This window comes from Ruegeria sp. HKCCD7303, from assembly GCF_013111185.1.
Classification (GTDB): Bacteria; Pseudomonadota; Alphaproteobacteria; order Rhodobacterales; family Rhodobacteraceae; genus Ruegeria.
The window spans coordinates 57,672-112,260 of record NZ_WVRE01000009.1 but is presented as its reverse complement, the minus strand read 5'-3'; the positions used below and the strand labels follow the sequence as shown (position 1 = coordinate 112,260).

Genomic DNA, 54,589 nt, shown 5'->3' with positions numbered 1-54,589 from the left:
ATCCGGCCAGACGCCATTCGAACCCGGCCTCTTTGAAGATGTCCGCCAGACCTTCTTCCTCGGCCTGCGCACGAACCAGACCCGAACCGGGCACGACCATGGCGCGCATTCCGTCCTTGATCTTTTTGCCCTTCAGAATTTCGGCCGCGGCGCGCAGGTCTTCGATGCGGCCATTGGTGCAGGACCCGATGAACACTGTGTCGATTTCCACATCGCTGAGCTTCTGACCGGCTTCCAGACCCATGTATTCGATCGAACGGCGGGCCGCGTCGACCTTGCCTCCTTCGAAGTCTTCAGGGTGAGGTACAGATGCGGTGATCGGCAGAACATCTTCAGGGCTGGTGCCCCAAGTCACAACCGGAGCAATATCCTCGCCACGCAGGGTGATGACCTTGTCAAAATGCGCGTTTTCGTCTGTGTAAAGCGTTTTCCACCAGTTCAAAGCGGCTTCCCACTGCGCGCCCTTGGGGGCGTGCGGGCGGCCTTTGACGTATTCAAAGGTGGTTTCATCCGGCGCGATCAGGCCAGCGCGCGCGCCGCCTTCGATGGCCATGTTACAGACGGTCATACGACCTTCCATCGACAGATCACGGATCGCTTCGCCGCAATACTCTATCACATAACCCGTGCCACCGGCTGTGCCGGTTTCACCGATCACGGCCAAAGTGATGTCTTTGGCGGTCACACCCGGCTGCAGTTTGCCGGTGATTTCCACCTTCATGTTCTTGGATTTCTTCTGGATCAGCGTTTGCGTGGCCAGAACATGCTCGACCTCAGAGGTGCCGATGCCGTGGGCCAACGCACCGAACGCGCCGTGAGTCGCCGTGTGGCTGTCGCCGCAAACAACGGTCATGCCGGGCAGGGTCCAACCCTGTTCAGGGCCAACGATGTGCACAATGCCCTGACGCACATCGTTCACGGGGTAGTAGTGAATACCGAAATCCTTGGCGTTCTTGTCCAGTGCTTCGACCTGGATGCGCGATTCCGGGTTTTCAATTCCGTTCACGCGGTCCGGTGTAGTGGGCACGTTGTGATCCGGCACAGCGATAGTTTTTTCCGGCGCGCGCACCTTGCGACCGGCCATCCGCAGCCCTTCAAAGGCTTGCGGGCTGGTCACTTCGTGCACCAGATGGCGGTCGATATAAAGCAAACAGGTGCCATCATCGGCTTCGTGCGCGACATGGGCATCCCAGATCTTGTCATAGAGTGTTTTGGGGGACATCGGTCCTCTCCCGTATGTAATGAGAAATGGCTGGCGAGTTGGCTCAGGCCGCAGATAGGCGGGCCAGAACCGTGCGGGCGGCCCCAAAGAACCGTTCACGCAGGCGCGTGCGGTCTTGCAGTTTCGGAGCAGGGGCCAAGTTGAGTCTCATGCGGTCCAGATATATCGGGCTTGACTGTCAATCAAGGTTCAATCCGGTGTCAGGCTTGCATCACCCGGCGTTGCTGTCCAAGCTGTGATCATGAACCAAGACCTGATCCCCAGCACGTTGTCGGACCTATACAACAACATGGTCGGGGCTTTTTCTGTTCAGTTTGGAAAAATGGTCGAATTGGTCGTTACACCGGGCTGGCGGCAATACCAGTTGATTATCATCCTGTTCCTGTGGGCGCTGGCCTTCCTGCTAAAAGCTCTGACGCAGTCCAGATGGGAAGCTTGGGCACGAGCGCGAAGCGGATGGCCAAAGTGGCGCCTGCGCGTGCTCGTCCAGCTGATGCGGCGGCTGACACTGGTTTATTTCGTGATTTTATCCTGGTCGCTTTATTTGATTATGCAGCACGTCACCTGGCCGTCTCGCAGCTATTTTATTGGTGTGCTTGCAACATTGGCAGCGGCTTGGCTGGCTATTGCGCTGATCGCCAGACTTGTACGAAACCGCACACTGCGGCGCATCTTCAAATGGGCCATGTGGGTCTATGCAACGCTCGTTGCATTGAACCTGACGGATGACGTGGCAGGTTTTCTGGATGGCGTGGCGATTTCCATCGGCGATCTGCACATTTCGGCGCTGGGCATTCTCAAGGCGATTCTGCTGATTGGCGTTCTGCTGACGTTGGCGCGCATCGGCACCCGGGCGGCTGAGCAGGGGTTGCAGAGCAATGATGACATCACGCCGTCAATGCAGGTGCTTTTAGCCAAGGGCATTCAGGTTCTGCTTTATGGCGCAGTCTTTTTGACCGCCATCCGCACGCTAGGGTTTGATCTGACAGGTATCGCGCTGCTGTCGGGGGCGATCGGTGTGGGCATCGGGTTTGGCCTGCAAAAAGTGGTGTCAAACCTGATTTCCGGGATCATCATTCTGATGGACCGCTCGATCAAGCCCGGCGACGTTATTTCGCTGGGCGACACGTTCGGTTGGATCAACGCATTGGGTGCGCGATACGTCTCGGTGGTCACTCGGGATGGGCGGGAATACCTGATCCCGAACGAGGATCTGATCACCAATCAAGTGGTGAACTGGTCGCATTCCGACAAGTTCGTGCGTTTGGATCTGGATTTTGGCACCAGCTATGACGATGACCCTCACAAGGTTCGTTCCACGGCGATCCGGGCGGTGAAAGCGGTGACACGGGTTCTGAGCGGAGGGTCCCATGAGCCGGTTTGCCACATCACCGGCTTTGGCGACAGCAGCGTTGACTATGTGTTGCGCTTTTGGATCAGCGATCCGACCAAAGGGCTGACCAATATTCGCGGCAATGTCTATCTGGCGCTTTGGGACGCTTTCAAGGAAGAAGGCATCTCGATCCCGTTCCCGCAGCGCGAGGTTCGGTTGCTGCCAGACGGCGTAACCGTGCAACAGATCGTTGAAGAGTGAACACGCGTACGCGACCTTTGGTTTGCATTCATTGAAATGTTGCAATCCCCTTGTTACCTTATTAGTACCCCGGCGCCGGGGTTTCACGGCGCGCAGCAAAGGAGGACTATGTCCTGTCTCTACATACTCAGGCGGGTTTGCCCGCCGATGATGGGGCCAGTGTAATGGCCCACTCTCAGTCAATCAGCGACAAGCTGCTTGAGCGTATCCTTTCCTCACTTTCCGATGACAAGGCCGAAGACGTCGTGCAGATCAACCTGCAAGGTAAGTCTTCTGTTGCAGATCACATGGTGATTGCCTCGGGTCGGTCGACCCGTCAGGTCTCGGCCATGGCGGAAAAACTGACGGATCGCATCAAGCAGGAATTCGGTTTCACCTCGAAGGTTGAAGGCAAGGATGCCGGCGACTGGGTGTTGATCGATACGGGCGACGTGATCGTCCATATCTTCCGCCCCGAAGTGCGTGAATTCTATCAGCTGGAAAAGATGTGGCTGCCTCAGGGCGGCAGCGCCTCGGCGAACTGAGGCGCCATCCTGGCCCGCATTGAGGGGCCGGAGGCGAGAGAGATATGCGTATCAGCATAGTTGCGGTCGGGCGATTGCGCGCTGGACCGGAAAAGTCCCTGCTTGATGATTACGTGAACCGATTTGACCGGACCGGCCGCGGCTTGGGCCTTGGTCCCGCCCGCGTGATCGAAGTCGAAGACAAGAAAAATGCAGGCATGGGGGCCGAGGCTGCTCTTCTGCGCAAAGCGCTGCCCAAAGGCGCGGTGATCTGTACATTGGATGAGCGCGGACGGGTCATGTCCTCACCCGATTTTGCCAAGAAGCTGGGCGGCTGGCGCGATGCCGGGCGGCAGGATTTGGCGCTGGTTATTGGCGGAGCGGACGGAATAGACCCTAATCTGCGGGCCGAGGCCGATTTTTCCATCTCATTCGGGTCAATGGTCTGGCCCCATATGCTGGTCCGTGTGATGCTGGCCGAGCAACTTTACCGGGCCGCAACCATCCTGTCGGGCGGCCCTTATCACCGGGTCTGACATGGCGCAGCTTCTGATCGTTTACCATTCGCGCACTGGTGGCGCCCGGCAAATGGCCGAAGCGGCGGCTGCGGCGGGTCACGACGAGGCAGACATTGTTCTGAAAACCGCTGATCAGGCCGGTCCTGAGGATTTGTTGGGCGCGGATGGCTATATCTTCTGTGCCCCGGAAAATCTGGCCGCAATTTCAGGTCTGATGAAAGAGTTTTTCGACCGCAGCTACTATCCGGTTCTGGGTAAGATCGAAGGTCGCCCTTATGCGCAAATGGTTTGTGCAGGATCAGATGGTGCCAACGCCGCGCGCCAAACCGCGCGCATTGCAACCGGCTGGCGGTTGAAAGAAGTGCAGCCGCCTCTGATCCTCTGCACTCATTCACAAACGTCCGAAGCGATTCTGGCCGAAAAGACCATCCCCGAAGGACAACTTGAGAAATGCCGCGAGATCGGTGCAGTGATGGCGGCAGGCTTGGCCCTTGGGGTGTTCTGAACTTCAGTACAGGTCGATCACCGTTGTGTCTTCACCCCAGCCACCGACATTGTCTCGTGCCTGAATCTGGACCTGGGTTGTGCCTTCGGGTATCGCTACACCGCTCAGCGAGCGGGTGAACGGCTGCTCATCCACATGCGGATGATGCAGGACACGCATCCCTAGTTCATTGCCATTCATGTCCAAAACGCGCCAGCCATCGGCGTAGTCATCCCATCCGGTGTCCGGGTGCCGGATCGTGACATCGAAGCGCCATGTGTCGCCGCCGCGGGTGGCCGCGACCTTCTCGATCGTTGGGGGGTCGGCAAAGGCAGGGCTGGCCAGGAAGGCGCTGAGAATCACATATCGCATGGCGCGAATGTACGGGTTATCGCGGCGCATCGGGATCACGTCTCTGTGTAAGGGGATTGGGATATCAGGATTGTTCGGGACTGCGAAGCAAACTCGCGTCGATACAAAACACCGAACGTGATTATGGTGCTCAGCATCAAAGCGATTGGCCCGAGGAACCATGCCAGCGAGGCCAATGCAAAATAGGTGGCGCGCAGGCCACGGTTAAAGCTGCGGGCGGCTGTGACGCAAATTTCGGCCGACTGAGCGGCGCGCGGGTACGCCTGCGGGTCTTCGGGATCGTTCGGGACCGAGGCCATCAACACAGCACAATAGCCAAACAAGCGATGCGCCCAGACATATTTCAGGAATGCGTTGGCCAGCAGAAGTACGACGACAAGTATCTTGATTTCCCACACCAAAGCGGGTGCGCTTCCAATGGCAAGGTCGCTGGCCACCCCGGCAAGTCGCTCGGTATTGCCCAGCAGGGCCAGCCCGCCGCCGATGGCAATCATCGTGGTGGATGCAAAGAACGTGCTGCCCTGCCGCATGGCGGCCACAACCTGCGCGTCAAACATGCGCGGTTGGCGCGTCACCATCTCGCGCATCCAGTCGCGGCGGTAATTGTCCATCATTTGCGAGACAGATCGCCTCTGTGGCGACGGATGTTCGATCTTCCACCCTATCCACAGCCATGCGCCCAGCAGCAAGCCGAGGGCGGCGTAATCCAAAGGGGCAAACAAAGCGGCACGTTCGATCCAGGTCATGGGCGTGACAGTAAAACTGAACGGAAGAACTTGCCAGATCATGAAATTGGTAATATTATTTTACCAAATTGGAGGATCAGCGATGGAAATGCCCCGGCCAAATCCCGATGTTCTGGCGCGAAAGCAAGCCGTTCTGGCGCGATTGCTGCAGGTATTGCCTGAGGATGCTGTGATTCACGATCCGGCTGAGACGCGGGCCTATGAGTGTGACGCGCTGACCGCTTATCGCTGCCCGCCGATGCTGGCAGTACTTCCGTCAACGACGCAGGACGTGTCTGATGTCCTGCGAATCTGCTATGAAGAAGGGGTTCCTGTGGTGCCACGTGGCTCCGGCACGTCACTGGCGGGTGGGGCCTTGCCGACTGCGGATTGCGTCATTCTGGGCGTGGCGCGGATGAATGAGGTGCTGGAGGTCGATTATGACAACCGCTTCATAAAGGTGCAGACCGGACGGACCAATCTGAGCGTGACAGGCGCGGTCGAGGAAGAGGATTTCTTTTATGCGCCCGATCCGTCTTCGCAATTGGCCTGTGCCATTGCGGGCAATATCGCGATGAATTCGGGTGGCGCGCATTGCCTGAAATACGGTGTGACCACGAACAACCTGCTGGGCGTGACCATGGTGATGATGGACGGCAGTGTTGTGGAAATCGGCGGCGCGCATCTGGATGCCTCTGGCCTGGACCTGCTGGGTGTTATTTGTGGCTCAGAGGGGCAGCTGGGCGTGGTGACCGAGGCCACGCTGCGCATTCTGCGTAAACCCGAAGGGGCGCGACCGGTTCTGATGGGGTTCGACGACAATGAGGTCGCGGGCCAATGTGTCTCTGACATTATCAAATCGGGCATCTTGCCGGTTGCGATCGAGTTCATGGACACCCTGTGCATTCAAGCCTGCGAGAATTTTGCGCATGCCGGGTATCCCGATTGCACCGCCTTGCTGATTGTCGAGGTCGAAGGCTCGGAGGCTGAGATCGACTATCAGTTGGCGAAGATCATAGAAATCGCCAAGCGCCACAATCCTGTTGAATTGCGTGAGAGCCAGTCTGCCGAAGAAAGCGCGAAGATTTGGCTGGGTCGCAAATCGGCTTTTGGCGCGATGGGTCAAATGAACGATTACATGTGTCTGGACGGCACCATCCCGGTATCCTCCTTACCCGAAGTCCTGCGCCGCATCGGTGAGTTGAGCGAGGAATACGGCCTGCCCGTTGGCAATGTCTTCCACGCGGGTGACGGCAACATGCACCCCTTGATCCTGTTTGACGCCAACAAACCGGGCGATCTGGAGAAATGCGAAGCATTTGGTGCTGATATTCTGAAGCTGTGTGTCGACGTAGGCGGGTGCCTGACCGGAGAACATGGTGTCGGCATCGAAAAGCGGGATCTGATGGCACACCAGTACGCGCCAGCGGATCTTGAGGCGCAGATGGCGATTAAAGATGTGTTCGATCCGCAGTGGTTGTTGAATCCCGCGAAGGTGTTCCCCTTGGACGCATCCGAGGCGAGGCGCCTTGCGGCGGAATAGGGGCTCTGCCCCAATTGCGCAGGCGCGGTTTCCCCGGAGTTTTTGTGAAAAGATGAAGCACATGAGACCTGAAACGGAAGACGAATTGGCGGATCTGGTGGCCGGGCTGACCGAGCCAGTGCGCATAGCCGGGGGCGGAACGCGTGGTGTGACCGGGCCGGAGCCTGAACTGAACGTTTCCGGGCTGAGCGGTATCACCCTTTACGAACCCGGAGCCCTAACACTTGTGGCTAAGTCAGGCACGCCGTTGGCCGAGATTGAAGCCGCGCTGGACGCGGAGGGGCAACAACTGGCGTTCGAGCCGATGGACCATCGTGGATTGCTTGGAACTTCGGGCGAACCGACCATCGGTGGTGTTGTGGCGGCAAACGTATCTGGGCCGAGGCGGATACAGGCCGGGGCGTGCCGGGATTTTCTGTTGGGCGTTCGCTTTGTCGATGGGCGCGGTCAAGTGGTCAAGAATGGCGGACGGGTGATGAAGAACGTCACCGGTTATGATCTGGTGAAGTTGATGGCTGGGTCCTGGGGCACTTTGGGCGTGTTGACCGAGGTTTCGCTGAAAGTGCTACCCAAGCCAGAGGCCGTTGCGACGCTTGTTTGGGAGGATCGCGGATGGGTCGCGACGTCCAAGTTGTTTTGTGACGCGTTGGGATCGCCATACGAAGTCAACGGTGCGGCTCGGTTGCCCGAGGGCGGCGGCAAGCCGTCCCGGACGGTGCTGCGGATTGAAGGGTTTGACCAATCGGTCGAATATCGCGTTTCCAAGTTGCAAGAGCTCTTTGCGGAAACGAATCCGGATCAGGTTGTCACTGATGCGGCCGAAAACACCGCCATTTGGCGCGAAGTGCGTGATATTGAGCCTTTTGCCGACAGACCGGGCAATGTCTGGAAAACCTCTGTCAAACCGACTGACATGATCCGTGTGGTCGGTGACGCCAACCCGAACACGGTCGTGGATTGGGGTGGGGGTCTGATCTGGACTTTAGCACCGGAAGGCACTGATCTGCGATCTGAACTAAGTGATGTTGAGGGACATTCGACCCTGGTGCGCGCGACCCCGGAAGACATACAGAATCTGGGTCGGTTTCAGCCGGAAAATGCTGCTGTTTCGGCTCTAACACAGGGGGTACGGGCAAGATTCGACCCGCGATCTGTGTTCAATCCGGGACTCATGGGGTAGAGCGATGCAGACAACATTTACGGAAAAACAGCTGGAAGATCCGGCAATTCAGCGCTCGAACGAGATTCTGCGTAGCTGTGTCCATTGTGGGTTTTGCACTGCGACATGCCCAACCTATCAGGTGTTGGGGGATGAACTCGACAGCCCGCGCGGGCGTATTTACCTGATCAAGGACATGCTGGAAAACGAACGTGTACCGGATGAAAAGACGGTCAAGCATATTGATCGCTGCCTGTCCTGTCTGGCTTGCATGACCACTTGTCCTTCGGGCGTGCATTACATGCACCTGGTCGATCATGCGCGCGAATATATCGAGGCGAATTACAAACGTCCTTTGACGGACCGTATCCTGCGTTCGATTCTTGCCCAAATCCTACCCTACCCGATGCGATTTCGCTGGGCCTTGATCGGAGCAAAGTTGGGCCGTCCGTTTCGGTTTCTGATGCCCGACGCCCGGTTGCGGGCGATGCTGGACATGGCCCCAAAGCACATCCCGCCGGTCAGTCGCAACGACGACCCTCAGAGCTTTGCGCCCAAGGGAGAACGAAGAAAGCGTGTCGCGCTGATGACCGGCTGCGCACAGAAGGCTCTAAATACCGACATTAACGATGCTACGATCCGGTTACTGACGCGTTTGGGGTGCGAGGTTGTGGTGGCCGAAGGCGCCGGATGTTGTGGAGCCTTGACGCACCACATGGGTAAAAGTCGTGAAAGCCACGCGGCTGCCGCAGCCAATATCAAGGCCTGGGCGCGCGAAATGGATGGTGACGGCTTGGACGCCATCGTCATCAATACGTCTGGTTGTGGCACGACGGTGAAAGACTATGGGCACATGTTCCGCAATGACTCTCTGGCCAAGGACGCGGCGCGTGTCGCGGGTATTGCCATGGATATCAGCGAGTTGGTCATGCAACTGGACCTTCCTGAAGGGCGCGACCAAGACCTTACGGTCGCTTATCACGCGGCCTGTTCGTTGCAGCACGGACAAAAGATTAAGACCTATCCTAAGGACTTGCTGAAACGGGCAGGGTTCCAAGTTGTTGAGCCTGCAGATAGCCATCTGTGCTGTGGCAGCGCAGGCACCTACAACCTGATGCAGCCCGAGATTTCGGGCCAATTGAAAAAGCGCAAGGTCAAAACGCTGGAGGCGAAGAAGCCGGACCTGATCTCAGCCGGAAACATCGGATGCATGATGCAGATCGGGTCGGGTACCCAAGTGCCGGTCGTGCACACGGTTGAATTGTTGGACTGGGCGACCGGCGGACCAAGGCCGCCGTCGTTGCAACACCCCAGGGACGCTGTACCGATCCTGAAGTAATTCGCTTTGGTGCCGACGCGCATCACTTGCCCGGAATTTCTTATAACCCCTGATTGCCCTATTTTCGCCCAACGTAACCCGTAGGACAAAAAGGTCAGAGTGAGTCCCGGAGAACCGCGTGCGCAACTGGATCAAGGCTATTGTGCTCTGTGTCATGCCGATGGCGGCCACAGCGCAGGATACCGGGCTGGAAAGTCTGGACACCTCGGATTCCGGGCGCGATTGGATGGCCGTGGGGCGGCTGGACATAGCAGGCAGAGGGTTTTGCACCGGAACGCTGGTGTCGCCAACACTGGTGCTGACAGCAGCGCATTGCCTGTTTGACAAGGTGTCCGGGCAACGGATCAATCCGTCGGAAATTGAGTTTCTGGCCGGGTGGCGTTTAGGCCGTGCCCTGGCCTATCGGACTGCGCGGCAAGCTGTGGTCCATCCCGACTATCAATTTGGTGCAGAATCCACGACCGATAGGGTCAGCGCAGACGTGGCTTTGATCGAGCTGTGGCAACCGATCAGAAATACCGCCGTCATTCCTTTTGAGTCTGGGAATCAACCCCGCAGAGGGGCCGAAGTTGGCGTGGTCTCTTATGCGCATGACCGGTCTGAGGCACCATCGCTGCAGCAGGTCTGCTCGGTCATGAACCGGCAGCGGGGTGTCATGATCATGTCCTGTGACGTTGATTTTGGCTCATCCGGTGCGCCGGTCTTTTCCTTTGCAGGCGCGCGCCCTCAGATCGTGTCGGTTGTGGCGGCCAAGGCCAGTCTGGACGGCCAGAACGTAGCAATAGGCACTGCGGTTGAACACTCGCTGCAACTGCTGCGCGACGAGCTTTCTGCAGGGCGAGGGTTTGGGCTGTCAGCGCCTGGGCCGGGGGCAGGGAAGAACATCGGCGCAAGGTTTATCAGACCATGATCAGAGTTTTCTTCAGCCTCATTGTCGGACTGAGTGTTTTGGCAACCACGTCCCACGCTCAATCAAACAAGCGTAAGCTGACGGATCGCGACGATCTTTACGGATGGGAGGCGGTTGGGCGTCTGGACATGGGGGACGGATCCTTTTGCACCGGTACGCTGATCGCGCAAGACATGGTGCTGACAGCTGCCCATTGTGCCGTGGACCAAAGTACCGGAACAGCGTTTGCCGGCGAGGATATCACTTTTCGTGCCGGGCTGAGCAACGGGAAAGCCCTGGCAGAACGTCAGGTCACACAGGTTGCGATCCACCCCAACTACGGCTCTAGACCGCCGCTTTCGCGCGAAAGCGTTCGGATTGACGTTGCGCTGTTGCGACTTGATAAGCCCATCCCCTATTCCGTCGCAGACCCCTTTGCGCTATACAGTGGGCGTGTTCTGGGGGATGAGGTCAGTATCGCTTCGTATGGGCGCGGCCGGTCCGAGGCGATCACACGAGAACGCTCCTGCCGGATCATTGATCGTCGTCAGGGCCTGATCCTGTTCAATTGTGACATCACGTTTGGCTCGTCCGGGTCCGCCATTCTGACGAAGAAGGGATCGCGATGGCAGATTCTGTCGGTGGTTTCGGCGGTTGGTACAAATGGCAGCCGAAAGGTTGGCTTTGGTATGGAGCTTGGTGAAATTGTCGCCGAGCTAAAGGCAATCATGCGACGCGATGCGCCGCAACCCAAAGCGTCGATCCGCAGGCTGCAGGTAGGGTCAGGCAAGTCCGCGTCTGGTGCAAAATTCATCAGCTCTGGCGGGGGTTGAACTCGGTCAAATCGCTACCCATGTGATGAATATCGGATCGCCACAACGGGGTCCGGTATGAACCACTGCCTGTCCAGTCGGAGGGCAAAATTTCGTAAATCGCTCAAGGATGAGGATACGACACATGCGTACATTTGACTTTGCACCGCTGCACCGCGCCACCATTGGCTTTGATCAGATCGCCGATATGATGGATCGCGTTCTGACCAATGATGTGGCTCAGCCGAGCTACCCACCATACAATATCGAAAAAACTAACGCCGACACCTACCGCATTTCGGTCGCTGTTGCCGGTTTTTCGGAAAATGACCTGTCCGTCGAAGTGAAAGAGAATTCGCTGATTGTCGCTGGCAAGAAAGCTGCCGAGGACAAGGATCGCAGCTATCTGCACCGCGGCATCGCCACCCGCGCGTTCGAGCGTCGTTTTGCACTGGCTGACCACGTCCGCGTCACGGGCGCAAGCCACGAAAACGGCATGCTGAACATCGACCTGAAGCGCGAAGTGCCCGAGGCGCTGAAACCACGCCGTATCGAGATCACTTCGGCCAAGGCCATCGAGAAGGACGTCGTTGACGCCAAGGCTGTCAACTAACGCGCCTTAACGTTCCGCGGCAGTCGCCTCCTCCCTGACTGCCGCAACACCCGCCCCGCGTTCCTCCAGACGCGGGGCGATGTTTTTTTGTCATCGGGACGTTCGGTAGGCGGACAACTCTGCCATTTGGCATATCGGAACGAGTGTCGGCTATTGGTCGTCGGTAAACTTGATACAGAACGCTTACAGTACCTTTTGTGCTTAGACGCAACTTTGGTACTGGGTGGGTCATTGACGTTAGCGTCAATCATGGAGTTTTCTTTATTTTGAAAGCATCTTTCCGGTTTTATAAAGTCGTCGCGCAGTGACTTCGATCAAATCCGTAAGCCTTCCGCGCTTCTCCATTTGCAAAACGCCCGCGTCCAACGATCGAAGCACTGAATCAATGTCAGTCGTTTCAATTTCGTAAACTGTTAAGTACTTTCCCTTGCCCTCACACACTTCGGCACGTTCATAGCGTGAATTCAAATCAGCTTCACAGATGTATCGGGTGGCACGCAGGATTCCTTTGATGGCGAGGACATCCGGCAGGTCGATGTCGTCATACCACTGATTGTACTCATCCTCCCGAGAAGGATCGACGCAATTGGATTCTACGACGAAAATATGCGTGACCATGGTGAAACAGTCTCCGTATTGAGGGGTCCTAATTGAGTGTTAGTGCATGATTGGCCTTGGTTCCATTAGCCCCTGAAGTTTCTATCATTCCAATTTCTCAAACCGATCGTTCGTGCCTGGCGCAGCATCGGTCAATATAGGCTCAAAGCTGACGCTAGAACCAAAATGACCCCGCACAATTTCGTGCGGGGCCCATTGACGTCTTGCAAATAAGTTAATTCCCAGCCGTGACTGACCCGATCGACCAGAACATCGTCTCGCCCGAGGCATCGTCAACGCCGTCATTGTCGGTCATCACAAACGCCTCGCCCGAGGGCAGGATGGCCAGACCTTCGATCTTGTCCAGAACATAACCACCGGTCGAGGTCAGGTCGGGCAGCAGGTCACGGACCTCTTGCTTGCTGACCACGGGCAATGCGCCGCCAAGTGGGGCCGGGGTCATTTCGGACAGCGGGATGCGGTAGACCTTTTTGGTTACGGCGCGGTGGTCATGTTGGTTGTCGCGCTCGATGACATAGACATGATCACCAAAGGCCACGATTTCCGACAGACCGACCCAGCCCTTTTCCGGGTCTGCCTTGGGGTAATGCACGGCACCCCACTCCTTAGTCTCAAGGTTGTAGGCCACCAGTTTCACGTGGTTTTCCGGATCATCCTTCCATTCGCGCTGAACTGCCATCCACAGGGTATTGCCCACCTTGGTGATGCCTTCGAAACCAAAGCGTTTCTCAACTGCCATCAGTTCCGGCGGCAGGCCGATCTCGCCCTTGCGGTCCTTGATCAGACCATCTGCCGAGACGTGATAGATCGCATGGGGGATGACGCGGTCGGTGCGGCCTTCGGAGACGACGTAGAAACCACCTTGGCCGTCCAGCGTGATGCCCTCCAGATCCAGCTTCTGCGCCGGATTACCGTCCTGACGGTGGATGCGGATCACGTCCACGATCCGTGCCGGGCTCTGGCTGGGGTCGATCTTGAAGATCGACGGCTGGAAGCCATAAAAGCTGTCATTGACCGCATAGATCATGCCGTCCTCATCCGCGACCAAGCCGGACAGAGCCCCCCATCCGATCAGTTCATCCGCACCTTCCGAGGTTAGATGCGGATAGTTGGCCGGGGCGTCCTGATATTCGAAGATCGAAACATGCGCGCGTGGGCCGCCATCTTCGATCAGGTCTTTCTCGTTGGCCGAGATCAGAAGGTTGCGTTCGGGGATTGCAACATAGCCTTCCGGTCCAACGCCTGAAGGCAGCAGTTGTTTCAGCACTGGGTTGGCTGGTTCGGTGGCGTCATAGACACCCACGACCGAGGCGCGCTCGGCCCCGACAAAGATCATTGGTGTGCCGCCAAAGGTGGCCGCGGTTACACTTTCCGGCTCAACGCCTTTGCTGTCTGAACGCTTGTCAGGGTAGTGGCCGATCTTAATGATGGCCTTCTCGAAATCGGTGCCGTTCTCGTAAACAACCGTGCCGTCTTTGTGGAAGATCGTCCAACCGCGCGACCCGCCTTCATAGTCACCTTCATTGGCGGTCGCGAAATGATTGTCGTCAATCCATTTCACCGCGTCCGGTTCGCGCAAACGACCCGGCTGGCTTTCGGTGAAGATCAGCGCGCCGCGCTCATCAGTGGCGTCGATGCTTTCCAGATCAACCGCGCCTGCCGAGAAATGGCTGACCACGTTGCCGTCCCTGTCGACCACTGCGATGTGGTTGTTTTCCTGCAATGTGACGACAATTTCACCCAGAGCGTTGATGTCAACGAACTCGGGCTCGGGGTCGGTGGGCGCGACCTCTGCCAAACCGGTTAGCGAGGCCATCGTCATACCCGCGCACTCCAGCGCGCCGTCTTTCAGTGGCACCAGTGCTAGCGATCCGGCGGGCAATTGTGGGATTATGCCATCGTTCAGGTCTTCGTCGCGTTCGTTTTCGATCGCAACGGCAACAAAGCTGCCATCCGGTGCGATGGCGACGCTGTCAGGCTGACCGCCCAGATCACAGGCACCGGTTTCGGCCTTGCTTGTGATATCGACTGAGATCAGTTTGCCGGACGGGGCGGTATAGCTTTCCGACGTGTTCACGCCGACAAAAGCCGTCGTGCCAACAATGCCCACGGAGGTCGGTTCGCCGCCCACTTCCATCGCGCCCAGCGGGGCCGGGTTCGCGGGGTTAGTGATGTCGATCATGCCGATCACGGCCAATGGGCTGTCGGTATAAACCAGCGTCATACCATCCGCGGTGGCCGCGATGATCTCGGGCGAGGTTTCTCGGGTGGTGTCGGCCCCTTCGGCTATGTTCTTGACGACTGGAAAAGACGCAATTCGGTTGAAGTTCATCTCTGCCACGGCCTGACCGGCGGTCAGGGCAAGGGCAGATGTCAGGCAGGCAAAACGCAAAGACATCGTTGAGTATCCCCTCTCAGTTGGATGAGAGGGGGATGAACGCAGGTCATTGCAGGGATGTGACGGTTTATTTGCAGTTTTATGACAAACCGAATGGCCCCGGCGCTTTGCACCGGGGCCAGGTCAGATTAAACCGACATGCAGACGTATTTCATTTCCAAATAGTCTTCCATACCGTGGTGGCTGCCCTCACGGCCCAGACCGGATTGCTTGACGCCACCGAACGGGCCCAGCTCGGTTGAGATGATGCCCGTGTTCACGCCTACGATGCCATATTCCAGCGCCTCGGCCACTTTGTAGACGCGGCTCAGGTCCTTGGCGTAGAAGTAAGAGGCCAGACCAAAGATCGTGTCATTGGCCATGGCGATGACATCGTCCTCATCTTCAAACTTGAACAAAGGCGCCAACGGGCCAAAGGTTTCGTCCTGCGCGACCAACATATCCTGGGTCACACCGGTCACAATGGTCGGCTGGAAGAACGTGCCACCCAGATCATGCGGCAGGCCACCGGTCAAAACCGCGCCGCCCTTGTCGGTGACGTCCTTGATATGCTCTTCAACTTTGGCGACAGCTTCAGCATTGATCAGCGGGCCGGTTGTGGTTCCGTCGGTCAGACCGTCACCTACCTTGAGCGCCTCGGTGGCGGCTTTCAGCTTGGCTGCGAAGGCGTCGTAAACGCCAGCCTGCACGTAGATACGATTGGCGCAGACGCAGGTCTGACCGTTGTTGCGGAACTTGCACATCATCGCGCCTTCGACCGCTGCATCCAGATCGGCGTCGTCGAACACGATAAACGGAGCATTGCCGCCCAATTCCATCGAGCATTTCATCACCTGATCGGCAGCCTGTTTCAGCAAGATGCGACCGACCTCGGTTGAACCGGTGAAGGTCAGCTTGCGCACGCCGGGGTTTTCGCAGAATTCCTTGCCGATTTCGCTGGCGCGCGACGACGGAACCACGTTGAACACACCAGCCGGAATGCCAGCCTTTTCGGCCAAAACGGCCAGAACCAGAGCGGACAAGGGTGTTTCCTTGGCCGGGCGCGCAACAAACGCACACCCAGCGGCCAGGGCAGGACCGGCTTTGCGGGTGATCATTGCGTTGGGGAAGTTCCATGGTGTGATCGACGCCGCAACACCAATCGGTTGTTTCAGCACCATGATCCGCTTGTCACGCTGATGCCCCGGGATCATCTCACCGTAGACACGCTTGGCTTCTTCGCCGAAGAATTCGATGAAGGACGCGCCATAGCCGATCTCACCAATCGCCTCGGCAAGTGGTTTGCCTTGCTCGGCCGTCAGGATTTTGCCCAGATCCTCAGCGTTTTCCATCATCAGATCGAACCAGCGGCGCAGGATCACCGCACGTTCCTTGCCGGTCAGTTTGGCCCATTCCTTTTGCGCGGCTTCAGCTTGTGCAACCGCTCCGGCAACCTGGGCACGGCTGACATCGGCCACTTCAGCGACTACGTCACCGCGTGCGGGGTTGGTCACGTCAAACGTCCCGTTATCCCCGTCCACCCATTGGCCGCCTATATAGGCTTTCGTCGCCAGCAGTTCAGGGTTCTTCAAAATCGACTTCAGGTCTGTAGTTGCGTCCAGCATGGGCCAGCCTCCGGCAGGAATAATGTTTGCGCGCACCCAATCAGCGGGTTCGAAACTGTCTATGGCCACTTCGCCCCCTAAATCAATCCAGATTTGGCTGAATAGTGTGTGATTTTCGTATACCGATCCACGTTAGGCTGCAGCCAGCCGCCTATCTTTTTTGCCCCGAGTTTGCAAAAGTCTGGTGGAAAAATTAGCGCAGGGGGATGTAAATCGGTGTAACATTCCCTATCTTATTGGTTAAACAGACAAAAAGGGACACCAGAAATGTCGAACCAGCAATTCGAAGCCCTTATAGAAGAAACTCAGGCAAAAGTGCGTGAGTCCCAGTCGCAAATCGAAGGGCTGACCTCACGGATTGAGGCTGCGCGGGCCAAGATCGGCACCGCCGAGGCGGATATCGACATTGAAAACGCAACGCTCGAGGATGTTCACACCCATACCGAGGTGATGAATGCCAATATCGCCGAGCTGATCATGGGGCTGGACGACGTTACAAACGCGTTTTCCAAAGATTTCGACGAAATGCGCTCGAAAACCGGGTGGGAGTCGTTTGTTGGCATCTTCTCGAAAGGTAAGTCCGAGTCGATGCGGCAGGAACGGATGCGCACGGCCAATATCGACGACAAGCTGCAAGACCTGATCGCTAAATCAGATGTGATCGTGCAATTGTTGCAGGGGCAGCTGTCCGTACTGGAAGAGCAGCGCGTCAAAGTTGAGGACAACTTGACCGGCACACTGGATGACCGTGAGGCGACCGTGGCCGAGCTTGAGGCGTTGCGCGCCGAGATCCAAGGCATGGATCCGACCATTATCACGCTGGAAAACAAGATCAGCGTTGAACAGGACGCCACTGCACGGACCCAGTTAGAGACTGAATTGGCCGAGCTGAACAAGCAATACAACGCCAAGGTTCAGGAAGAGCAGGTCAAGCTGGCCAAGTCTCAGACGCTGGAGCGCTATATCGAAAAGGGCAAGACCTGGGTCGACTCACTGCAGAACCAGGCGGCGACTCAGATGGTGCTGATCAACAAGCTGCAGACAGACACGCAGCAGCGCGTGGTGCTGTATGACGCGCTGACCAAATCGCTGAAAACCGCGCAGCAGCAGGACGTGGCGCACCGCATCAACGAAATCGGCGTGCAGACCGACCAAGAGGCGCAAACTGCAATGGCCGCCATCGGCACCGCGACCAACCAGAAAATGGCGGATATGCTTGAAGCGCACGAGGACCACATGGTTTTTGCCCGCGACGTGCTGGAGAAAAAGGCCAAGGCGGACGAACGCTTTGCCCGCCGGTTTGCGTCTATTGTCGAGAAGCATGATAAAAATTTGTATGGGGGTTAAACCCTGATGTGGAGCTGGAAAGTATTTTGCAGGTTTGGCCTCTTGGGCATTTTTTTCACGATTGCAGGGGGATTAGTCTCCTTTCTCTCTGGTGTCGGTGTTTCGTTGTCGAAAATTGGTGCCGTCGCTGATCAGGTTGCCAGCCAAGAGGCAGTAAACGGAATTGTGTTCGCAGCACTTTTTCTGGCAATTATTTTCATCTTGGTTGGGTGTCTTGGAAATCTAGCCCGCGCGCTGTTTTCAATGACTGCTCACACCATTCGGAGCCGCGAGCCACAATTCTTCAATGTGCGCCAATCGGAGGCCAATATGCTCTTTAGCTTCTTTGAACTTGATGCATTTGGAAGAGTGCTTTCTGTCAAGGATGAAGGGCAGTGATTTCAGAAGTTGAAATGCTGCCGAGAACCGCAAATGACTGACCCCACCCAAGACCATGTCGGCCTGACCGACACCTTCGCCTCGCGCCGCTATTTCCGCAAATTTGAGGTGATCACTGTCCACCTCCTGCGCGTGGCCGCGACGATGGAGGCGGAGGGCGCGATCAGCAAGCAAGAGGTGCGGATCGTGTCGCGGTATCTCTCGGGGTTGCTCTATACCTTCCGCGCACTGTCCATGAAATACCTGCTGGTCGGGCGCGATACTGGGCGGTTCTTTGGCAGCCTGGCCATGGACAAGCGCGACAGCGGGTTTCCGGTGGCGGCCGAATTGTTGACCATGGCCAATGACGCGCAGCAGGCGCAGGTGCATCTGGCGAATATGCCCTCGGAAGACGACCTGAAAACCGACATGGTTCGGACAATTATTGGCGACCGGGAGATCCCCACCAAGCTGCAATTCGCCCTGTCACAAAGGCTCTTTTATGAAGAATTACTGAAAGGTCAGCTGTTCTGGGCCCGCAACGATCCCGAATGCCATTGGATCGGGAATGAGGGGGATCGGCGCAAGTTCATGATCCACTGGGCGGTCTATGACAGCCAGATCAACCTGCCGGTCATCTACTTGATGCAGCTTGAGGACAGCGGCAAGACGGCCCTGCCCAAGGACCAGCGCCGCTGGCCCGAGGTGCAGGCGCATCTGATGGCGCAGTCTTTGGGCGGTTTGAAACTGGTGACCATCGCCAAGGGCTTCGACCAGGATTTTGACGACCTGCATCCCAAACACCTGCGCCGCATTCATGTGGGGCCAATGTATTCCTCGGCCTATACCGAGCAATCGGGTCCTTTGCGGCAGGTGCTGGAGGACGCACAGGCACCCGAAGGTCAAGATTGGGCACTGGCCTGGACCACCGAGGAGCTGGAAAGCGAAGAGGTCATCGAAGAACGCGCCGGATGGTTTTCAACCGTCGAGCGCGAGATTTTCGCGCTGGATCCGTTTGGCGGGCAGGGCGCTGAGACCGGGGCCACGCGGACGCAGCGGTCGATCATCCTGCCCCAACGCCCCTTTCAGGTGCTGGCCGAGCGCAACCCGCCGGGGTTTGCCGATGTGCGCAAATTCGTCGTTAGCAAGGCAGGACAGGTGTTGCGCTATTGAGTTTTTCGCCTTCGGCGACCGTATTTTGGACGAGAAGAAGATGCAGGGTTGAGCAAATGAGTTTGACGTCAGATCAGATGGAATTGCGCGAAGACGATATTCGCAAACATTACCCGGCGGCGACCGCCTTGCTGAATGGGTTCGAACACGCGCCGCGGATTGCGAAACCGGTTGAAGTGGCGGTCGAGCGATCTCCGGGTGTCACGACCGGGAGGCGGTTTCGATCCACCACACCCGGTTTGGTGACGCGGCGCACTGTACGCGCAGACGGGGTGCATCTGGTTGAACGGATTGAGGCATCCGATGACGGCGATACGCTGGTCTCGCCGCCGCAGGCCACCACGCAACAGGCCATTCGCCGCGCCATCGCAATCGCTTTGGCTGTGGCCGAGGCTTATGCGGACCAGACACCGCTGGCCGATTTGAAGCGTGCGAACCTAGCCGGGGATCTGCCTGCCGCGCGGAAGGCCGAGTTCTCGGGTTTGCTGACCGCGGAGGCGCTTATCTCATCGCATGTGCTTGGAAATGCGCTGGCGTATCTGATGTCCTCACATCTAAGTGAAACCACCGTCGATATCGGCGAGGTCGAAGAGATCCTGACCGACAACGGCCAACTCGCCCTGCATGGCGCGCTGTGGGAGCTGGACCAAATGTTGGCCAAACACGCCCCTGACGACGCCCACCTGATCGCCGCCACAAGTGCCTATGCCGAGCAGTTGATGGAAAAGGCCGCCCTGCGTGCGCAGTCGGCGGACCATCTGGCCCCGTTCCAGAACGCCGCCTGGCATATCGACGCCGATGACCTGACGATCCGAGGGTTCGAGCCGGCCTCAAAGGCCAAATCCTCCACTCTGACCATGACGTTCAAGAAACCGAACGAGGTGGTGGGCAACCATATCGCCAAGTATCAGGCGATGAAGCTGGCCAAGATGCTGATGGCCTATGACTTCGACCGCCGCCTGAACCCGTTTGCGGAACTCGGCGGGTTCATCTTTACCTTCATGGGTGACGGCAAACCGGGCACCGGCAAGACCACCCTGATCCAGATGATGGCCGGGCTGATCAATGACTATTGCCAGAACGCGGGCTATCCGTTCCGCTATCAGAACCTGAGCACCGACAATATCGACAGCTATCAGGGCAAGTCCGGCCAGAACGCCAAAGCCTTTATCAATACGATCATTGATCCCTCGGTCATCGGTTTCGGGACCATCGACGATATAGACCAACTGGCGGGAAAACGCGGCGACCGGCAGTCCAGCGCGGGCCAACTGGAAATCACCGCTGTTCTGATGGAGAGCTTTGCTGGCGCCAACACCGTCGTGCGCGGCAATTGCACCTTTGGCATGTTCTCGAACTACCCCGAGAATGTGGACGACGCCCTGCGACAGCGGGCCGGCGCGCGGTTTCTGGTGGACGGGCCGCAAACGCGCGAGGATTACATCGACATCCTGCACCTGCTGATGGGCCGCAACCACGACATCCCGCTGGGCGAACACGAGGCTTACGCCGCGCAGGAGATCAAGAAGGCCGTCGCCGCCAGTTTCGAAAGCCATGCCCGCCCGCATGAGGACGCCCTGTTGCAGGTCTATGACCGGGTTTCGGGCGAGATCGGCCAGATGGACACGATTGCCAAGCTGGGCACCTACCTCAAGGCGATCCAGGCCGCGGATGAGCGGTTCACCGGCCGTGTGATCAAGAACATCACCGACGCGGTCAAGGTCCGCGCGATGGATTTCGAATTGCCCGACGAGTGGATGGAGAACCCCGACCTGTTCCTGTTCCACGACTACGACACCAAGAAAGCGATGATCGAAGACCTGCGCCAGCCGATCACGGTTGAGATGGTGATCCAAGAGATCAACCGCTACGCCGACAGCGAGTTCCGCTATGCCGACAAGAGCGACGAGGTCGCCATCGAGAACGCTGTCCGTGAGATGGGCCGGATGGAAGAGGCCAAGCGGCGGTATTTAAAAGGAAAGAACTTTGACTAGAAGATTTGTTATTGAAGCAGAAGGCTACCCGGAAATGCCTGGCATGATGCTGGTAACCGTCGAGGCTATGAAACAGGTAGGGGGCTCCGCAAGTATTTACGAACTTGACGAGAAGGTCGCGGAACTTGAAGGCGTTTCTGAGGAAGAACAATCCTTCATGATGACCGGAACTAACCAAGGCCAACCACGATTGAACTACTATCTGGCTTGGGCTCGAACCTTTTTGAAGAAGGGTGGTGCGCTCGAGAATTCCGCTCGTGGTATTTGGGCGTTAACTGAGTTCGGAAGCACCATAGATACAATTGACGATACTCAGCGAATAATCGACCAGGTTAACGAAGAAGAAAAAGCTAGAGCTCGCGAGCGCCGGAAGAAGAAACAACAAAACGGGGATGAGCCCGAGTTGTTTTCACCTTCTGATCAGAGTGGCAATATCGAAGAGACGCCTGATACAGAGACGTGGAAATCAAGGTTACTTACCACTCTAAAACAAATGGACCCATACGCCTTTGAACGTTTAGCACAGCGCTTGCTTCGGGAAGCAGGGTTTACCAAAGTCGAAGTCCGTGGAAAATCCGGTGACGGTGGAATCGACGGTGTCGGCGTTCTTCGGGTGAACCTCGTTTCGTTCCAGGTGTTCTTTCAGTGCAAACGCTACAAAGGAAGTGTTGGGTCATCGGAAATTCGCGACTTTAAAGGGGCGATGATGGGGCGAGCAGACAAAGGATTGTTCATAACGACTGGAAATTTCACCGCGCAAGCTTCGGACGAAGCTACAAGGGATGGGGCTACCGCGATTGACCTAATTGATGGGGATCGCCTGTGTGATTTGCTCAAAGAAAACGACCTTGGGGTTGCGACAGAAATGATTGAGTCGGTCACAATAGATGAGAAGTTCTTTGCCAGCGTTTAGTGTTAAATCAAAGGAAGGAAGGTCCGCTTAGTGATCCGCCTCATCGAAAAAGGCCTGATGTTCGGTAATCTTGTCCACATCTCCAGCCCGGCTCTGGTCGAGCGGTATAACCGCGCGTTGCAGCATCTGGCGGGCAAGACCACGGCGCTGACGGATTTCCATGTCGATATCTCGGGTTATTCGCCGGAGGTGGGGATTGAGCTGGAGGACACGCTCTACCTCAATCCCAACGGGGTCAACCGGCAGTTCATCCTGCTGACGACCGAACAGAAACGCGCGCCGCTGTTGAATGTCAAATTCTCGACCTCGCGTGATATCCTGCGTGAATTCATCGAGATGAACGAGGCGCAGTTGTTCGCCCTGACCGCCACCGATGCAGTGGCCGGAGAGCTGGTGAACTCAGTCTTCAAACTGTCCACACCGCGCGACCTGCTGAACCTGCGCAAAATCGAGATTGAGGCCGACACCGCAGGCGGCACCTTGCGCAAGGCCCAGCAACTGGCGGGGATGGTCGAACGGTTCAAGACCGAAGAGGATGCGTGGTTCGACGACGTATTGATCGCCAAGATGATCGAGACGGCCAAAGAAACCGGCGACGTCACCCGCAATCCGGTCCGTCTGCGCCACACGGATTTTGAGCAGCGCAATTTCTGGACCGCGCATTTTGGCGGGCTGTATCTGTTTCCGGATGTGGATCACCCGGCGGCCATCTGTATGGGCGAAAAGCCGGATGATCTGCCGATAAAGTACACCTTCGACCCGTCACAGCGGAACCAGATTGCCAAGTTTCTGGACTACAACGATCTGGTCGAACCGATTGTCAAAGCGCGCGGCGTGGATGCCGCCGCGATCCTGCAACAAAAGATGGATTTCCTGACCGTCGATGCGGCTGCGGATGCAGATGTCGACCTGACCGGGCTGGATCGCAGCGACATGCGTCGGCTGGCGCGCAACCACTCGGATCGCCTGCCCGAGGCTTATCACGGGCTCGCTCAATTGCTGCGCTGGGCGAGCGATGGGGGGCCATGGCCGCGTATCACCTCGGACCATCCGGCCTATTTCTATACTTTGCGCGCGGCGGATACACCGAACCGCGATCTGGTGAACATGCTGCTGTCTGAGTTGGCCCCGCTGGACCCGCGCCAGATGTTCATCTGCCATAAAGAGCTGTTCTACCGCACATATTCAGGTTGGCCCGAGAGCAAGAAAGCCTATGTTGCCGACTTCCTTGCGCGTGAGTATCAGGTGGACAAGCAAGGGGCCCGCGCCGCGTTGTTTGGGCATGAGCCGGATATGAGCGGCAATGACCGGGTCAGCGATGACATAATCGCTCGGGTCGGTCCCTGGGGTTCGGTGAGGAAAGGCTGATATGATCGGATTGTTGCGCCTGTTGCTGATCTTGCTGGTGGTCCAGACGATTGCCTATGTGGCGCTGTCTTTCTATTCGCGCGGCATTCGGCGGCGTAAGCTTGAGGACTGGTGGGATAAAAAAGGCAAAACGGGCAACAAAGAAGCCTTTGTCGAACGCGGATTGCATGTGTATGACAATTCGTTCCGGCGTAAACTGATCCTGGGTGTCTATATTGTGCCGTGGGTGGCGATTGGCGCGCTGATCTACATTGTGAATTACATGTGAGGATTTAGGCATGGCCTATGTGAAATGGGCGTTCATTATTATCTTCTGGGGTACGATTGCGGCGGTCTTGCAATACTCATTGCCGCAGCATGACATTGTGCGCATCGTCAATACCTATGAAGAACGGCAGGATCTGAACGACTGGACCCGGATTTTCTGGTCTGAACCCCAGGACCAGTCCGCAAGCCTTGCCAATCGGGACGTGCAGTTCATTCAGGCCGTTCGCGAAAGCGGTAAACCCATCGTCTATCGAAACGAGGATACTGGATGGGGTTGGCCCCCCTATTTCAAGTTCGATACCGCAAACCTGTATACCGAAGCCAATGATGCGAAATCGACCAAAGAGAATCCGAAATGGGTGGTTGTTACTCACTACGGCTGGCGCAACGAGTTTCTGTCGATCTTTCCAAACGCCATCTTCATCAACCATGTAGATGGGCCGGATGCGCGGATTATCCCCTGGTTCAACATCATATTCCTGACGATTTTCGCCGCGGTGGTCTGGGCGATATGGGTGCGCTGGCGCAGGTTCCGGGAGGCCCGGATCGACCCGATGATCGAAAACGTGGAAGACGGGCTGTATGCGGCGGGTGACGCAATTGAAGAACGGCGCACCAGGTTTCGACGCTGGCTGGACAGCTGGAAGTCAAAGTAAAGCGCAAGGGGCGTGCAATCAGCACGCCCTTCCGCCGTCACCTGACTATGAACTCTGCGTGCAGCGCGCCCGCTGCTTTTATGGTTTTCAAAATGTCGATCATGTCCTGAGGCGACACGCCCAGCGCGTTCAATCCAGCAACCACTTCGGACAGAGTTGTCGCCTCGGGGATTTCGGCAAGACCGGTGCCTTCTTCCTCTTCGATGCCAGCGATGGTGCGGGGCACGACCACTGTTTCACCTCTGGCAAACGGGTTGGGTTGCACTGCAATCGGGGCCTCTTGCACTGTTAACGTCAGATTACCCTGAGAGACAGCAACGCGCGAAATGCGGACCTCTTGACCCATAACGATGGTACCCGACCGCTGATCGACGACCACGCGCGCTTTTGTTTCCGGTTCAACCAGTATGTTTTCGATTCGCCCGATGGCATGGGCCGTTGATACCGCTTGCGTCGCGGCAATGTTAAGTTCAACCGTTCCCGAATCCCGCATGATGGCCACGGCCCTGTTGAACTCGGTATTGATCGCGGATTCGATCCGTGCGGCTGTGGTGAAATCGGGTTCTCTCAGAGCAAGACGCATTTGGGTCAGGGTCGACAGGTCAAAGTCAATTTCACGCTCAACCCGCGCGCCAGATGGTATGACGCCCGACGTTGGCACCCCACGCACCACCGAAGCGGCCTCACCTTCGGCAGAAACGCCGCCCGCCAAAATTGTGCCTTGAGCGACAGCATAAATTTGACCGTCGGCTGCGTTCAAAGGTGTCATGATCAGCGTTCCGCCCAACAGGCTGCTGGAATCGCCGATGGCCGAAACAGTCACATCGATCTGACCGCCCACCCTGGAGAAGGGTGGGAGGCTGGCTGTGACCAAAACCGCTGCCACGTTTTTTGGTCGAAAATCTTCGCCGTTCACGTTGACGCCCAGACGTTCGAGGATGTTGGACATGATTTCTTCGGTGAAGGGGGCATTGCGCAATCCATCACCGGTTCCATTCAAACCTACGACTAGGCCGTAGCCAACCAGATCGTTGCCGCGCACGCCGTCAAAATCGACCAGGTCCTTAAGACGGATTGCCCCCGCCCAAGCCAGGCTGGGAAGGAAGACCAAGATAAGTATCAGCGCCCTCATCTCAGAAAATTCACCAGCGATAGGTTCGCGTTGCGAACAGTTACGGAATACAAGCTTTCCAATTGGAACTGCACAGTTTGCAGTTTTGCCGCCGTTTCATAAGGGTCCGCCGCGATCAGTTCGTTTCGGCTGTATTCAAGGCTGGTGCGAGCAGCCGAATTGCGTGTCGCTGCCTCTTCTATACGGGCCTCCGCCGTGCCGACTTCGGCCCGGAGTTGCACGGTATCATCCTGCGCGTTGGCCAGATCAACACCCAACTGCGTGAACAGCATCGTGCGTTGATCTGGGGAAAGCGCCAATGCGCTGTCTGTGGCCAATGCGGCCACTGCAACGTCCCTGAGGGCGGCTTTGAAAGCCGGGTCCGTTGCAGTGATCGGCAGAGTGACGCTTTCATTTTCTGATACCTGCATCGGGGAAAGCGTGTTGTTCGATCCTTGGTAAATTACGGCGTCAAACCCGGCCGGGTCATTGAACCATGTGTCTGCTGCCAGACGGATATCTGACACAGTCGCAAGCCCGGTCAACTGCGGCCTCAGCGCCGCCAAAAGATCGTCTGATGATTGCAAAGGCGATACGTCGGTGGCCGTGCCGGAAAACAGGCTACGTCCACCGACGCGCGTGTTCAGCGCCGAGATCATCGTGTCCAGTTCGTTTTTCGCCTGCACCGATGCTTGTTCATGGTTCGCAGGCTGATTTGCGGTTCCATAAGCCAACAAGGATGCGGTCATTTCTCCGACAGAATCGCTGAAGGTTGTCAGGCTTAACTGCATGGCATCGGCGAACAGAGCCGCCTCAGATGTTGCTATGCCAAAGGCGTCGAGCCTGGCGAGGCTGCGATCCAAGTCGAGAAGCTGCGAATAATCGCCCCCCAACCGGCCTGAGATATCCTGTACCTGTCCAGTGGACATCTCAAACGAAAGCGTTTCGATCTGTGTTTTTATGTCTGTGGCACGCGTGCGCAAGGTCATACCGCGCGCCAGATCGCCGATAGATGTCAAAGTCATCGTTACAACCTCAGCAGAGTTTCAAGCAATTCATCCACGACCGAGATAACCCGTGCATTTGCGGCATATGTCTGTTCAACCTGCATGAGACGTTGCAGTTCCTGATCTGTATCTACACCTTGCTCGGCCTCGATCTGGGCCATTTGTTGTTGGGCGCTATTGGCGAAGGCCTCGCGTTGATCTGCTGCATGCGCATGTGCACCCGCTTTAGAGAGCAAAGCCTCGGTCAACTCGGCGGGACGCATGTTTCCTGTACCGAACACTCCGCCAGGTATCGGACGCGCGTCACTCAGGATGTTTCCGAAGGCACTTAGTTGAGCGGCTTGTCCGGGATCACCTGCTGTCACAGCGCCCAGACCCGAACGCAGCTTCCAGCTGTCTCCGCCAACGTCAGGATCCACCGTAGAATTGATTGCAATCCGAGAGGCGAGCCCGACAAAAGCGGTAGGATCAAACCGGTTGCCATTGTCGGTAAACAGGCCCGGATCGCTAACCAGGGCGGTGAGGTCCAGCCCCGACGTTTCGAACCGTTCGATCAGGTCGCGGGCAACAGTGTCCAGTTGCATCTGTGCCTCAATAGCCAGTTCATCGCGGATAGTGAACTGGGCCATCAGCGCTCCGCCACGAATCTGTGCGGTGTCACCGCTTGTGCGCACAGGGTTTCCGTTCATCTCCAACCCTGACAGAAGGCCGTTTGCCACCGTCATATGCGGCATGGTCTCACCCGTTGTGGAAAAGGTGAACTCTGACGCTTTGCCCTCCAGCAGTATTAAGCCGCCATCGGAATATAGCGACACCTGATCATTTACGCGCGGCACGACGTTGACCGGAATCATCGTGTTGACTTGATCGATCAGGACATGTCGTTGATCCAACAGGGCACCAATGTCTCCACCCGAGTTTTTAATGGCAGGAATCTTGGCGTTCAGGTCTTCGATATCCTGCAAAGTCCGGTTTAGGTTTTCAACTTGAGCGCCGATCTTGCGATCTGCGTCCGAGCGCGCCTGCCGCACGCCTTCAGATGCTTTATTCAGCGCGTTGGCCAGATCACCTGCCGAGCGCGCGACCTGATCTAGTCGTTCGACCGAATCAGGCAGGCTGGCTGCAGTTATGAAGCTGTTTTCCAAGTCCGACAGGCGCGTGGACAACGAGGACCCGTTCGCTGGAGATCCGACTAGTTGTTCGAAACGCGTATGAAAATCCGAAACTGCGGATTGTAACGCAAGTTCGGCGTCCGTTGACCGTCTGTTGGCGGTTAAAACAGGGTCCTGGTGCCGAACCACTCCAACCGTGCGGACGCCGTTGCCGGAAATCTGGCTGGTTGTCAGTTCAAGGGATCGGCGCGCGTAGCCCGGCGTCAGGGCATTTGCGATGTTCCCGGACACCACAGAGGCCCCTCGGCTGGCCGCTGTCAGCCCACCCAATGCATTGTTGAGTGCCGTCGACATGTTCATGAGGCCACTCCTTTCCTGTGATCAGACACTGGTTCAGCGTTTCAGATTCGTCGTTTCCTGCAGCATCTCATCCACCGTCTGGATCACCGTGGCGCTTGATGAATAAGCGCGCTGTGTCTGGATCAGAGAGGTGAGTTCGGTGGCGACGTCCGTAGTTGATTCTTCGCGGGCGAAGGAAACAAGATCTCCGGTCGGGCCGTCGCCTGCGTTCCACAGAAAGAATGTGCCGCTTTCACGTGACGGGGCGTAGGTCTGACTGTCCAACGCCGTCAGGCCATTGGGATTGGGCACGTCCGCGAGAGGAATCTGAAACATCCGGCGGCTGACGCCAGTATCGTAGAACGCATAGACATAGCCATTTTCATCCACTTGAACGCTAGTCATTGTACCAACGGCGGAACCATCTCGTGTGATCGAAACCGGTGCAAAGGTGTCAGAGAGCTGGGTTATTCCATCGTCATCGCCGATCATGCCGATATTTATCTCCATTGGACCGCCGGCAACGTTGACCATGACGCTGCCGGTCGTTGGGTCGTATGCGCCACCTGATACTGCCGCGACACTGGCCAGAGTGCCGCCTGCGGTTCGGTTGTCGGTGAAAGTTAGTGTGTATTCCCCGATGATTGCGCCGCCAGAGGCGGAATCGCGCAGAACCATAGTCCATTCATTGCTGCTGCCGGTCGCCGGAACGGTTGGGATCAGCTGGATATCAACGCTTTCGGATTTGCCAAGGTTGTCAAAATACTCGACCGACAAAGGTTGAACGTCGCCCGGAGCGCCCGCATCGGTCGCGGTGGCGGGCAAGTTCATGCGCAGGTTCATTTCTGTTGTTGGGGCGCCTGAGAGCTGATTGACGCTCAGTTGAATGGGTTCAAGTGCAGCGGGTGTGTCGCGGGGTACAGACGGAATGATCCCATCCGGACCAGCGCGCCATCCTAGAAGAACAAGGCCGGATTCGGTTACCAGATACCCTTCTTCGTTGGTGCGGAACGATCCGGTTGTGGTCAAAAGCATTTCGTTCGAGTTATTGCCGATTTGCGAACTAGGGCGCACTGGCAACATCCCGCGCCCGCGAACCGCGAGGTCGGTGGAGTTGCTGGTTGTTACCAAGGGTCCGCGCTGATCAATCATGCGCTGGCTTGTCGTGCGCACGCCACCTGCCGAATAGCTGCCACCTTGACCCGATGTGACCATAGAATGAAAATCCGTCTCGACCCGCTTGTACCCATAGGTCGAGGAATTCGCGATGTTGTCGGAAATCGTTGCCAGCCTGTTGGCGTTGGCTTTCAGCGCTGCCACGCCGGCATTGAGCGAAGAGGAAATGGTCATGGGCGCGCCCTTCTGTTGCGTCAGTCGTTGATGCAACAGGTAACGCGCTGCCCCTTAACAGCGCGCTAACATGTAAAATGCGTTCTATCCTTTAGGGGTGACGCAGGAAGATCACTTCGACCCTGTTGTTCCGCGGGGCCATTGGGTTTTTAGCAAATAACTCACGGTCTGCATGGCCGGTGACGCGATCCATCCGCCGTGCCGTCACGCCCTTGTCCTGCAGCAACTGGCGCAGTTTTTGCGCTCGTGCAGTAGACAGATCCCAGGCGGTGTTGCGGGCCTGTACAACAGGCGAGGCGCTGACATGGCCTTCAACGGCGATCGAATTTGTCACTAAATCCGAGGATCGGGCGATGATCAGGGCCAGCGCGCGCAGGAAGCGGGTTGGCGTGTCGGATCCCGATTCGAACAATGCCTGATCCTCGGTGTCAAAGAGTTCGACGACAAGTCCTTCGTCAGTGACGCGTGTGACAATGTGCTTGAGCAGCTTGTCCGACACATCGCTTTCGCCGGTGCGGCCAAGCAGTTGGGCTTCAAGCGTCGAGAAGTCTTCCTTGTTCCCTTTGCCGCCACCCTGTGCATCCACGCCGACGGACCCACGGGCCAGGCGCGACTCGGTTGCGTACTTGGTTATAGCCCCTTGGCCGTCCCGCAGCAGCGTGTCTTCTGACAGCATACTGTCGCCACCAAAAGCGCCGTCACCGCCCCCGGATTCCGGGCTCAGCGGGATTGTCGGCGCGAAGTAATCCGCCAACCCCTTGCGTTGTTGTTCCGTTGTTGCGTTCAGCAGCCACATCAACATGAAGAAGGCCATCATGGCCGTAACAAAGTCGGCATACGCGACTTTCCACGCGCCGCCATGATGGCCATCGCCACCTGACACACGCTTCTTCTTGATGATGATTGGCGCCGCGTTTGTTTGCGCACCCATCTCCACCACCTTTTTATCACCCAACTCTGTGACTAGCAGCGGAGGACTTAAGGTGGCCTTAACACTTAAAACTGTTCAGAATTCGCTTAACGCGGTACCCCGACCGATGCGCGGCGCAGAATCAGAGACAGTCGACTAAAGCTGTTTTCGATCCCTTCGGAATCCGGTTTACCGAAAAACGAATCCAATTCGTCGTGAACGCGCACGGCCTGATCCAAAAGCGGGTCTGACCCTTCGGCATATAGCCCGGCCTTTATCATCACTTCTGACTGTTCGTAGCTTCCGACAAGTCTGCGTGTTTCCGAAATCATATGGTTTTCCGCCTCGGACGCCGCCCCCGGCAAACTGCGGGACACGGACCTGCTGAGATCGATGGCGGGGAAACGCCCACGTTCGGCGATGTCACGGCTAAGCACGATATGCCCGTCCAGCACGCCGCGCAGAATGTCTGCGACAGGTTCATCCATGTCCGATCCGGCCACCAGCACGCTGAACACGGCGGTGATATACCCCTGATCCTGCGCGCCCGGTCCTGCGCGTTCACACAGATTGGCGATCAGGGGTGTGACCGAAGGCGGATACCCGCGCAGAGACGGCGTTTCCCCCATGGCGACGGCAATTTCCCGGTGTGCTTCAGCAAAACGGGTCACTGAATCGGCCAGAAACAGGACGTTCAGGCCCTGATCGCGCAGGAATTCTGCTGTCGACATCGCTGACCAAGCGCAGCGCCTGCGGGACAAGGCCGATTGGTCCGAAGTCGCTGCCACCACGATGGTCCGCTGCATGGCCTCCGGACCGATGGCATGGGCAACAAATTCATTTACTTCGCGCCCCCGCTCACCAATCAGTGCAACTACGACTGCATCCGCCCGCATGGAGCGTGCCAGAGTTGACAGGAGCGTCGATTTCCCAACGCCCGACCCGGCAAACAACCCGACCCTCTGACCGCGCACGATCGGTAGCATTGTGTTTAGAACGGACAACCCCGTGGCCATCCGCTCTCCCAACGGTTTGCGTGTTACAGCTGGCGGCGGGGCCTGCATGATATCGCGGTCCTGCGCCCCGTTCAGCAGAGGTTTCCCGTCAAGCGGTTTGCCAAATGGATCGATAACACGCCCCAACCAGTGCAGGCCCGGTGCGAAACCCGGAGAGGGGTCAAGATACACGCGGTCCCCCAGACTGACACCATCTGGTGCGGCGCCTGGCATCATATGAACATGATCCGCATCCACATGCAGCACTTCACCTGAGACATCAGGCCCCGAGCGCCGCTGCAATGTAAGCAGGTCGCCAATTCGCGCGTGACTGTTCAGGCCGCTGATCTCGATCAGACCCTGCGCGACGCCACTGACCAGCCCCACATGACGGACCGCAGTCATCCTGTCGAATTCATGTTTCAGAAGCATCGGGTCGAGATCTGACATCGTGGGTTCTCCAACTGAGTTCTGAAAACGGTTTCTAAAGGAATCGGGGTTAAGCCTTGATTGAAATTGATCGAGGGAGAAGCCCCGATGTTCTATGACCTGAACGTCTTTAAGACCGCGTACGCAATGGCAACCCATGCCGGGCAACGGCAGGCGGTCATTGCGCGCAACATGGCCAATGCGGATACACCCGGCTACCAGCCGCGCGATATAGAATCTTTCAAGACAGCTTTCGAAATCTCACAACGTGAAACGACTATGAGCGCCACGCGTCAGGGTCATCTGCACAGAGGTTCTGATGCGAAAAGCTGGGCCGAGTTCGATGCCGTCCCTTCTGGCGATCCTAACGGCAACGGCGTTTCCCTTGAAGAAGAGATGCTGAAATCGGTCGATGTTAAGCGCCAGCATGACCGGGCTTTGGCTATTTACAAGTCATCCATGAATATCCTGCGTACCAGCCTGGGTCGTGGCTAAGAGGAAAGAAGATGAGCGATTTTTCCCACTCTCTGACCGCATCCGCCAGCGCCCTGCGTGCGCAGGCCGCCCGCTTGCGGCATGTGTCCGAGAATATTTCGAACGCCGATACGCCGGGCTACCGGCGCAAAACGGTGCCATTTGAAACTGTACAAAAAGACGGTCGCGACATGGTGCAGGCCGGCCGTGTCACGCTTGATCGGCGTGACCTAAGCAGAATCTACGACCCTGGCCATCCGATGGCTGATGAAAGCGGCCACTATCAGGGATCGAATGTCGATCTGATGATCGAAATCGCCGACGCGCGCGAAGCGCAGCGCAGCTACGAAGCCAATCTCAAGATGTTTGATCAGACGCGGCAGATGTCGTCGTCGTTGATGGAATTGCTCAGAAAATAAAGGACAGCCAGAATGGACATCCGATCCCTGACCGCCGCACAGAACTATACCGGCGCACGCCCCGCGACACAGGCCGATCCCGAACACACCGGGACGACGCAGGGGCTTCAGGCCAGTTTTCAGGACTTTGCGGCCACGTTGAAACACAGCGAGCAGATGTCTCAGGCCGCGATGGTCGGACAAGCCGATCCGCACGCATTGGTGCAGGCGCTGGCGCAAACCGAACTGGCTGTCGAGACAGCCGTGATCGTGCGCAACAAGGTGGTCGAGGCTTATCAGGAAATCCTGCGGATGCCGGTCTGACACGATGCTGAGCGAAGGTCTTTTCTATGACATTGTGCGCCAGGCCCTTTGGGTTGCGGTGATCACATCGGTCCCGATTCTGGCTGTCGCCTTGGTCTCGGGCTTGATTGTCGGCTTGTTTCAGGCGCTGACGTCGATTCAGGAAATGACACTGACTTTCGTTCCCAAGCTGATCGCCATCGTTGTCGTATTCTGGATTTCGATGGGGTTCATGACCCAGACTCTGGTGACGTTCTTCACCGGAACGCTCGTCCCTTTGATTGCAGGAGGTCGCTGATGGACACCGCTTATGTTACCTTGTCCCGCCAATCCGGTTTGATGAACGAAATGCGATTGGTGGCAAATAATATCGCCAATGCGAACACGACTGGCTATCGCCAGCAAGGTCTTGTGTTTTCCGAGTTCATTCAGGGCATGCCAAAAAGCCCGTCGCTTTCCATGAGCCGGGCCGAAGCCCGCAACACGTCGTTGCAACAGGGGGTGTTGACGGAAACCGGTGGGCAGTTTGACTTCGCGATCGAAGGCGCTGGTTTTTTTATGGTTGAAACGCCGGACGGGAATCGGTTGACGCGGGCTGGCAGTTTCTCGACCAACGCAGAGGGGGATCTGGTGGCCCTGGATGGCGCGCGCGTGTTGGACGCAAATGGCGCGCCGGTTTTCATCCCGCCCGATGTCGTCACGATAGACGTTGGCAGCGACGGAACCCTGAGTGTCGATGGGCAATTATTGGGGCAGCTGGGGGTGTTCAACATCGCCGACCCTAAAGATCTAGTCCGCGAAGGAAACACACGCTTCCGTACGGATGAGGCCATAGATCCGGTTGACGAACCGATTGTTTTGCAACGCTTTCTCGAAGGCTCAAACGTCAAAGCCATTGAGCAGGTGACGCGCTTGGTTGAAATCCAGCGCGCTTACGAACTGGGGCAAAGTTTTCTGGAAAGCGAAGACGAGCGGGTGCGCGGGGCGCTTAACGCCCTGATGCGCTGGTCTGAATAAGGAGAGTGTTAAATGCGAGCCCTAAAAATTGCCGCCACCGGCATGTCCGCGCAACAGATGCGTGTCGAGACGATTTCGAACAACCTGGCGAATATGAATACCACTGGCTACAACGCCCGACGGGCCGAGTTTGCGGATTTGCACTATCAACAGATGGCCCGGGCCGGGGCAGTGAACGCGTCGGATGGAACGGTCCTGCCCACTGGTATCCAGCTGGGTCTGGGTGTGCGGCCTGCCGCCGTGACGGTGCAATTGGAGCAGGGTGCGCTGTCGGCGACCGGCAGTGATCTGGACGTGGCGATTGAAGGGCGCGGCTACTTGGAGGTGACGCTTCCCAGCGGTCAGACCGCCTATACTCGCGATGGTAGTCTGAAACGTTCGGCTGAAGGGCTAATCGTGACCTCTGATGGATTTGCGGTTTCGCCCGAAATCACCGTCCCTGACGATGCGCGCTCTATTTCGATCAACGCGGGCGGCGAGGTTTACGCCTATTTTGACGACGCTCCCGAAGGTCAGCTGTTGGGAGAATTTGCGCTTGCCAGTTTCTCGAATGCCAAGGGGCTTGAGGCAATCGGAAGCAATTTGTTCAAGGAAACCGAAGCCTCAGGTGCGCCCGTTTTGGGCACGCCTGGTGAAGACGGGCTGGGAACAATAAGGCAGGGCTATCTGGAGGACAGCTCGGTCGACGCGGTGCGCGAGGTGACAGAACTGATCGAGGCGCAGCGTGGTTATGAAATGAATGCCAAAGTCATTTCGGCAGTCGATCAGATGATGAGCGCAACAACACAGGTGCGCTAATGCAACGTCTTATAGCGGCCCTGACGATCTTGATACCCTGTGTTGCGCAGTCTGACATCGTGGTTTCAACCCGAACGATCCGGGCAAAAGAGATCATTGTCGCAGCAGATCTTGAGATGAAGCCGACGGAGGTCGCTGGTGCAGCAAAGGATCCCGAGGCCTTGATCGGGCAGGAAGCCAGGGTGGCTCTTTACCCCGGCAGACCCATTCGTGACACGGATGTTGGTCCGCCCGCCGTTGTTGACCGCAACGATCGGGTGATTTTGGTGTTTAATAGCCAACCCTTGTCTATCACCACCGAGGGTCGAGCCCTCGGGCGCGGCGCAATCGGCGAGCGCATTCGGGTGATGAATCTTTCGTCTCGAACAACGGTAACAGGCCGAATCCGCCCAGATGGCCAAATTGAGGTGCAGTGATGTCAAGACTTCCAAAAACTCTTCTTTTGACCGTGTTTGCTTTGTCTGCGTGCGGGCGTCTGGACCATTTGGGAAAACCGCCAAGTTTCACCCCTAACGAGGACTCGCCTGAACAGGTAGCCATGCTGTGGCCGGGCCTGCCGTTACACACGCAACCCCAGCGAAATGTGGATCGTTCATCGCTCTGGAGTGGCGGTCAGCAATCTCTGTTGGGCGATCAGCGGGCGATCAAAAAGGGAGATATTCTAACCGTCGTCATCGAACTGGATGAAGAGGCCGAGATATCCAATGACACGCGACGCTCCAGATCCGGGTCGGAAGAGCTTGGGGTGGGAAGCTTCTTTGGCTTGCCGCAGCGTGTGCAAAAAAACCTGCCGGAAGGCGCGTCATTGGACGAAGCCGTCGCGATCGAATCGGATTCTTCAAGCTCTGGTCGCGGATCGGTTCGGCGGAACGAAAAGCTGACCTTGCGCGTGGCCGCAACGGTGCTGGATGTGCTGCCAAACGGGGTTTTGGCCATCTCGGGATCACAGGAGCTGCGCGTCAATTTTGAACTACGCGAGCTTTTGGTGGCTGGCTATGTCCGCCCTCAGGACATCTCACGCCAGAATGAAATCACCTATGACAAGATCGCGTCGGCGCGTGTGTCCTATGGTGGCCGTGGGCAGATTACGGATGTCCAACAACCTCGGTACGGCCAGCAAATTCTTGATTCTCTTCTTCCGTTCTGAGGTGCAGGTGTGATCGCAAAACTGATTCCAGTTCTTTTCCTGGTTGTTGGACTGGGGGCGGGTGTTGGCGCCGGGCTATACTTGGCTCCGGCGCAAAAGCCCGAGGATGCCACACCCGACAAGGATGCAGCGCTTAAGGGAAATGACAAAGGCAAAGAGCAGGGCAAGCCCAAGACGTCGAAAAAGAAAGATGGCGGCGGATCAGAGTTTCTGAAGATGATCAAGCAGTTTGTTGTTCCGGTCGTGAAAGATGATTCGATAGACGCCATGGTGACTTTGACTCTGAGCCTCGAGGCTGATCCCTCGATCACAGACAGGTTCTATGCAATTGAACCAAAACTGCGGGATCGTTTCCTTCAGGTTTTGTTTGATCATGCAAATTCAGGTGGGTTCGACGGCGTTTTCACAGAGTCCGGTAATTTGGACATCCTGCGAAAATCCTTGTTGGAAGTCGCGCGCAAAGATCTGGGCGATAACGTCACAGAAGTGCTGATCATGAGCGTAAACCGGCAAGACGTCTAAAAAAAATGCTTGGTTTTTATTCGACCAGCTTTCGGGCGGCTTTGAGGCTGTGTTTCTGATGAAATTTCTCCCCCAGAGCTTCGACGGCTTGTTTACGCCCAAACGCAAAGCGAAGCGCCTCCACCGCCGCAAGTTTTTGTGCTCGAATCTGGGCAACTTGCATATTGAGCTGGCGCCGTGTGGCGGACTCCCACCCGTTCCACAGAATGTCGGTTCCGGAAACTTGGTATCCTTCGGTTTTGTCGCTTTCCGTTCGCACTTGACTCAGCTGCAAATCCAGTTTTGCAAGCTGTTGCCGAACCCTCGCCTCAGCGTCCAGGATCGGCCGCAATTCCTGAAACTTTTTTTGAAATGTGGCCTCTGTCACTTTTTCCAAAGCCGGGATTTGGGTGTGTTTCATCGGATCTGCTCCTTGGCGCGTTTTCGCATTGCTTCGGCAAACCGGATCGCAGCCGCCACGGGCCGATAATACTCTTCGGCGATTTCCTGCCCTATCTCGACAGTTGCGTGAAGCGCGCGGGCTGTGGGTGGATCCGAGTGGATCGGAACCCCGGCTTCGCTTGCGGCGGTTCGAATGGCTGCTGCTACTTCGTCGACTCCTTTGGCGACGCAAACGGGTGCGCTGCCGATAGTTCGGGACCATTTCAACGCAACTGCAAAATGGGTGGGGTTAACGATCACGACATCTGCGCCGGGCACATCTGAAATCATCTGGTTGGTGGCAATTTCTTGCGCGCGCTGACGGCGGTGCTGTTTGACATGAGGGTCACCTTCGGCGTCTTTGGTTTCGTCTTGGATTTCCTTGCGCGACATACGGTTTTTGCGCATATGCTCGGCGTATTGCCACATAAAATCGACGACCCCGATGACCAGGGCAATGGCGATCACGATAAACAAAAAACGAAACAATAGGTTCATCATCAACAGGATGGATGACTTGGCCGGTGCCGCGCTGGCCGACAGTATTTCGGTCAGGTTTGCTTTGAGAAACAGCGCAAGACACGTGCTGTAGATCACCAGCTTGATCGCACTTTTGGCGAATTCAAAAAGCCCGCCGCGGCCAAACTTGTTCTTGGCATTCGACACAAGCGAGATGCGTGAGAGCTTTGGTTTCAGTTTGCTTGGGGCAAATATCAAGGCGCGCTGGGCGATCAGGTTCAACAACACGGCCGCTGCCGGCAGGCAAAACAGCAAGGCCACAGGCATCAAAGCCCCTTTTAAAATCCCCGCAGTCGGAGCGTTTGAAGGCCCATCTGTCAAAAGCCGCGCAATCTGGTCGGATTGTTCGATCAAAACCATGAACACGGTGCCCATTTGTTCGACAGTGTATTTCCCAGCCGTCATGAGCGCGATCAGTAACCCGGTGTACGCGGCCACGACGGACAAATCATTGGATTTGGGAACTTCACCCTTTTCGCGCGCTTTTTGCAGCTTTTGCGGTGTCGGTTCGTAAGATTTGTCACTGTCGTCGCCGCCCCCACTCATGGCTGCGGTCCGACCGGGTTCACAAAAAACGCCATCAGCGCGTCAGACCACACCGAAAGGATTAGCGGTGTACCGGCAAACAGCAGGAACAGCCCGGCAAAAGTGATTGCGGGTGCACCTACGAAAGCGACCATCAGCTGTGGCATGGCCCGGTTGATGACGCCCAGCGCCAGATTGTAGATCAATGAGGCGATGACAAAAGGCGTGGCCAGAGCAAAGGCCAACCCAAAACTATGTGTAATCTGCTGAACACCCCAGCGCGAGATATCGGCAGCCCCAGGAAGCAAGCCGGCTGGAAACAACGTGTAACTGTGGATCAAGAACTGCGCAGCCCGCACATGCAGCCCCATAATGACGGCGAGTGTCAAACCAGCCAGCGTCAAGAGATATCCCATGGCGGGAACCGGATCGACAGATGCACCGCCAAGAAGCTGGGACAGGGAGGTGGACTGAGCCGCGATGGATCCCGCCGTTTGTAAGGCTAGGACGAACAGACGCAATCCAATCCCAAGGGCGAACCCAATCAGGACCTCGGTTCCGACCAGGCGCACCACTGTCAAAAGACTGGTTTCGAAGGAGATAGCTGAAATAGCAGGCAGAATGATCAAGGTAAACGCGATGGAAATGCCAAGTTTGACCCGTGTGGGAATACTGCGCTCACCAAAGGCAGGCAGCAGCGAAACAAGCGCTGAAACGCGCAAGAACACGACAAAGGCTTGCCACAGAGTGTCGGATAGCTGCGACATCAATTCTGGCGGCAGAGCAATCACGTCGGGACGGTTCCGACCAAGGCGGGTTTGGCTTCCAGACCGATTTCTTCGAAGGACAGAACGGGGTTGGTGATGCCACGTGCGTGCATGATTGTGCGCAACAATCGCCGCCGCCGGGTCGAAGTCACAACAGCAGGGAACAGGCCGCTATCGGCGGATTTGGCGACGCTGCTGACCACGCCGTCAGCCAGTTTGTTGAACAAGTTTGGCGGCAGTGCGACATCCAGCCCGGCATTGGGCGCGTCGATCTGGTAGGTGGCAAACGTGTCCTCCCATTCAGGGTCCAACTGGATCAGTGGGATCGAGCCATCCTCGCGCTTCATGTCGGCAACCAATTGGAAGCCAAGGCGTTGACGCACCAGCTCACAGATGCCTTCAGGTTGGGTTGTGGTCAGTCGCGCTTCGGCCACGCTTTCCAGGATTAGGGCCATGTTTCGGATCGACACGCGTTCATCGAGCAACAGGCGCAGAACCGCGTGCAGGGTGTCGATGGGCACCTTGTCCGGGATCAGTTCGTCCAACAGTTTTCGGTTGGCTTCGGCGCGCACCGGGTCACTGAGCCGGGTCATTTCGGACAGCAGGCGACGCAGGGACTTCAACGTCAGCAGGCGCGAGAAATTCTGTTTGATGATCTCAAGAAGATGGGTGGCCAAAATCTCGGGAGGCGAGACGATGGTAGCGCCGCTCAGCGCCGCGTCTTCCTGATCTTTCGGAAGAATCCAGCGGGCAGGTGCGCCATAGACGGGCTCGGTCACATCGTTGCCTTCTGGAAGCAGATCAAACCCGTCCTGTACAAGGGCCAAAACAAGATCCGGATTGAGAACGCCGCGCGCCTGTTCGACACCGTGAACCTTGATCACATAGGTCCCGGTTGGCAGATCGGCGCGGTCCGTCAGACGTATTTCAGGCAGGATCAACCCAAAGGTTGACGCCACATAGGTGCGCATATTGGCGATCCGGGCATCTAGGCCAGTACCTAGGTTCAGCACCATGCTGACCAGATCGGGGGCGAACTCAAGGTGCACATCGTCCAAATCAAGGATATCTCCGATGGCCTGAGTAATTGGTGTATCCGTTTCGGTCGCGGGCAGCTGCGCCGCGGTTTCTTCCTCTTGCCGTTTGCGATGGACGGAATAGGCCGCGTATCCCAAGACACCTGCCCCAAGAATGAAGGGCAGAAACGGTAGTCCGGGCACCAACGCAAACAGGACCATCAGAACCGCCACTGTGGACAGGGCCGCCGGGTGGCGGCCCAACTGCGAGAAGATGGCGTTGTCCGTAGCCCCTTGCGTGCCGCCGCGTGCCAGCAACAAAGCGGAAGCGATAGAGATGATCACGGCCGGAATTTGCGACACCAACCCGTCGCCAACGGTCAGGATCGCATAAGTCTCGAACGCCGATGCCACGGGCATTCCGTGCACGATTACGCCCATGATCAGACCCATCACAAGGTTCAGCAAAGTGATCAGCAGACCGGCAATGGCGTCACCCTTGACGAATTTCGACGCACCGTCGAGCGAGCCGAAAAACGTTGTTTCCTGCTGTTCGCGTTCGCGTCTTTCCTTGGCCTGCTGGTGGTCAATGGCCCCGGCGGACATGTCACTGTCGATGGCAAGCTGTTTGCCCGGCATCCCGTCCAGGGCAAAACGCGCGCCGACCTCGGCCATCCGGGCCGCACCTTTGGTGATGACCATGAAGTTTACAATCAACAGGACGCCAAACACCACAAGGCCCAGAAAAATACTGCCGCCCATGACGAAATTGGCAAACCCTTCGATCACATCACCCGCCGCGTTTGGGCCGGTATGTCCTTGCCCGATGATCAGTTTTGTCGAGGACACATTCAGCGACAACCGCAGCATAAGGGATGCCAGAAGGATCGTTGGGAAGGACGAAAAATCCAGAGGTCTTTCGATGAACAGGGTCAGTGTGAAAATCAGGATGGCCAAGGCAAACGATGCGGCAAGCCCCACATCCAGCACCCAGGCTGGCATCGGAAGGATCATCATTACGATGACCGTCATCAGAGCCAGTGCCAGAAGAACTGTGGGTGAAAACAGGGATCGGGCGTCGATTTTGGGCACACGAAACTCCTAGTTGAACGCGATAAATGCGGTGGCGGCGCCCGCGGTCGGGACCAAAGAGCCCAATGCCCCACCGTGCTTCACGCTTGACCGCAGGGGGATCAAAGGTGTTCCTGTCCCGGTGAACGGATCGCGTGACATGGCTGCAAGCCGAGGCGAGGTCTCGCCGCTAAGCTGGGCCAACACGGCCTGAAACCGCCTTGTGTACGCTTTGGCCAGCGATTCCGTACGGGAATGATAGGCCCCGGCGGCAGCGGGCCACGTGCCAAGCTCGGTATACAGGTCTTTCAGGAAGCGGGCGGCGTAGCTGGCGTTCTCATCGGGGTCGAACATCGCGTCGATCGAGCGGAAGGCCTTGCCGTGCCAGCGATAGTTGATCTGGAAACAGCCGACATCAAAGCTGCGCGCACCTGCTTTGAAGATCTTGAAAACATGGGCTTTGGCTTCATCTTCGGTCGCGAACCAGTATCCCTGACCTTCGGCGTTGATGGTCCATGGCCAGGGTGCAAAATGCCCCGCAAGTGTACGGCCGGTTTCAACGCGTGAGATGGCGCGCAATACATCCACAGGTACCCCTTCAGACAAAGCCGCACGTTGCGCGGCTTGATCGCACAGATCCCGTGTATGGGCATTGGGCGCGGCAAACACTGCCTGAGCCAGCGCGCCAAGCAGGAACATGATGAAAAACGAAAGCTTTCGAATTGGCATTCTGCCGGTCCGGGATTCTGAACTGTCCCGGCCAAGCTAGCCAATAATCGGTTTACAGAGGGTTATCGCCGCTTCAGTTTCGATCGATCCTGCGCCCAAAGACAACGCTGGTATTGGTGCGCAGGACGCCGGGAATCTTGGCCAGGTCGTCGACCAGAATGTCCAGATCTTCCAACCGGGGTGCTTCAGCCGAAAGCATAAGGTCGAATTCACCGTTGATTGACAGACACAATTTGACTTCGGGGTAGGCTTCGAGCCGTTTGATGATGCGGGTCGTTTCTTTTTGCTGCACCTCCAGCATGACGATCACCTGAACCTTGGGTGTATCTTCCGTCGCCCCAAGGCGCACGGAATACCCCGTGATGATGCCGCGCTGTTCCATCCGGTTGATCCGCTCATGTACCGTCGTGCGCGCGACGCCCAGTGTGGCTGCGATCTGTGTTGTCGATGCACGCGCATTGGCTTGCAGTGCGGCGATGATGCGACGGTCTAGCTGGTCCATTGGGGCTCCGGTATTCGACGAGTCCGGGTTTAGTGCAGATCGAAGCTCTTGCTCAAGGCTCACGCGGGAAGTGCGGGTGCAGATCGTCAATGATAATTGGATGTACATGCGGGCCTGACCCGGCCAGGTGCGGGTGATCGGGCGGTAAATCCGGATGATCGTGAAGGATCGGTTCCTTATCAAGCCGCGGCCAAAGGCTGATTGCACCTACAACGCCCACCACGGACAATGTCGCCATGCTGCTGAGGGTAACGGTCGGCCCGTACACGGTCATCAGCCATCCTGCCAGTGGGTAAAGAACCAACCAGCAGCCATGCGACAGGGTGAACTGTGCGGCGAACACGGCAGGGCGGTCTTCGGGCTGCGCCGACCGGGTTAATAAGCGGCCCGAAGGTGTGAGCGTTGTGGAATATCCGAAACCTGTAAAGGCCCACAACAGGGTCAGCAGACCCAGTGACAAGGGAACAGTTGCTGCAAGAACCGCAGCGACGGCCATCGATCCTGTAGCAAAAACGGCCCCCGAGAGCATGACGCGACGGTCTTCGATCCGATCCAGAAGGCGAGGCAAAGTAAAGGCTGCCAGCATCGATCCGCCTCCGAACCCGGCCAAGGCTATGGCCACGGCGCTTTCCGACAGGCCCAGATTGGCGCGCACGACGACCACAGTGTTGACGATAACCATCGAACTCAACGCGGCTGCGCTCCAACTGAGCGAAAGCAACCCACGCAACCGGGGTGTCTTCAGATAAATGCGAATACCGCGTGTCGTGCGGTCATAAATGCCGCGGGGTTTGGTTGGCCTTGGAGAAGGCAGCCCGACTGAAATCACAAGTAAAGCAGAAGCCAAAAAACCCAATGCAGTGCCCCAGAACAGGCTGTTGAAGCTGACAAGCAGCAGCAGGGCTGCGGCAAACATGGGGCTGAGCAAGCTTTCCATGTCATAAGCTAGGCGCGACAGAGACAACGCGCGTGTGTATTCAGCCTCATCAGGTAACACGTCAGGAATCGTTGCCTGAAAGGCAGGCGTGAATCCCGCCGAGGCTGATTGTAGTACGAAAATCAATACATAGACCTGCCAGACTTCAGTTACAAAAGGCAGGCATACCGCAACAGCAGCGCGGATAAGGTCCAGAAAAACCAGCATTTTGCGACGATCCAGGCGTTCGGCAAATGCGGCCGCCAATGGGGCGACGGTGACATAGGCCACCATCTTGATCGTCAACGCGGTGCCCAGCACAAGGCCAGCGGCGTCCCCTGCCAGTTCAAAAGCAAGCAAACCCAACGCAACCGTGGCCAACCCGGTTCCGGTCAGGGCGACGATCTGGGCGAGGAACAGGTGGCGGTAGGTGCGGTTTCTAAGAATGCTCAGCATGGTTCAAAGGTATTTCGTAATCGTTTTGAAGTCTTCGATCCCGCTGCCACCGTCTTCAGAAGACAGGCAATGGTCGATATGATCATGGATCAAAGCGCGCTTGGCATTGGTGACGGCCCTTTCAACAGCGAAAAGCTGTTGTGCGACGTCTGAACAGGGGGCGTGTTCTTCCAGCATGGCAATGACCTTGGCCAAATGACCGTGGGCGCGTTTCAGCCGGGCCGTGATTTGTGGGTGCGACTCATGTTTGTGATTTGGCATGATTTATCCTTATCCCCCCCTTGAGGATAAAATCAATTGCTTGGTGATGAAATGACCGCGATTTTTGGACGGCGTTGAGTTTATGGACCAAACCGCCTATCTCGGAGGCGAAAGCGCTCAGAGGAATAGTTGCGTGGCGAACCATTTGTACAAAAACGATCTGCCGGACGGGCTGGATTTGGGGCCCATTGTGGCCATTGACTGCGAAACCATGGGGTTAAACCCGCATCGCGACCGCTTGTGCGTGATCCAGATGTCGGGTGGTGACGGCAACAGCCATATTGTTCAGGTTGAACGGGGCCAGACCGCAGCGCCGAACCTGTGCGCCATGCTGGAAAACCCCGACGTGCTTAAGCTGTTCCACTTTGGGCGTTTCGACATTGCCGCGATGTATCACACCTTTGGCGCGTTGGCTGCACCGGTTTACTGCACCAAGATCGCCAGCCGGTTGGTGCGCACTTATACGGACCGGCACGGGCTGAAAAACCTGTGCCAGGAACTGATCGGTGTCGATATCTCGAAACAACAGCAAATGAGCGATTGGGGCGCTGAAACCCTGACGGACGCTCAGTTGGACTATGCGGCATCGGACGTTCTGTACCTGCACCGCCTGCGGGACGAATTGAACAAACGGCTGGCCCGCGAGGACCGGACCGAGATGGCGCAGGCGTGTTTTGATTTCTTGCCAATGCGTGCGAAGCTGGACCTCGCCGGTTGGCCCGAAACGGATATCTTTGCGCACTCATGACCGATACCGAAGCCTTTCTAAGAACTGCCCGACAGGTTGTCACTGATGAAGCCCGCGCCCTTGACGTGCTGGCCGAAAGCCTTGATGAACACTTTGCCGAGGCTGTGCAACTGATCCTGCAAGCAACGGGTCGCATCATTGTCAGCGGGATCGGCAAATCAGGCCATATCGGTCACAAGATTGCTGCGACTCTGGCCAGCACGGGTACGCCGGCCTATTTTGTTCATCCGGCCGAGGCCAGCCATGGCGATCTGGGGATGGTATCCAAGGGCGATGTTGTCCTGGCGATCTCAAACTCGGGCGAGGCTCCGGAACTGGCCAACATGTTGGCATTTACCCGACGCTTTGGCATTCCGCTGATCGGCTTGTCCAGTAAGCCCCAGAGCACGCTTATGAAGCAGGCGGATGTACATCTGCTGATCCCGTCAATGGGTGAGGCATGTGGCTTTGGCATGGTGCCTTCGATCTCGACGACATTGACTTTGGCAATGGGCGATGCGCTGGCGATTGCTTTGATGAAGTACCGGGATTTCAAGCCCGAGAATTTCCGCGACTTCCACCCTGGCGGTAAACTCGGCGCGCAGCTCAGTAAGGTGCGCGACCTGATGCATTCGGATATGCCTGTTGTCGCATCGGGCACTCCGATGAGCGAGGCTTTGCTGGTCATGAGCCAAAAAAGCTTTGGTGTCGTTGGTGTTACCGATGACGCAGGCCGTCTGCTGGGCATTGTCACCGATGGCGATTTGCGTCGTAACATGGACGGGCTGTTGGACAAGAGCACGCAAGATGTCATGACCCGTGATCCGATGACCATTGCTCCCAACGCACTGGCCGAAGAAGCGGTCGCGATCATGAATGATCGCAAGATCACTTCGCTGTTTGTGGTCGACCCCGAGGCGGATGGACAAGCACAGGGCTTGTTGCATATCCACGATTGTTTGCGCGTCGGTCTGGGCTGAGGGGGGGGCGAAGTGGACAGATATTCCCGCATGGTGCAGTTCCTGAAGGTCCTGTTGCCGCTTGCGGCCATCGTCTTGCTGTCCACTGTCTTTCTGCTGTCCCGCAGCATCGAAACAAATGTGTCAGTGCCTTTCGCGCAAAATGACATTGATGAACGGCTGGCGCAGCAAGTCGTGACCCAGCCAAATTACCAGGGTACAACCCGCAAAGGCGAAGATGTGCAAATTGAAGCCACGCAGGCCACCCAAGGCAGCGAAGGGTCAACTCCGGCAGCGTCTGAATTCCGCGGCCGGTTTGGTTTACTGAATGGCGGAACGATCACATTGGATTCCAACTCTGGGTTAATTCGTCCGGATGAGGGCACGGCCACCTTTGTCGGCGACGTGGTGATCACCACAGCGGATGGTCTTCAGGTCACAACAGATCTGCTCAACACGTCGCTGGACGAAATTCGCGGCGACACACCGGGGCAGGTGAACGGAACCGGGCCGATCGGCAACTTTTCCGCCGGGCGCATGACCTTTGGAACTGAAAAAAAGGATGGTCCCGTCCATATTGTTTTTACAGATGGCGTGAAGCTGATATACGAGCCTGAAAAGGCAGAAAGATAACCTGTGTTCGATTTTCGTTTTGTTCCTCTGTGTCTCGCTGTAATTGTGGGTGCCGGGTCCGCGACTGCGCAAGAAGCGCAGGTGGCCTTTGGTTCTGCGAATGCCGACCCAAGTCTGCCGGTCGAGGTGACGTCTGAAACGCTGAATGTGAACCAGGAAGACGGCTCTGCCGAGTTCCTTGGAGATGTCATCGTTGTACAGGGTGAAATGCGGCTGACAGCTGAACGGGTTTTGGTGATCTACAATCAGGAACGCTCGGCCATCGAACGGATGGAGGCAAGCGAAAACGTGGTTCTGGTCAGCCCACCTGACGCTGCTGAAGGCGATTGGGCAGAATACACAATCGACTCGGGCGTGATCGTGATGAAGGGGAACGTCCTTCTGACACAGGGCCCCAGTGTTATCAGCGGCGATCAGATGAACGCCAATCTGACGACGGGTACCGCAACGATGACAGGGCGTGTCAAAACGATCTTGCAGCAGGGCAACAACTGATGGCGCGCCCCGAGCTTTCTGTGGCCGAGGGCAGTTCAGGCCTACGTATCGAGAAGCTGCGAAAGTCTTATCGGAAAAAGACGGTTATCCGAGAGGTTTCCATGACACTGGACCGGTCCGAGGTCGTGGCGCTGCTGGGACCAAACGGATCGGGTAAAACCACAACTTTCTATTCCGTGGCGGGTCTTGTGTTTCCCGAGGCGGGTAAAGTGACAATCGACGGCCAGAATGTCACGACCTTGCCGATGTATCGGCGCGCTCGAATGGGGATCGGCTATCTGCCACAGGAAATGTCGATTTTCCGCGGGATGAGCGTCGAGGACAACATCGCCGCCGTTCTGGACATCACTGTCGCACACGCCCATCGGCGCAAAGAGCGGCTGGAAGAACTGCTGTCTGATTTCTCTATCGAGCATTTGCGCCGGGCCCCGGCCTTGGCGCTTTCGGGTGGTGAGCGCCGCCGTGTCGAGATCGCGCGCTGTTTGGCAGCAGATCCGAAATATCTGCTCTTGGACGAACCCTTTGCAGGCGTCGACCCGATCAGTGTCGGGGATATTCGGCATCTGGTGGCTGACCTGAAAAAACGGGGAATCGGTGTTCTGATCACAGATCACAACGTCCGGGAAACGCTGGAAATTGTGGATCGCGCCTATATCCTGCATGATGGCCAGGTGCTGATGTCTGGCACACCTGATGAAGTTGTCGAAAACGAGAATGTGCGTCGGGTCTATTTGGGCGAAAACTTCCGTATTTCATAGGGTTGTGCTGAATGGCATCCGGTTCACGACGGAAATCGCGTATATACACGCCTGTTTTGATTGACTCTTCCTTCGTCTCTTGCCTCAATTGGTCTATGGCATTTACTCGGTTCCAGTCTGGATCTCGATGTCCCTTCTTCGAAGGGCAGGTTTTAAGGCAACCGCAGAAAATGTCGCGACCCCCCACCCGATAAAAACAAGTTCGTCGCGGACTGCGACGTCAGAATGGGTGTGAATTGTGAAGGAGATCACATGCGTTACCAAATCAGCGGAAAACAGATCGACATCGGCGCGGCCCTGCAGACACACGTGCAGACCGAGCTGGGCGAGGTTGTGGGCAAATATGCTCAGCGGCCAACAGATGCCAACGTCGTCTTTTCCCGTTCAGCGCATGAATATGTATGCGAAACAACTGTGCATCTGTCGACGGGCCTTACCGCCCAGGCCAAGGCGCACGCAACTGAGATTTATGCAGCATTCGAGGCATGCTGTGACAAGATGGAAACCCAACTGCGCCGCTATAAGCGCCGACTGAAGGATCACCACAAGGACCGTTCAGAGCCGGTTGAACTCTTTGGTGCGTCCTCTTATATCCTCGCCTCTGACGAATCGGACACGGCAAACGAACCCGAATCGCTGCAGCCCATGATTGTGGCTGAGATGGAGACGAAAATTCCGTCTCTGAGCGTTGGGGAAGCCGTGATGCAAATGGAACTTGCTGGCGCTCCGGTGCTGGTGTTCAGGAATGAGAACAAGGATGGATTGAACGTTGTCTACCGTCGCGATGACGGTAACATCGGCTGGATCGATCCGTAACAGGCAAGAAAACGGGACCGCACCCGCCAAGGCGGGTGCCGTTCCATGGAGCGTGATCATGGAGCTTTCGAGCATTCTCAAGCCCGAGGCAGTACGTGTACTCTCGGCCGCTTCCAGCAAGAAGCGGTTGTTTCAGGAAATCGGCGACGTCGCCGCCGCGACCCGGAGCCTTGATGCTCAGGCCGTCGTTGATTGCCTGCTTGAGCGCGAAAGCCTTGGCCCCACTGGCGTTGGGCATGGTGTGGCTTTGCCGCATGCGCGCCTGGCCGGGCTTGAAGCGGTTTCGGGCGTGTTTGTCATGCTGGAAAAACCCATCGATTTCGGGTCGGTTGATCGACAGCCTGTAGACATCGCTTTTGCGCTGTTTGCGCCGGAAGAGGCGGGCGTGGATCATCTCAAGGCGCTGGCATTGGTGTCGCGCACGTTGCGAGATACTTCGGTCTGCACCAAGCTGCGAGCGAACCCAGATCCGGTTAAGCTCTATGCGATATTGACCGAAGCTCAATCTATGCAAGCTGCTTAAAAGACTAAAAAAGCCCCCGTTTTCCGGGGGCTTTTTTAGGCAGATCTGGATCAGCCGCCGGATCCCATTTCCAGCGTCCACCAGATTTTTCCACCGCTTTCCTGATGCCAGGCGAACCCCATCTGGGTTGCCTTAGGGTCCATGATGACAGCGCGCGGTCCCGGTTCTTGCATCCAGGCTGCCAGTGTCTCGGTCTCGGTCTCGTAGGTTTCGGAAATGGCCTCGCCCAGAAATGTGCCGAAATACCCGACCCGCGCGGCCCGATCGATCGGCGAAGAACCATCTGACCCAAAGTGCCAGGGCCGGTTTTGTCGGGCCATATCCTTGGAATGCGTTGCTGCCGCCGCGTTAAGCTGAGAGTTCAACTGCACTGCCTGCAGACCCTGAGCCTGCCGCAGAGCGTTGACCGAATCCAACATACGGAACTGCAGCTTTTCCGGGTTGCCGCGAATCTTGTAAACCGTCGGCAAGGGGCGGCCATCTGCGCCAATGGCCGTGGTGCGGGTGTCAGTACATGCCGCAAGTGCGACAAAGCAAATCAACAGTAAAGAAACGATACGCGTCATGATCGACCTGATAATTGTGTTGTCACCCGGCATAGCGTGCCTGACTGCGCTGAGCAAACGTACATTCGTCATTACTCGCGTGATTCTGCCGGTTTGGTTTGCGACTGAAGCATTCTCGCAATAGAATAGGCCAGATTTCAGAACTCTCCAGAACACAGGACCCATTGTCATGGACAAAAAGCGTTTTCTGTCGCCCACACGCCGGGGGTTTCTGACCGGTGCTACCGCGTCGTTGGCGTCTCCGGCGCTGGCCCAGTACATTCCAGGTGATCCGCTGCGCCCCGCGCCTGAACCCGAGCCGCCCGTGCGTCGCAACGTGTCCGGTTTCCGGGCTTTGGACTGGCAGCCGTATTTCTCGAACACCAGAAACGGCGCTATTCTGGTCGATACCGTGTCTCGCGCGCTGCATTATTGGTCAGATGATCAATCCGTATACAAACTCTATCCATCTTCGGTGCCTTTGACCGAAGAGATGACCCGTCGCGGGCGCACCAGCGTGATCCGCAAAGTTGAAGGCCCCAGTTGGTCGCCGACACCGTCGATGAAGAGAAGAAATCCGGAATGGCCCGACTATATCCCGCCGGGGCCAGATAACCCTCTGGGAACGCACGCTTTATATCTGGGCTGGAAATATTATCGCATTCACGGCACCCACGATACGCGCAAAATTGGGCGACGTTCGTCGAATGGCTGTATTGGCCTCTTCAACGATGATATTGCTGAACTGTTTTCTATGGCGAAGGTCGGCACGCAAGTGTTGCTAATTTGACGACATTTTCCTTCGCGAAGCCGCTTAGCGCTCAAGTTGCAATTGCAATCCAGCGCCAATGCTGATTAGAAAAAAACACGAGGTAAGTCTTAGGTGCGCGGTTCCGGGCATTGGAACCGTGCAAATTCTGGAGGTTAATATGAAAAAACTCGTTCTCGCCGCAGCTCTGACCGCCGCAGCTTCGACCGCATACGCTGGCAACCTGGAAGAGCCGGTTGTTGAAGCACCTGTTGTTGTTGAAGAAACTCAAGGTTCGTCGCAGGGCATCATCCTGCCGCTGATCCTGCTGGTTGTTGTTGCTGCTGCTGTTGCTGCAAGCTAAGCCAACACGGAATTCTTGAAAAAGGCGGTGGAGCAATCCACCGCCTTTTTTATTTCCGACTGTTTGTCTCGGCCCTCGGGGATTCATTGTTGAACGAATCGCCCGTCCACCGTGGCGATCGCCCGAGCGAAATTATTCCAGCCAACCGCGCAGGTTATCTTCGACCACCTTCCCAAGGGCCGCTATGTGCGCATCGTCGTCGTTCAGGCATGGAATATAGGTGAAGGTCTCGCCTCCCGCCTCTTCAAAGCTTTCCTTGATCTCTTCGTTGATCTCTTCCAGCGTTTCGATGCAATCGGCTGAGAACGCGGGCGCGATGACGGCAATGTTTTTCTTACCCTGCTTTGCCAGATCCGCCACGTGATCCACGGTGTAAGGCTTCAGCCATTCCTCGGGACCGAATCGAGATTGGAAGGTCGAAACCAGTTGATCATCCGACCAGCCCAACCGCTCTTTCAGCAGACGTGATGTCTTGGCGCACTGGCAGTGATAGGGATCGCCTTGCTGAAGATAGCGATCTGGCATTCCGTGGTACGAACAGACCAGAATGTCGGGTTTTGTCTCCATTGCCGCATAGGCGCGCTCGACAGATTGCGCCAGCGCGTCGATGTAACTGGCCTGGTCGAAATAGGCGGGCACAGTGCGAGATGCTGGTTGCCAGGCCTCTTCCATCAACGCACGGAAGAACTGGTCATTGGCTGTGGCCGTCGTTGCGCCTGCGTATTGCGGGTAGAGCGGGAAGAACAGAATGCGGTCACACCCTGCCGCCACCATTTCACGTACCTTGGACTTGGTTGAAGGGTTGCCATATCGCATACAAAAATCGACCATCACCTGATCGCCATAGCGGTCATGCATCGCCGCCTTAAGCTTGGCGGTCTGATCCTTGGTGATCGTCATCAAAGGGCTTTCGCCTTTGTCGTGATTCCAGATCGATTTATAAGCTTCGCCTGAGCTAAAAGGCCGTTTGCTTAGGATTATGGCCTGCAGAATCGGCTGCCATTTCCATTTCGGATAGTCGATGACGCGCTGGTCCGACAGAAACTCGTTCAGATAACGGCGCATCGGCCAATATGTATAGTCATCCGGTGTACCCAGATTTGCCAGCAGAATGCCGACGCGGCCCATCCTGATCTTGGGATGATCCGTAGGAGCGTGTGCAGGGCGGATAGCGTCGAACATATGGGACTTCCTGAATTTCTTATGGTCCGGCCTGAGATAAGGGGATTTATCCGCACGTCAATCAGGCAGTTTGCCCTCGGTGGTGCGCAAGGCGTCAGCCAGACGGGCTTGGGCCGATCCTGGGCGCAGGGGTTTGGGTTGGCTATCGTGCGGCGACCAACCGGTCAGACAGATCAATTCGAAAGTGGCGGTCAAGCGGCCTGAGTCGGTCGAAAAGTGATCCGCATAGATACGTTGTGCGGCCTCGAACACGGTCCGTCTGGTCGGGCGTTTTAGCCGTGCAGACAAAGCGTTGGTTTCGCCCATATGGCGCAGATCGCGCATCAGATGCCAAATGTCGCGGTATTCCGCCGTCAGAGGTATCGAATCCGCCACGGGCAAGGCCAGACCTGCCCGTTGTAGCAGCCCGCCCAGATCTCTCAGCTCGGCCATTGGTGCGACACGGGGGCTCAGCCCGCCTGTACTTTCGACTTCGGCTTGCCCCAAAGCCGCGCGCAGTTCGTGAAGTGTTTCGCCGCCCAAACATAAGACCAGCAAAAGCCCGTCAGGTTGCAGCGACCTGTGGCATTGAATCAGCTGCCCAACCGGATCATTGGCGCAATGCAGGGCCATCGCGTGGATGACCAGATCATGGGCGCCGGGCTGCAGTGCCAGAACGTCGTCATCCTGGACCAAGGTAGCTCCCGAAAAAATGCCGTCCCAAAGCTGTGGAAACGGGCTCACGATCGCAGGCGCTGTAAAGGCTTTGTTAACTATAGAGAGCCGATCCTGCGCCTCGTCAATCGCGGCGCGATGCAGGAAGAAGGCGTCATCCTGTGCACGTCCGCGGTGGCGCAGGATGGTTTTGCGATCAAACAGAGAGGGTGCGTTGGACTCGGGCAACTTCATAGCTCGAAAGTATCGCATCGCGCGGCGGATTCAAACCGCACTTGCACTGATTTACCCGCCTCGTTGTATGGGATGCGGCGCGCTTACCGCGTCAGATTTTGGCCTGTGCGGGGCGTGTTGGCGCGAAACGCCCTTTATTGGCGGCACCGTATGCGACAGCTGCGGAGTGCCGCTGATGGGCACACAGGATGGGTATCGGATCGAGTGTGACGACTGCCTAAAAGCCCCGCCGCCCTGGAAGGCTGGCAGATCAGCGTTGCTTTATGATGGAAAGGCGCGTGCGCTGATCCTGGCTTTGAAACATGGCGACCGGCCCGAGCTAGCCCGCCCGGCAGCGCGTTGGATGGCGCAGGCAGCGCATGAGCTGTTGCGACCGGATATGGTGATTGCCCCTGTGCCGCTGCATTGGTCCCGTCTACTCAAACGGCGTTACAATCAATCGGCCCTGTTGGCGCAGCACCTGGGTCAGGACAGTGGGCTGGACTGTGTGCCGGACCTGCTGGTGCGAAAAAGACGGACACCGGTTCTGGATGGCAAAACGGCGCAAGAACGGGCCGAGATCCTGAAAGATGCGATTCGCATCCACCCGCGCAGGGTACAGCTTCTGAACGACCGGGACGTGTTGCTAGTGGATGACGTGATGACATCTGGCGCAACACTGGCGGCCTGCGCCCGTGTATGCCAGGATGCAAGAGCAAATCATATTTTCGTGTTGGCTCTGGCGCGCGTTGCCAAGGATGCCTAATTCGCCCAAGATTGCGCGAAACCCAAAGGGAACGGAAAATGAAGCCGGTAGAAATTTATACCTCGCCGCTATGCGGTTTTTGTCATGCGGCCAAACGTCTGCTGAAACAGAAAGGCGTTGAATTCAAAGAAGTCGACGTGCTGATGCATCCCAAACGCAAACCCGAGATGATCAAACGGGCCGGTGGCAAGCGCACGGTGCCGCAGATCTTCATCGGAACACAGCATGTAGGCGGCTGTGACGATCTGTATGAACTGGAACGTCAGGGCAAGCTCGACCGGCTGCTGGCGGCCTGATGAAGACCGCGCTGCTGCAGATCACCTCGTCGGACGATCCGGCCGAAAATCTGAACATGGTGCGCGCCATGATGGCCGAGGCGGCTGGGCAAGGCGCGCAGTTTATTTTGACGCCTGAGGTTACGAACTGTGTTTCGACCAGCACAACGCGGCAGCGCGAGGTTCTGCAGCATGAAGAAGACGACATTACCCTGGCGGGTTTGCGCGAAGAGGCCGCCAGACTGGGTGTGTGGCTTTTGATCGGTTCGCTGGGGATTAAAACCCATGACACGGATGGACGCTTTGCCAACCGGTGCTTCATGATCGACCCGCAGGGTCAGGTCGTGGCGCGCTATGACAAAATCCACATGTTTGACGTGCAGGTTTCCGAATCCGAGACCTTCCGCGAATCGAAGAACTACCGCCCGGGCGAGAAAGCCGTGATTGCCGAGACCGATTTTGGCAAGGTGGGGCTGACCATTTGTTACGATATCCGCTTCCCCCATTTGCACGCTGCTCTGGCGCAGGCGGGGGCACGCATCCTGACGGTTCCAGCGGCGTTTTCGCCTGTCACAGGGGCCGCGCATTGGGAATCGCTGTTGCGCGCCCGCGCGATCGAGACCGGGTGTTGGGTGCTGGCTCCGGCACAGACCGGAGAACATCCTAAGACGCGCGGAAAAACCCGCTACACGCACGGCCACAGCATGGTTGTCGCCCCGTGGGGGGAGGTGCTGATCGACGCAGGTACCGATCCGGGCATTCACATTTTCGATTTGGATGATAGTTCTGTGACAGAGGCGCGCCGACGTGTGCCCTCTTTGACGCATGTGCGGCCTTTCGACAGGCCCTGATCCAGAACCGGACTTATGACGGACGAAAAAAATGCCCTGGCGGTCACGCTGTTCAGCGAGATTCTGACTGCAGACCAATTGTTGCGCAACCGGCTGAGCCGGGTGCTGCCCAAGGGCATGGAAATCTCGCATTTCTCGGTGCTGAACCATCTGGTGTTTGTGGGGGATGAGCGGACCCCGGCGCAACTGGCCAGCACCTTCCACGTCACGCGTGGAGCCATGACAAACACCTTGGCCAAGCTGGAATGGGCCGGATACATCCACATCCGCCCCGACTGGGACGACGCCCGCCGCAAGATGGTGGCGATCAGCCCCGCCGGTCGGCGGGCACGGGATCAGGCGATTTCGTCGATTGCCCCGCTGATCAACCGCGTGGTCGGAGAACTGGGGCTGGAGCGCGTCCGCAGCACGCTGCCGGTGTTGAGGGATTTACGGTTGCAGTTGGAGGGAGAGTAGGGGTAGACGCTTTCCAATTTTCGACGTCCGTCAGTTTCTAGTTTTAAGCTAGAACTGGCCAT

The 54,589-nt window shown here is 57.0% G+C and carries 65 protein-coding genes (1 of these 65 running past the window's edge); 41 read left to right on the top strand and 24 right to left on the bottom strand.

Features of this window, described 5'->3' with window-relative positions; all coding sequences use genetic code 11:
- Together leuC and GS630_RS19320 are read right to left on the bottom strand one after the other, a co-directional pair.
- On the bottom strand, positions 1-1,222 hold the 5' portion of the coding sequence (gene leuC, locus GS630_RS19325) for a 3-isopropylmalate dehydratase large subunit (RefSeq protein WP_171181038.1). Its footprint begins 182 nt before the window's first position; only the first 1,222 of its 1,404 coding nucleotides appear in the window; its start codon is at positions 1,220-1,222; its stop codon lies beyond the left edge, outside the window.
- Between the two features lie 43 nt (positions 1,223-1,265).
- Positions 1,266-1,373, bottom strand: a complete 108-nt coding sequence (locus tag GS630_RS19320) for an isopropylmalate isomerase (protein WP_171181041.1) — start codon at positions 1,371-1,373, stop codon at positions 1,266-1,268.
- 90 nt (positions 1,374-1,463) lie between these two features.
- Between GS630_RS19320 and GS630_RS19315 the strand changes: the two genes are divergently transcribed.
- The 4 genes from GS630_RS19315 (at position 1,464) to GS630_RS19300 (ending at position 4,342) form a co-directional block, all read left to right on the top strand.
- The gene (locus tag GS630_RS19315; protein ID WP_171621160.1) at positions 1,464-2,816 is read left to right on the top strand and encodes a mechanosensitive ion channel family protein; all 1,353 of its coding nucleotides are present in this window, start codon (positions 1,464-1,466) and stop codon (positions 2,814-2,816) included.
- A 164-nt stretch (positions 2,817-2,980) separates the two neighbouring features.
- Positions 2,981-3,340, top strand: coding sequence for a ribosome silencing factor (gene rsfS, locus GS630_RS19310; protein ID WP_058276550.1), 360 nt, complete (start codon positions 2,981-2,983; stop codon positions 3,338-3,340).
- Positions 3,341-3,384: 44 nt separating this feature from the next.
- The gene (gene rlmH, locus GS630_RS19305) at positions 3,385-3,855 is read left to right on the top strand and encodes a 23S rRNA (pseudouridine(1915)-N(3))-methyltransferase RlmH (RefSeq protein ID WP_171181056.1); all 471 of its coding nucleotides are present in this window, start codon (positions 3,385-3,387) and stop codon (positions 3,853-3,855) included.
- 1 nt (position 3,856) lies between these two features.
- Positions 3,857-4,342 (top strand): flavodoxin family protein, encoded by a 486-nt coding sequence (locus GS630_RS19300; RefSeq protein ID WP_171621159.1) that lies wholly within the window; start codon positions 3,857-3,859, stop codon positions 4,340-4,342.
- A 3-nt stretch (positions 4,343-4,345) separates the two neighbouring features.
- Here GS630_RS19300 and GS630_RS19295 read toward each other — a convergent pair whose 3' ends face one another.
- Both GS630_RS19295 and GS630_RS19290 read right to left on the bottom strand, forming a co-directional pair.
- The gene (locus GS630_RS19295) at positions 4,346-4,723 is read right to left on the bottom strand and encodes a hypothetical protein (protein WP_371732334.1); all 378 of its coding nucleotides are present in this window, start codon (positions 4,721-4,723) and stop codon (positions 4,346-4,348) included.
- Positions 4,724-4,728: 5 nt separating this feature from the next.
- Positions 4,729-5,439: a DUF599 domain-containing protein gene (locus GS630_RS19290; RefSeq protein WP_171096663.1), complete on the bottom strand. Its 711-nt coding sequence runs from the start codon at positions 5,437-5,439 to the stop codon at positions 4,729-4,731.
- An 82-nt stretch (positions 5,440-5,521) separates the two neighbouring features.
- Between GS630_RS19290 and GS630_RS19285 the strand changes: the two genes are divergently transcribed.
- The 6 genes from GS630_RS19285 (at position 5,522) to GS630_RS19260 (ending at position 11,773) form a co-directional block, all read left to right on the top strand.
- Positions 5,522-6,961, top strand: coding sequence for an FAD-linked oxidase C-terminal domain-containing protein (locus GS630_RS19285; protein WP_171181061.1), 1,440 nt, complete (start codon positions 5,522-5,524; stop codon positions 6,959-6,961).
- 61 nt (positions 6,962-7,022) lie between these two features.
- Positions 7,023-8,141 carry an FAD-binding protein gene (locus GS630_RS19280; RefSeq protein WP_171621158.1) on the top strand — a complete coding sequence of 373 codons (1,119 nt, stop codon included), beginning with the start codon at positions 7,023-7,025 and terminating at the stop codon, positions 8,139-8,141.
- Between the two features lie 4 nt (positions 8,142-8,145).
- A complete protein-coding gene (gene glcF, locus GS630_RS19275) occupies positions 8,146-9,459 on the top strand; it encodes a glycolate oxidase subunit GlcF (protein ID WP_171621157.1) in 1,314 nt (437 codons plus the stop codon).
- Positions 9,460-9,577: 118 nt separating this feature from the next.
- Complete coding sequence (locus GS630_RS19270) at positions 9,578-10,369, top strand: serine protease (RefSeq protein WP_371809143.1); 792 nt, start codon at positions 9,578-9,580, stop codon at positions 10,367-10,369.
- Positions 10,366-11,181, top strand: a complete 816-nt coding sequence (locus GS630_RS19265; RefSeq protein WP_171621156.1) for a serine protease — start codon at positions 10,366-10,368, stop codon at positions 11,179-11,181. Before GS630_RS19270 ends, GS630_RS19265 begins: the two co-directional genes overlap by 4 nt.
- 124 nt (positions 11,182-11,305) lie before the next feature.
- A complete protein-coding gene (locus tag GS630_RS19260) occupies positions 11,306-11,773 on the top strand; it encodes an Hsp20 family protein (protein ID WP_171621155.1) in 468 nt (155 codons plus the stop codon).
- 261 nt (positions 11,774-12,034) lie between these two features.
- On the opposite strand, the gene GS630_RS19255 is transcribed toward GS630_RS19260, so the two are convergent.
- From GS630_RS19255 to GS630_RS19245, 3 genes are all read right to left on the bottom strand, one after another.
- Positions 12,035-12,391, bottom strand: a complete 357-nt coding sequence (locus GS630_RS19255) for a hypothetical protein (protein WP_171181072.1) — start codon at positions 12,389-12,391, stop codon at positions 12,035-12,037.
- A 214-nt stretch (positions 12,392-12,605) separates the two neighbouring features.
- The gene (locus GS630_RS19250; RefSeq protein ID WP_171621154.1) at positions 12,606-14,789 is read right to left on the bottom strand and encodes an esterase-like activity of phytase family protein; all 2,184 of its coding nucleotides are present in this window, start codon (positions 14,787-14,789) and stop codon (positions 12,606-12,608) included.
- Between the two features lie 128 nt (positions 14,790-14,917).
- On the bottom strand, positions 14,918-16,393 hold the full coding sequence (locus GS630_RS19245) for an NAD-dependent succinate-semialdehyde dehydrogenase (RefSeq protein WP_171181076.1): 1,476 nt from the start codon (positions 16,391-16,393) through the stop codon (positions 14,918-14,920).
- Positions 16,394-16,660: 267 nt separating this feature from the next.
- Here GS630_RS19245 and GS630_RS19240 point away from each other — a divergent pair, with 267 nt between their 5' ends.
- From GS630_RS19240 to GS630_RS19205, 8 genes are read left to right on the top strand one after another with little or no spacing between them, the layout of a single operon-like run.
- Positions 16,661-17,740, top strand: coding sequence for a hypothetical protein (locus GS630_RS19240; RefSeq protein WP_171621153.1), 1,080 nt, complete (start codon positions 16,661-16,663; stop codon positions 17,738-17,740).
- 42 nt (positions 17,741-17,782) lie between these two features.
- Complete coding sequence (locus tag GS630_RS19235; RefSeq protein ID WP_171621152.1) at positions 17,783-18,118, top strand: hypothetical protein; 336 nt, start codon at positions 17,783-17,785, stop codon at positions 18,116-18,118.
- 33 nt (positions 18,119-18,151) lie between these two features.
- A complete protein-coding gene (locus tag GS630_RS19230; RefSeq protein ID WP_171181082.1) occupies positions 18,152-19,270 on the top strand; it encodes a hypothetical protein in 1,119 nt (372 codons plus the stop codon).
- Between the two features lie 56 nt (positions 19,271-19,326).
- Complete coding sequence (locus tag GS630_RS19225; RefSeq protein ID WP_171621151.1) at positions 19,327-21,264, top strand: ATP-binding protein; 1,938 nt, start codon at positions 19,327-19,329, stop codon at positions 21,262-21,264.
- Positions 21,257-22,177, top strand: coding sequence for a restriction endonuclease (locus GS630_RS19220; RefSeq protein ID WP_209509746.1), 921 nt, complete (start codon positions 21,257-21,259; stop codon positions 22,175-22,177). Before GS630_RS19225 ends, GS630_RS19220 begins: the two co-directional genes overlap by 8 nt.
- Positions 22,178-22,207: 30 nt before the next feature.
- Complete coding sequence (locus GS630_RS19215) at positions 22,208-23,545, top strand: DUF6638 family protein (RefSeq protein ID WP_171181085.1); 1,338 nt, start codon at positions 22,208-22,210, stop codon at positions 23,543-23,545.
- Between the two features lies 1 nt (position 23,546).
- A complete protein-coding gene (locus tag GS630_RS19210; RefSeq protein ID WP_171181087.1) occupies positions 23,547-23,813 on the top strand; it encodes a hypothetical protein in 267 nt (88 codons plus the stop codon).
- Between the two features lie 10 nt (positions 23,814-23,823).
- Positions 23,824-24,468 carry a DUF1523 family protein gene (locus tag GS630_RS19205; RefSeq protein ID WP_171181089.1) on the top strand — a complete coding sequence of 215 codons (645 nt, stop codon included), beginning with the start codon at positions 23,824-23,826 and terminating at the stop codon, positions 24,466-24,468.
- A 37-nt stretch (positions 24,469-24,505) separates the two neighbouring features.
- On the opposite strand, the gene GS630_RS19200 is transcribed toward GS630_RS19205, so the two are convergent.
- From GS630_RS19200 to GS630_RS19175, 6 genes are all read right to left on the bottom strand, one after another.
- Entirely contained in the window at positions 24,506-25,600 is a 1,095-nt protein-coding gene (locus GS630_RS19200; protein ID WP_171181091.1) for a flagellar basal body P-ring protein FlgI, read from the bottom strand.
- Complete coding sequence (locus tag GS630_RS19195; RefSeq protein WP_171181094.1) at positions 25,597-26,604, bottom strand: flagellin; 1,008 nt, start codon at positions 26,602-26,604, stop codon at positions 25,597-25,599. The genes GS630_RS19200 and GS630_RS19195 overlap by 4 nt, the downstream gene beginning before the upstream one ends.
- A 2-nt stretch (positions 26,605-26,606) precedes the next feature.
- Positions 26,607-28,058, bottom strand: coding sequence for a flagellar hook-associated protein FlgK (gene flgK, locus GS630_RS19190; protein WP_171621150.1), 1,452 nt, complete (start codon positions 28,056-28,058; stop codon positions 26,607-26,609).
- Positions 28,059-28,091: 33 nt separating this feature from the next.
- Positions 28,092-29,387: a flagellar hook protein FlgE gene (locus GS630_RS19185; RefSeq protein WP_171621149.1), complete on the bottom strand. Its 1,296-nt coding sequence runs from the start codon at positions 29,385-29,387 to the stop codon at positions 28,092-28,094.
- Positions 29,388-29,478: 91 nt separating this feature from the next.
- The gene (locus GS630_RS19180; RefSeq protein WP_171621148.1) at positions 29,479-30,318 is read right to left on the bottom strand and encodes a flagellar motor protein MotB; all 840 of its coding nucleotides are present in this window, start codon (positions 30,316-30,318) and stop codon (positions 29,479-29,481) included.
- Positions 30,319-30,404: 86 nt separating this feature from the next.
- Complete coding sequence (locus GS630_RS19175) at positions 30,405-31,742, bottom strand: FliI/YscN family ATPase (protein ID WP_171621147.1); 1,338 nt, start codon at positions 31,740-31,742, stop codon at positions 30,405-30,407.
- A gap of 87 nt (positions 31,743-31,829) precedes the next feature.
- Between GS630_RS19175 and GS630_RS19170 the strand changes: the two genes are divergently transcribed.
- Genes GS630_RS19170 through GS630_RS19130 form a run of 9 tightly spaced genes read left to right on the top strand, consistent with a single transcriptional unit; the run spans position 31,830 to position 36,380 of the window.
- The gene (locus GS630_RS19170) at positions 31,830-32,216 is read left to right on the top strand and encodes a FlgB family protein (protein ID WP_171621146.1); all 387 of its coding nucleotides are present in this window, start codon (positions 31,830-31,832) and stop codon (positions 32,214-32,216) included.
- A gap of 11 nt (positions 32,217-32,227) precedes the next feature.
- Positions 32,228-32,614 carry a flagellar basal body rod protein FlgC gene (gene flgC / locus GS630_RS19165; RefSeq protein WP_171621145.1) on the top strand — a complete coding sequence of 129 codons (387 nt, stop codon included), beginning with the start codon at positions 32,228-32,230 and terminating at the stop codon, positions 32,612-32,614.
- A gap of 12 nt (positions 32,615-32,626) precedes the next feature.
- Positions 32,627-32,917: a flagellar hook-basal body complex protein FliE gene (fliE, locus tag GS630_RS19160; protein WP_171621144.1), complete on the top strand. Its 291-nt coding sequence runs from the start codon at positions 32,627-32,629 to the stop codon at positions 32,915-32,917.
- 4 nt (positions 32,918-32,921) lie between these two features.
- Positions 32,922-33,194 carry a flagellar biosynthetic protein FliQ gene (locus tag GS630_RS19155; RefSeq protein ID WP_171621143.1) on the top strand — a complete coding sequence of 91 codons (273 nt, stop codon included), beginning with the start codon at positions 32,922-32,924 and terminating at the stop codon, positions 33,192-33,194.
- On the top strand, positions 33,194-33,913 hold the full coding sequence (locus GS630_RS19150; protein ID WP_171621142.1) for a flagellar hook-basal body complex protein: 720 nt from the start codon (positions 33,194-33,196) through the stop codon (positions 33,911-33,913). Before GS630_RS19155 ends, GS630_RS19150 begins: the two co-directional genes overlap by 1 nt.
- A gap of 12 nt (positions 33,914-33,925) precedes the next feature.
- Entirely contained in the window at positions 33,926-34,711 is a 786-nt protein-coding gene (gene flgG / locus GS630_RS19145) for a flagellar basal-body rod protein FlgG (protein WP_171621141.1), read from the top strand.
- Positions 34,711-35,127: a flagellar basal body P-ring formation chaperone FlgA gene (flgA, locus tag GS630_RS19140; protein WP_171621140.1), complete on the top strand. Its 417-nt coding sequence runs from the start codon at positions 34,711-34,713 to the stop codon at positions 35,125-35,127. Before flgG ends, flgA begins: the two co-directional genes overlap by 1 nt.
- Positions 35,127-35,858: a flagellar basal body L-ring protein FlgH gene (flgH, locus tag GS630_RS19135; RefSeq protein WP_171621139.1), complete on the top strand. Its 732-nt coding sequence runs from the start codon at positions 35,127-35,129 to the stop codon at positions 35,856-35,858. The genes flgA and flgH overlap by 1 nt, the downstream gene beginning before the upstream one ends.
- A 9-nt stretch (positions 35,859-35,867) precedes the next feature.
- Complete coding sequence (locus tag GS630_RS19130; RefSeq protein WP_371809144.1) at positions 35,868-36,380, top strand: flagellar basal body-associated protein FliL; 513 nt, start codon at positions 35,868-35,870, stop codon at positions 36,378-36,380.
- A gap of 16 nt (positions 36,381-36,396) precedes the next feature.
- Here GS630_RS19130 and GS630_RS19125 read toward each other — a convergent pair whose 3' ends face one another.
- The 8 genes from GS630_RS19125 to GS630_RS19090 form a co-directional block, all read right to left on the bottom strand.
- Positions 36,397-36,747 (bottom strand): hypothetical protein, encoded by a 351-nt coding sequence (locus GS630_RS19125; RefSeq protein WP_371809146.1) that lies wholly within the window; start codon positions 36,745-36,747, stop codon positions 36,397-36,399.
- A 29-nt stretch (positions 36,748-36,776) separates the two neighbouring features.
- Positions 36,777-37,865: a flagellar biosynthesis protein FlhB gene (locus GS630_RS19120; protein ID WP_171621138.1), complete on the bottom strand. Its 1,089-nt coding sequence runs from the start codon at positions 37,863-37,865 to the stop codon at positions 36,777-36,779.
- A complete protein-coding gene (locus GS630_RS19115; protein WP_371809145.1) occupies positions 37,862-38,635 on the bottom strand; it encodes a flagellar biosynthetic protein FliR in 774 nt (257 codons plus the stop codon). Before GS630_RS19115 ends, GS630_RS19120 begins: the two co-directional genes overlap by 4 nt.
- Complete coding sequence (gene flhA, locus GS630_RS19110) at positions 38,632-40,719, bottom strand: flagellar biosynthesis protein FlhA (RefSeq protein ID WP_171621136.1); 2,088 nt, start codon at positions 40,717-40,719, stop codon at positions 38,632-38,634. The genes GS630_RS19115 and flhA overlap by 4 nt, the downstream gene beginning before the upstream one ends.
- A gap of 9 nt (positions 40,720-40,728) precedes the next feature.
- Positions 40,729-41,427 (bottom strand): lytic transglycosylase domain-containing protein, encoded by a 699-nt coding sequence (locus GS630_RS19105; RefSeq protein ID WP_171621135.1) that lies wholly within the window; start codon positions 41,425-41,427, stop codon positions 40,729-40,731.
- Positions 41,428-41,500: 73 nt separating this feature from the next.
- Positions 41,501-41,929 carry an Lrp/AsnC family transcriptional regulator gene (locus GS630_RS19100; protein ID WP_171181099.1) on the bottom strand — a complete coding sequence of 143 codons (429 nt, stop codon included), beginning with the start codon at positions 41,927-41,929 and terminating at the stop codon, positions 41,501-41,503.
- 52 nt (positions 41,930-41,981) lie between these two features.
- Positions 41,982-43,301, bottom strand: a complete 1,320-nt coding sequence (locus GS630_RS19095; protein ID WP_171621134.1) for an MFS transporter — start codon at positions 43,299-43,301, stop codon at positions 41,982-41,984.
- Positions 43,302-43,304: 3 nt separating this feature from the next.
- Entirely contained in the window at positions 43,305-43,562 is a 258-nt protein-coding gene (locus tag GS630_RS19090) for a metal-sensing transcriptional repressor (protein WP_171181110.1), read from the bottom strand.
- A gap of 133 nt (positions 43,563-43,695) precedes the next feature.
- On the opposite strand from GS630_RS19090, the gene GS630_RS19085 reads away from it, so the two are divergent.
- From GS630_RS19085 to GS630_RS19055, 7 genes are all read left to right on the top strand, one after another.
- Positions 43,696-44,310, top strand: coding sequence for a ribonuclease D (locus tag GS630_RS19085; protein WP_171181112.1), 615 nt, complete (start codon positions 43,696-43,698; stop codon positions 44,308-44,310).
- The gene (locus GS630_RS19080; RefSeq protein WP_171181114.1) at positions 44,307-45,269 is read left to right on the top strand and encodes an SIS domain-containing protein; all 963 of its coding nucleotides are present in this window, start codon (positions 44,307-44,309) and stop codon (positions 45,267-45,269) included. The genes GS630_RS19085 and GS630_RS19080 overlap by 4 nt, the downstream gene beginning before the upstream one ends.
- 12 nt (positions 45,270-45,281) lie before the next feature.
- Positions 45,282-45,881: an LPS export ABC transporter periplasmic protein LptC gene (lptC, locus tag GS630_RS19075; protein ID WP_171181116.1), complete on the top strand. Its 600-nt coding sequence runs from the start codon at positions 45,282-45,284 to the stop codon at positions 45,879-45,881.
- 3 nt (positions 45,882-45,884) lie between these two features.
- The gene (locus GS630_RS19070; RefSeq protein ID WP_171181118.1) at positions 45,885-46,376 is read left to right on the top strand and encodes an LptA/OstA family protein; all 492 of its coding nucleotides are present in this window, start codon (positions 45,885-45,887) and stop codon (positions 46,374-46,376) included.
- A complete protein-coding gene (lptB, locus tag GS630_RS19065) occupies positions 46,376-47,134 on the top strand; it encodes an LPS export ABC transporter ATP-binding protein (protein WP_171181120.1) in 759 nt (252 codons plus the stop codon). The genes GS630_RS19070 and lptB overlap by 1 nt, the downstream gene beginning before the upstream one ends.
- A 252-nt stretch (positions 47,135-47,386) precedes the next feature.
- Positions 47,387-47,950: a ribosome hibernation-promoting factor, HPF/YfiA family gene (gene hpf, locus GS630_RS19060; RefSeq protein WP_171181122.1), complete on the top strand. Its 564-nt coding sequence runs from the start codon at positions 47,387-47,389 to the stop codon at positions 47,948-47,950.
- Between the two features lie 58 nt (positions 47,951-48,008).
- Positions 48,009-48,473 carry a PTS sugar transporter subunit IIA gene (locus tag GS630_RS19055; RefSeq protein WP_171181242.1) on the top strand — a complete coding sequence of 155 codons (465 nt, stop codon included), beginning with the start codon at positions 48,009-48,011 and terminating at the stop codon, positions 48,471-48,473.
- A 50-nt stretch (positions 48,474-48,523) separates the two neighbouring features.
- On the opposite strand, the gene GS630_RS19050 is transcribed toward GS630_RS19055, so the two are convergent.
- Positions 48,524-49,039, bottom strand: a complete 516-nt coding sequence (locus GS630_RS19050) for a CAP domain-containing protein (protein ID WP_171181124.1) — start codon at positions 49,037-49,039, stop codon at positions 48,524-48,526.
- Between GS630_RS19050 and GS630_RS22535 the strand changes: the two genes are divergently transcribed.
- The 3 genes from GS630_RS22535 to GS630_RS19040 all read left to right on the top strand — a co-directional run bounded on the left by GS630_RS22535 (position 49,038) and on the right by GS630_RS19040 (position 50,130).
- Positions 49,038-49,163 carry a hypothetical protein gene (locus GS630_RS22535; RefSeq protein ID WP_256368706.1) on the top strand — a complete coding sequence of 42 codons (126 nt, stop codon included), beginning with the start codon at positions 49,038-49,040 and terminating at the stop codon, positions 49,161-49,163. The two genes, GS630_RS19050 and GS630_RS22535, sit on opposite strands and share 2 nt — an antisense overlap.
- 45 nt (positions 49,164-49,208) lie before the next feature.
- A complete protein-coding gene (locus tag GS630_RS19045; RefSeq protein WP_171181126.1) occupies positions 49,209-49,808 on the top strand; it encodes a L,D-transpeptidase in 600 nt (199 codons plus the stop codon).
- A gap of 139 nt (positions 49,809-49,947) precedes the next feature.
- Positions 49,948-50,130 (top strand): hypothetical protein, encoded by a 183-nt coding sequence (locus GS630_RS19040; RefSeq protein ID WP_010442520.1) that lies wholly within the window; start codon positions 49,948-49,950, stop codon positions 50,128-50,130.
- A gap of 132 nt (positions 50,131-50,262) precedes the next feature.
- On the opposite strand, the gene hemH is transcribed toward GS630_RS19040, so the two are convergent.
- On the bottom strand, positions 50,263-51,312 hold the full coding sequence (gene hemH, locus GS630_RS19035) for a ferrochelatase (protein WP_171181128.1): 1,050 nt from the start codon (positions 51,310-51,312) through the stop codon (positions 50,263-50,265).
- Positions 51,313-51,369: 57 nt separating this feature from the next.
- Entirely contained in the window at positions 51,370-52,200 is an 831-nt protein-coding gene (locus GS630_RS19030) for an SAM-dependent methyltransferase (protein WP_171181130.1), read from the bottom strand.
- On the opposite strand from GS630_RS19030, the gene GS630_RS19025 reads away from it, so the two are divergent.
- The 4 genes from GS630_RS19025 to GS630_RS19010 are packed head-to-tail and all read left to right on the top strand — an operon-like array spanning position 52,181 to position 54,527.
- Positions 52,181-52,945 (top strand): ComF family protein, encoded by a 765-nt coding sequence (locus GS630_RS19025; protein WP_253286414.1) that lies wholly within the window; start codon positions 52,181-52,183, stop codon positions 52,943-52,945. The genes GS630_RS19030 and GS630_RS19025 overlap by 20 nt on opposite strands.
- A gap of 38 nt (positions 52,946-52,983) precedes the next feature.
- On the top strand, positions 52,984-53,241 hold the full coding sequence (gene grxC, locus GS630_RS19020; protein ID WP_171181132.1) for a glutaredoxin 3: 258 nt from the start codon (positions 52,984-52,986) through the stop codon (positions 53,239-53,241).
- A complete protein-coding gene (locus GS630_RS19015; RefSeq protein ID WP_171621132.1) occupies positions 53,241-54,071 on the top strand; it encodes a carbon-nitrogen hydrolase family protein in 831 nt (276 codons plus the stop codon). The genes grxC and GS630_RS19015 overlap by 1 nt, the downstream gene beginning before the upstream one ends.
- Before the next feature lie 15 nt (positions 54,072-54,086).
- Complete coding sequence (locus GS630_RS19010; protein ID WP_170334681.1) at positions 54,087-54,527, top strand: MarR family winged helix-turn-helix transcriptional regulator; 441 nt, start codon at positions 54,087-54,089, stop codon at positions 54,525-54,527.
- Positions 54,528-54,589 lie beyond the last annotated feature (62 nt).

Bases quoted from the DNA above. Each gene is read 5' to 3' on its own strand.
- GS630_RS19320 (WP_171181041.1), bottom strand. From the start codon at position 1,373: ATGAGACTCAACTTGGCCCCTGCTCCGAAACTGCAAGACCGCACGCGC.
- GS630_RS19315 (WP_171621160.1), top strand. From the start codon at position 1,464: ATGAACCAAGACCTGATCCCCAGCACGTTGTCGGACCTATACAACAAC.
- rsfS (WP_058276550.1), top strand. From the start codon at position 2,981: ATGGCCCACTCTCAGTCAATCAGCGACAAGCTGCTTGAGCGTATCCTT.
- rlmH (WP_171181056.1), top strand. From the start codon at position 3,385: ATGCGTATCAGCATAGTTGCGGTCGGGCGATTGCGCGCTGGACCGGAA.
- GS630_RS19300 (WP_171621159.1), top strand. From the start codon at position 3,857: ATGGCGCAGCTTCTGATCGTTTACCATTCGCGCACTGGTGGCGCCCGG.
- GS630_RS19295 (WP_371732334.1), bottom strand. From the start codon at position 4,723: ATGCGCCGCGATAACCCGTACATTCGCGCCATGCGATATGTGATTCTC.
- GS630_RS19290 (WP_171096663.1), bottom strand. From the start codon at position 5,439: ATGACCTGGATCGAACGTGCCGCTTTGTTTGCCCCTTTGGATTACGCC.
- GS630_RS19285 (WP_171181061.1), top strand. From the start codon at position 5,522: ATGGAAATGCCCCGGCCAAATCCCGATGTTCTGGCGCGAAAGCAAGCC.
- GS630_RS19280 (WP_171621158.1), top strand. From the start codon at position 7,023: ATGAGACCTGAAACGGAAGACGAATTGGCGGATCTGGTGGCCGGGCTG.
- glcF (WP_171621157.1), top strand. From the start codon at position 8,146: ATGCAGACAACATTTACGGAAAAACAGCTGGAAGATCCGGCAATTCAG.
- GS630_RS19265 (WP_171621156.1), top strand. From the start codon at position 10,366: ATGATCAGAGTTTTCTTCAGCCTCATTGTCGGACTGAGTGTTTTGGCA.
- GS630_RS19260 (WP_171621155.1), top strand. From the start codon at position 11,306: ATGCGTACATTTGACTTTGCACCGCTGCACCGCGCCACCATTGGCTTT.
- GS630_RS19255 (WP_171181072.1), bottom strand. From the start codon at position 12,391: ATGGTCACGCATATTTTCGTCGTAGAATCCAATTGCGTCGATCCTTCT.
- GS630_RS19250 (WP_171621154.1), bottom strand. From the start codon at position 14,789: ATGTCTTTGCGTTTTGCCTGCCTGACATCTGCCCTTGCCCTGACCGCC.
- GS630_RS19245 (WP_171181076.1), bottom strand. From the start codon at position 16,393: ATGCTGGACGCAACTACAGACCTGAAGTCGATTTTGAAGAACCCTGAA.
- GS630_RS19240 (WP_171621153.1), top strand. From the start codon at position 16,661: ATGTCGAACCAGCAATTCGAAGCCCTTATAGAAGAAACTCAGGCAAAA.
- GS630_RS19230 (WP_171181082.1), top strand. From the start codon at position 18,152: ATGACTGACCCCACCCAAGACCATGTCGGCCTGACCGACACCTTCGCC.
- GS630_RS19225 (WP_171621151.1), top strand. From the start codon at position 19,327: ATGAGTTTGACGTCAGATCAGATGGAATTGCGCGAAGACGATATTCGC.
- GS630_RS19210 (WP_171181087.1), top strand. From the start codon at position 23,547: ATGATCGGATTGTTGCGCCTGTTGCTGATCTTGCTGGTGGTCCAGACG.
- GS630_RS19205 (WP_171181089.1), top strand. From the start codon at position 23,824: ATGGCCTATGTGAAATGGGCGTTCATTATTATCTTCTGGGGTACGATT.
- GS630_RS19200 (WP_171181091.1), bottom strand. From the start codon at position 25,600: ATGAGGGCGCTGATACTTATCTTGGTCTTCCTTCCCAGCCTGGCTTGG.
- GS630_RS19195 (WP_171181094.1), bottom strand. From the start codon at position 26,604: ATGACTTTGACATCTATCGGCGATCTGGCGCGCGGTATGACCTTGCGC.
- flgK (WP_171621150.1), bottom strand. From the start codon at position 28,058: ATGAACATGTCGACGGCACTCAACAATGCATTGGGTGGGCTGACAGCG.
- GS630_RS19185 (WP_171621149.1), bottom strand. From the start codon at position 29,387: ATGACCATTTCCTCTTCGCTCAATGCCGGCGTGGCAGCGCTGAAAGCC.
- GS630_RS19180 (WP_171621148.1), bottom strand. From the start codon at position 30,318: ATGGGTGCGCAAACAAACGCGGCGCCAATCATCATCAAGAAGAAGCGT.
- GS630_RS19175 (WP_171621147.1), bottom strand. From the start codon at position 31,742: ATGTCAGATCTCGACCCGATGCTTCTGAAACATGAATTCGACAGGATG.
- GS630_RS19170 (WP_171621146.1), top strand. From the start codon at position 31,830: ATGTTCTATGACCTGAACGTCTTTAAGACCGCGTACGCAATGGCAACC.
- flgC (WP_171621145.1), top strand. From the start codon at position 32,228: ATGAGCGATTTTTCCCACTCTCTGACCGCATCCGCCAGCGCCCTGCGT.
- fliE (WP_171621144.1), top strand. From the start codon at position 32,627: ATGGACATCCGATCCCTGACCGCCGCACAGAACTATACCGGCGCACGC.
- GS630_RS19155 (WP_171621143.1), top strand. From the start codon at position 32,922: ATGCTGAGCGAAGGTCTTTTCTATGACATTGTGCGCCAGGCCCTTTGG.
- GS630_RS19150 (WP_171621142.1), top strand. From the start codon at position 33,194: ATGGACACCGCTTATGTTACCTTGTCCCGCCAATCCGGTTTGATGAAC.
- flgG (WP_171621141.1), top strand. From the start codon at position 33,926: ATGCGAGCCCTAAAAATTGCCGCCACCGGCATGTCCGCGCAACAGATG.
- flgA (WP_171621140.1), top strand. From the start codon at position 34,711: ATGCAACGTCTTATAGCGGCCCTGACGATCTTGATACCCTGTGTTGCG.
- flgH (WP_171621139.1), top strand. From the start codon at position 35,127: ATGTCAAGACTTCCAAAAACTCTTCTTTTGACCGTGTTTGCTTTGTCT.
- GS630_RS19120 (WP_171621138.1), bottom strand. From the start codon at position 37,865: ATGAGTGGGGGCGGCGACGACAGTGACAAATCTTACGAACCGACACCG.
- GS630_RS19105 (WP_171621135.1), bottom strand. From the start codon at position 41,427: ATGCCAATTCGAAAGCTTTCGTTTTTCATCATGTTCCTGCTTGGCGCG.
- GS630_RS19100 (WP_171181099.1), bottom strand. From the start codon at position 41,929: ATGGACCAGCTAGACCGTCGCATCATCGCCGCACTGCAAGCCAATGCG.
- GS630_RS19095 (WP_171621134.1), bottom strand. From the start codon at position 43,301: ATGCTGAGCATTCTTAGAAACCGCACCTACCGCCACCTGTTCCTCGCC.
- GS630_RS19090 (WP_171181110.1), bottom strand. From the start codon at position 43,562: ATGCCAAATCACAAACATGAGTCGCACCCACAAATCACGGCCCGGCTG.
- GS630_RS19080 (WP_171181114.1), top strand. From the start codon at position 44,307: ATGACCGATACCGAAGCCTTTCTAAGAACTGCCCGACAGGTTGTCACT.
- lptB (WP_171181120.1), top strand. From the start codon at position 46,376: ATGGCGCGCCCCGAGCTTTCTGTGGCCGAGGGCAGTTCAGGCCTACGT.
- hpf (WP_171181122.1), top strand. From the start codon at position 47,387: ATGCGTTACCAAATCAGCGGAAAACAGATCGACATCGGCGCGGCCCTG.
- GS630_RS19055 (WP_171181242.1), top strand. From the start codon at position 48,009: ATGGAGCTTTCGAGCATTCTCAAGCCCGAGGCAGTACGTGTACTCTCG.
- GS630_RS22535 (WP_256368706.1), top strand. From the start codon at position 49,038: ATGATCGACCTGATAATTGTGTTGTCACCCGGCATAGCGTGCCTGACT.
- GS630_RS19050 (WP_171181124.1), bottom strand. From the start codon at position 49,039: ATGACGCGTATCGTTTCTTTACTGTTGATTTGCTTTGTCGCACTTGCG.
- GS630_RS19045 (WP_171181126.1), top strand. From the start codon at position 49,209: ATGGACAAAAAGCGTTTTCTGTCGCCCACACGCCGGGGGTTTCTGACC.
- GS630_RS19040 (WP_010442520.1), top strand. From the start codon at position 49,948: ATGAAAAAACTCGTTCTCGCCGCAGCTCTGACCGCCGCAGCTTCGACC.
- hemH (WP_171181128.1), bottom strand. From the start codon at position 51,312: ATGTTCGACGCTATCCGCCCTGCACACGCTCCTACGGATCATCCCAAG.
- GS630_RS19030 (WP_171181130.1), bottom strand. From the start codon at position 52,200: ATGAAGTTGCCCGAGTCCAACGCACCCTCTCTGTTTGATCGCAAAACC.
- grxC (WP_171181132.1), top strand. From the start codon at position 52,984: ATGAAGCCGGTAGAAATTTATACCTCGCCGCTATGCGGTTTTTGTCAT.
- GS630_RS19015 (WP_171621132.1), top strand. From the start codon at position 53,241: ATGAAGACCGCGCTGCTGCAGATCACCTCGTCGGACGATCCGGCCGAA.
- GS630_RS19010 (WP_170334681.1), top strand. From the start codon at position 54,087: ATGACGGACGAAAAAAATGCCCTGGCGGTCACGCTGTTCAGCGAGATT.